This is a genomic window from Aequorivita sp. Q41, assembly GCF_039831855.1.
GTDB lineage: Bacteria > Bacteroidota > Bacteroidia > Flavobacteriales > Flavobacteriaceae > Aequorivita.
Window position 1 is genome coordinate 1,724,264 of record NZ_JBDPMS010000001.1, and the last position, 57,671, is coordinate 1,781,934.

Annotated in this window: 36 protein-coding genes and 1 CRISPR repeat array (1 of these 37 cut by a window edge); of the genes, 17 read left to right on the plus strand and 19 right to left on the minus strand. The window is 34.9% G+C overall.

Annotation, left to right across the window (positions count from 1 at the left end; translation table 11 throughout):
• Positions 1-116 precede the first annotated feature (116 nt).
• Positions 117-1,154, minus strand: a complete 1,038-nt coding sequence (locus ABJ955_RS08000; protein WP_347374061.1) for an endonuclease/exonuclease/phosphatase family protein — start codon at positions 1,152-1,154, stop codon at positions 117-119.
• Between the two features lie 98 nt (positions 1,155-1,252).
• On the opposite strand from ABJ955_RS08000, the gene ABJ955_RS08005 reads away from it, so the two are divergent.
• The 4 genes from ABJ955_RS08005 to ABJ955_RS08020 all read left to right on the plus strand — a co-directional run bounded on the left by ABJ955_RS08005 (position 1,253) and on the right by ABJ955_RS08020 (position 6,146).
• Positions 1,253-2,722 carry a T9SS type A sorting domain-containing protein gene (locus tag ABJ955_RS08005; RefSeq protein WP_347374062.1) on the plus strand — a complete coding sequence of 490 codons (1,470 nt, stop codon included), beginning with the start codon at positions 1,253-1,255 and terminating at the stop codon, positions 2,720-2,722.
• Between the two features lie 197 nt (positions 2,723-2,919).
• A complete protein-coding gene (locus ABJ955_RS08010) occupies positions 2,920-4,314 on the plus strand; it encodes an aminotransferase class V-fold PLP-dependent enzyme (protein WP_347374380.1) in 1,395 nt (464 codons plus the stop codon).
• Positions 4,311-5,528 carry an NAD(P)/FAD-dependent oxidoreductase gene (locus tag ABJ955_RS08015; RefSeq protein ID WP_347374063.1) on the plus strand — a complete coding sequence of 406 codons (1,218 nt, stop codon included), beginning with the start codon at positions 4,311-4,313 and terminating at the stop codon, positions 5,526-5,528. The genes ABJ955_RS08010 and ABJ955_RS08015 overlap by 4 nt, the downstream gene beginning before the upstream one ends.
• A 93-nt stretch (positions 5,529-5,621) precedes the next feature.
• Positions 5,622-6,146: a DUF1697 domain-containing protein gene (locus tag ABJ955_RS08020; RefSeq protein ID WP_347374064.1), complete on the plus strand. Its 525-nt coding sequence runs from the start codon at positions 5,622-5,624 to the stop codon at positions 6,144-6,146.
• Between the two features lie 77 nt (positions 6,147-6,223).
• Here ABJ955_RS08020 and ABJ955_RS08025 read toward each other — a convergent pair whose 3' ends face one another.
• The 5 genes from ABJ955_RS08025 to ABJ955_RS08045 form a co-directional block, all read right to left on the minus strand.
• Entirely contained in the window at positions 6,224-6,763 is a 540-nt protein-coding gene (locus ABJ955_RS08025; RefSeq protein ID WP_347374065.1) for a hypothetical protein, read from the minus strand.
• 74 nt (positions 6,764-6,837) lie between these two features.
• Complete coding sequence (locus ABJ955_RS08030) at positions 6,838-7,848, minus strand: hypothetical protein (RefSeq protein ID WP_347374066.1); 1,011 nt, start codon at positions 7,846-7,848, stop codon at positions 6,838-6,840.
• Between the two features lie 135 nt (positions 7,849-7,983).
• Positions 7,984-8,736, minus strand: a complete 753-nt coding sequence (locus tag ABJ955_RS08035; protein ID WP_347374067.1) for a DJ-1/PfpI family protein — start codon at positions 8,734-8,736, stop codon at positions 7,984-7,986.
• A 75-nt stretch (positions 8,737-8,811) separates the two neighbouring features.
• Positions 8,812-9,240 (minus strand): DUF3592 domain-containing protein, encoded by a 429-nt coding sequence (locus ABJ955_RS08040; protein WP_347374068.1) that lies wholly within the window; start codon positions 9,238-9,240, stop codon positions 8,812-8,814.
• 124 nt (positions 9,241-9,364) lie between these two features.
• A complete protein-coding gene (locus ABJ955_RS08045; protein WP_347374069.1) occupies positions 9,365-10,828 on the minus strand; it encodes an alpha/beta hydrolase-fold protein in 1,464 nt (487 codons plus the stop codon).
• Between the two features lie 207 nt (positions 10,829-11,035).
• Here ABJ955_RS08045 and ABJ955_RS08050 point away from each other — a divergent pair, with 207 nt between their 5' ends.
• From ABJ955_RS08050 to ABJ955_RS08065, 4 genes are all read left to right on the plus strand, one after another.
• Positions 11,036-11,365 carry a hypothetical protein gene (locus ABJ955_RS08050; protein ID WP_347374070.1) on the plus strand — a complete coding sequence of 110 codons (330 nt, stop codon included), beginning with the start codon at positions 11,036-11,038 and terminating at the stop codon, positions 11,363-11,365.
• A gap of 40 nt (positions 11,366-11,405) precedes the next feature.
• Positions 11,406-12,473: an NADH:flavin oxidoreductase/NADH oxidase gene (locus ABJ955_RS08055; RefSeq protein WP_347374071.1), complete on the plus strand. Its 1,068-nt coding sequence runs from the start codon at positions 11,406-11,408 to the stop codon at positions 12,471-12,473.
• 337 nt (positions 12,474-12,810) lie between these two features.
• The gene (locus ABJ955_RS08060) at positions 12,811-14,388 is read left to right on the plus strand and encodes a T9SS type A sorting domain-containing protein (protein ID WP_347374072.1); all 1,578 of its coding nucleotides are present in this window, start codon (positions 12,811-12,813) and stop codon (positions 14,386-14,388) included.
• 206 nt (positions 14,389-14,594) lie between these two features.
• Positions 14,595-15,248, plus strand: a complete 654-nt coding sequence (locus ABJ955_RS08065; RefSeq protein WP_347374073.1) for an HAD family phosphatase — start codon at positions 14,595-14,597, stop codon at positions 15,246-15,248.
• Here ABJ955_RS08065 and ABJ955_RS08070 read toward each other — a convergent pair.
• From ABJ955_RS08070 to ABJ955_RS08085, 4 genes are all read right to left on the minus strand, one after another.
• Complete coding sequence (locus tag ABJ955_RS08070) at positions 15,202-16,707, minus strand: exonuclease domain-containing protein (RefSeq protein WP_347374074.1); 1,506 nt, start codon at positions 16,705-16,707, stop codon at positions 15,202-15,204. The two genes, ABJ955_RS08065 and ABJ955_RS08070, sit on opposite strands and share 47 nt — an antisense overlap.
• A gap of 110 nt (positions 16,708-16,817) precedes the next feature.
• A complete protein-coding gene (locus ABJ955_RS08075) occupies positions 16,818-17,003 on the minus strand; it encodes a hypothetical protein (RefSeq protein WP_347374075.1) in 186 nt (61 codons plus the stop codon).
• A gap of 139 nt (positions 17,004-17,142) precedes the next feature.
• Positions 17,143-18,897 (minus strand): hypothetical protein, encoded by a 1,755-nt coding sequence (locus tag ABJ955_RS08080; protein WP_347374076.1) that lies wholly within the window; start codon positions 18,895-18,897, stop codon positions 17,143-17,145.
• Between the two features lie 151 nt (positions 18,898-19,048).
• A complete protein-coding gene (locus ABJ955_RS08085; RefSeq protein WP_347374077.1) occupies positions 19,049-21,958 on the minus strand; it encodes a T9SS type A sorting domain-containing protein in 2,910 nt (969 codons plus the stop codon).
• Positions 21,959-22,452: 494 nt separating this feature from the next.
• Between ABJ955_RS08085 and ABJ955_RS08090 the strand changes: the two genes are divergently transcribed.
• The 3 genes from ABJ955_RS08090 to ABJ955_RS08100 all read left to right on the plus strand — a co-directional run bounded on the left by ABJ955_RS08090 (position 22,453) and on the right by ABJ955_RS08100 (position 28,003).
• Positions 22,453-24,084, plus strand: a complete 1,632-nt coding sequence (locus tag ABJ955_RS08090) for a tetratricopeptide repeat protein (RefSeq protein ID WP_347374078.1) — start codon at positions 22,453-22,455, stop codon at positions 24,082-24,084.
• A 107-nt stretch (positions 24,085-24,191) separates the two neighbouring features.
• Entirely contained in the window at positions 24,192-26,501 is a 2,310-nt protein-coding gene (locus ABJ955_RS08095; protein WP_347374079.1) for a T9SS type A sorting domain-containing protein, read from the plus strand.
• 20 nt (positions 26,502-26,521) lie between these two features.
• Positions 26,522-28,003 (plus strand): T9SS type A sorting domain-containing protein, encoded by a 1,482-nt coding sequence (locus tag ABJ955_RS08100; RefSeq protein ID WP_347374080.1) that lies wholly within the window; start codon positions 26,522-26,524, stop codon positions 28,001-28,003.
• A 537-nt stretch (positions 28,004-28,540) separates the two neighbouring features.
• Here the strand turns inward: ABJ955_RS08100 and ABJ955_RS08105 are convergent.
• From ABJ955_RS08105 to ABJ955_RS08115, 3 genes are all read right to left on the minus strand, one after another.
• The gene (locus ABJ955_RS08105) at positions 28,541-32,485 is read right to left on the minus strand and encodes a GEVED domain-containing protein (RefSeq protein WP_347374081.1); all 3,945 of its coding nucleotides are present in this window, start codon (positions 32,483-32,485) and stop codon (positions 28,541-28,543) included.
• Between the two features lie 29 nt (positions 32,486-32,514).
• Positions 32,515-35,145 (minus strand): GEVED domain-containing protein, encoded by a 2,631-nt coding sequence (locus tag ABJ955_RS08110; RefSeq protein WP_347374082.1) that lies wholly within the window; start codon positions 35,143-35,145, stop codon positions 32,515-32,517.
• Positions 35,146-35,536: 391 nt separating this feature from the next.
• A complete protein-coding gene (locus tag ABJ955_RS08115; protein WP_347374083.1) occupies positions 35,537-37,021 on the minus strand; it encodes a LuxR C-terminal-related transcriptional regulator in 1,485 nt (494 codons plus the stop codon).
• A gap of 461 nt (positions 37,022-37,482) precedes the next feature.
• On the opposite strand from ABJ955_RS08115, the gene ABJ955_RS08120 reads away from it, so the two are divergent.
• The 3 genes from ABJ955_RS08120 to ABJ955_RS08130 all read left to right on the plus strand — a co-directional run bounded on the left by ABJ955_RS08120 (position 37,483) and on the right by ABJ955_RS08130 (position 43,428).
• Positions 37,483-39,135, plus strand: coding sequence for a tetratricopeptide repeat protein (locus ABJ955_RS08120; protein WP_347374084.1), 1,653 nt, complete (start codon positions 37,483-37,485; stop codon positions 39,133-39,135).
• A 184-nt stretch (positions 39,136-39,319) separates the two neighbouring features.
• Positions 39,320-40,813 (plus strand): T9SS type A sorting domain-containing protein, encoded by a 1,494-nt coding sequence (locus ABJ955_RS08125; protein WP_347374085.1) that lies wholly within the window; start codon positions 39,320-39,322, stop codon positions 40,811-40,813.
• A gap of 32 nt (positions 40,814-40,845) precedes the next feature.
• Entirely contained in the window at positions 40,846-43,428 is a 2,583-nt protein-coding gene (locus tag ABJ955_RS08130) for a fibronectin type III domain-containing protein (protein ID WP_347374086.1), read from the plus strand.
• A gap of 82 nt (positions 43,429-43,510) precedes the next feature.
• Here ABJ955_RS08130 and ABJ955_RS08135 read toward each other — a convergent pair whose 3' ends face one another.
• The 3 genes from ABJ955_RS08135 to ABJ955_RS08145 form a co-directional block, all read right to left on the minus strand.
• Entirely contained in the window at positions 43,511-43,747 is a 237-nt protein-coding gene (locus tag ABJ955_RS08135; RefSeq protein ID WP_347374087.1) for a Kazal-type serine protease inhibitor domain-containing protein, read from the minus strand.
• An 87-nt stretch (positions 43,748-43,834) separates the two neighbouring features.
• A complete protein-coding gene (locus ABJ955_RS08140; protein ID WP_347374088.1) occupies positions 43,835-44,065 on the minus strand; it encodes a hypothetical protein in 231 nt (76 codons plus the stop codon).
• Positions 44,055-44,537 (minus strand): DinB family protein, encoded by a 483-nt coding sequence (locus ABJ955_RS08145; RefSeq protein ID WP_347374089.1) that lies wholly within the window; start codon positions 44,535-44,537, stop codon positions 44,055-44,057. The genes ABJ955_RS08140 and ABJ955_RS08145 overlap by 11 nt, the downstream gene beginning before the upstream one ends.
• A gap of 151 nt (positions 44,538-44,688) precedes the next feature.
• Between ABJ955_RS08145 and ABJ955_RS08150 the strand changes: the two genes are divergently transcribed.
• Positions 44,689-45,651, plus strand: a complete 963-nt coding sequence (locus ABJ955_RS08150) for a YafY family protein (protein WP_347374090.1) — start codon at positions 44,689-44,691, stop codon at positions 45,649-45,651.
• A 761-nt stretch (positions 45,652-46,412) separates the two neighbouring features.
• Positions 46,413-48,735: a CRISPR direct-repeat array (repeat unit 46 nt; unit sequence GTTGTGAATTGCTTTCAGAATTGTATTTTAGGTGATTATTCACAGT).
• Positions 48,736-48,843: 108 nt separating this feature from the next.
• Here the strand turns inward: ABJ955_RS08150 and cas2 are convergent.
• From cas2 to cas9, 3 genes are read right to left on the minus strand one after another with little or no spacing between them, the layout of a single operon-like run.
• Complete coding sequence (cas2, locus tag ABJ955_RS08155) at positions 48,844-49,194, minus strand: CRISPR-associated endonuclease Cas2 (RefSeq protein WP_347374091.1); 351 nt, start codon at positions 49,192-49,194, stop codon at positions 48,844-48,846.
• On the minus strand, positions 49,195-50,124 hold the full coding sequence (gene cas1, locus ABJ955_RS08160) for a type II CRISPR-associated endonuclease Cas1 (protein WP_347374092.1): 930 nt from the start codon (positions 50,122-50,124) through the stop codon (positions 49,195-49,197).
• Positions 50,125-50,128: 4 nt separating this feature from the next.
• The gene (gene cas9 / locus ABJ955_RS08165) at positions 50,129-54,631 is read right to left on the minus strand and encodes a type II CRISPR RNA-guided endonuclease Cas9 (protein ID WP_347374093.1); all 4,503 of its coding nucleotides are present in this window, start codon (positions 54,629-54,631) and stop codon (positions 50,129-50,131) included.
• Between the two features lie 323 nt (positions 54,632-54,954).
• On the opposite strand from cas9, the gene ABJ955_RS08170 reads away from it, so the two are divergent.
• A complete protein-coding gene (locus tag ABJ955_RS08170) occupies positions 54,955-55,467 on the plus strand; it encodes an inorganic diphosphatase (RefSeq protein ID WP_347374094.1) in 513 nt (170 codons plus the stop codon).
• 173 nt (positions 55,468-55,640) lie between these two features.
• Positions 55,641-57,671 carry the 5' portion of a sodium-translocating pyrophosphatase gene (locus ABJ955_RS08175; protein ID WP_347374095.1) on the plus strand. 474 nt of this gene lie beyond the right edge of the window, so 2,031 of the gene's 2,505 nt are visible here — the first part of the coding sequence; its start codon is at positions 55,641-55,643; the stop codon falls past the right edge of the window.

Genomic DNA, 57,671 nt, shown 5'->3' on the forward strand with positions numbered 1-57,671 from the left:
GATCTAGTGCCGTGAGGTGTGAGAGTTCGAGTCTCTCCGCCTGTACTTATTAAAAAGCCGACTTCTAGAAGTCGGCTTTTTTATTTCGATAAAAACTTCTAAAAAAATATAATTTATTAGTTTTCTTTCCCTTTTTCAATCAATGTTTCTACTTCATTTTTGTCGTCTCCGTTCATTTTTGGGTTTGGTGGGGTTTCAACTTTTTTTTTATGATGTATTTCATAATACATCGCGTAATGATCACTGCCAAAATACGTAGACCGCACCATTTTTTTTACATACAAGTCTCGAGTATGAAAAAGATGATCTAAGGGAAAACGCAAAAAGAAATAATTGGCATTATAGGTGGAAAAAAAACCACGTCCCACTCTTGGATCTATCATACCAGTCATTTTTTTAAATAGTCTTGTGGTGCGGCTCCAAACCACATCGTTCATATCGCCACATACTACGGTTGGCTTGTCTAGGTTTCGAATGTGTTTGCCGGTAAGCATAAGTTCTGCATCCCGCTCTTTAGAGGTTTCATTTTCTGTAGGGCTAGGCGGTGCTGGATGCAAACAGCAAAAAAAGATGGAGTTGTTTTCTTCAATTGGGAAATCGAAAAAAATGGAAGGTTTGTCAGCTTCAATTTGATATTTTACAGCTACATTTTTTAATTCCTTCTTAGCGTATATATGCATTCCATAAAAATTTTCTAAAGGTACTTTTACTGTATATGGATAGTTTTTCTCAAGAACTGAAAGGTTGTTTTCCCAATCTTTATTAGACTCCATTGTAAGGACCAAATCTGGATTGAAGCGCTTAACTTCATTTAAAAAACTAGAATAACAGTTGTTTGTTTGGAGTACATTCCCAGCTAAAATAGACACAAAACCATCAGTTGCAGTATGCGATCTTCTTTTCGGATAAAGAGCGCTATAGGGTGATACTTTGTATAATTGATAGCCCATTGTGGCAATAAGAAGCACTGCTAGCGTCCAGCTAATAGGCGTAAAAATTTCTTCAAAATAAAGTAATAATAAAAATAGAATAAGTTGAATAAATAAGGATTGAAGCCTTACAAAATCGGCAGTTCGGAAAAACCAATGGGAGTTTCCAATAGCTGGAAAAAAGGGGCTGATACTAAAAAAAAATATCAAAATGTATAAAACCATATTTCAAATTTAAGACTTTTATAAAAGTTAAAAGGAAACTTTTAGCTTTTTTGCTTTGTTTCATATCCCTACATTTACAGCCTTAAAAAAAAATAAACATGAAAAAAATTATCCTCAGTACCTTAGTAACATTTTTAACTTTCACCATTGCAATTGCACAGGATTTTACAACTCCAGATACAGGCGTAACGTGGACGCTAGATGATATTGCGACGGCAAGTCCAACAACAATCACTATTTCGGGAAATGAATACACCCTTTTAGGAAATTTAACTATTGCTGAAAGCGATACAGTACTTATAGATTCTGATTTAACACTTCTAATTGCTTCAGAAAAATTAGTTACAGTTTTTGGAACATTTACGGTAGATTCTGATATGGTAACAATAACAGCTGTAGATGAAGCTGATCCATACGAAGGCTTTCGTTTTGAAGAGTTTTCTGAAATAACTATTAAAAATGCAACCATTCAGTATGGTGGTGGGCTTCGTGTGTTGACTGAAACTTTTTCGATAGACAACAGTACAATAACACATAACGTTTCTGGTGCAACTACGAGTGCAGTAATTCAGTTTTCTCGCGGAATGCCGCAGATCACTAATAATACGATTTCATTTAACGAAAATCCAGCTATTGGTTCGGCTGCAAATTCAGCAGTGTCGGCTTATATTTTTAATAATATAATTGAAGGTAACAATCAAGCTAATAGAAATCGCCCACAAATAAATATGGGAACTACAATGGCTGCTGAGCCTTTACAGATTATTCAAAATACGATTATTGGCGACCCTGCTATCGATGAAGCTGGAGGAATTGCAGTTGCAAATTTTGTAGGCGGAAATATAAACGCGATTATTGATGCCAATACGATAAGTGGCAACCGATTTGGAATCACTATTCTTGGTGAAATAGATTCAGTAGAAATAACAAATAACATCATTACTGATAATAATATTCAAGGAGATCCAAATATTGGTGGAAGTGGAATTAACCTTAATAGTTCTGCAATTGGGCCAGATGTAATAGCGACAGGAAACGAAATTCGTGGAAACCATTGGGGAATAACCCTTCAAGGCTCAGCTTCCATAAACCTTGGGGATGACGCTGCTAATCCAGGTGGAAATATTTTTTCTAACAACGGCAATGGGGGTGCAATTTATGCACTTTATAACAACACAGAAAACGCAATTGAAGCAAAACATAACTGCTGGATTGAAGGGCAACAAAGTACGCCAGAACAAGTAGAAGAAGTTATTTTTCACTTTGAAGATGATGCTTCTTTTGGCGAAGTAACGTTCGATCCATTTTTATGTGGTGTTTTAGGAGTTGAAGAAAATACTATTGAAAACGTAAGTTTTTATCCAAATCCAGTAAAAAACGAAATCAACTTTAATGCCCTTGTTTCAATTGAAAAAGTTGAAATCTACGGAGTTCAAGGGAATTTAATTTCTTCTGAAACTATTTCTTTAGGCCAAAACAAAATTTCTATAAACCTACCTTCTGGATTGTATTTTGTGAATTTTAGCAGCAATACGCAGTCTGTTACCAAGAAAATGATGGTTGAATAAATATCCTTATATCTCTGAGCCTTTAGGATAACTCAGAAAATAATAAAAATGCCCTGACGTTATAGTCGGGGCATTTTTTATGGAAGTAATACCTGTTTTTCCTTTGTTAAACCTTAATTTTGCACCCTCAAAAAAAATTAAAAAACAGAGAAGTGAATATTCAGAATAAGGCAAGATTGGAGTTGCGTAAAGATGAAATGAAAACTTACGGGTATCAGGTAGTTGACGCGATTGTGGCGCATTATGCAACACAAAATGAAAAATTACCGGTGGTTTCGGGCTCACGCGCAGAAATGGAAGAATTGTTTCTAGAGGATGCCCCCGAAAAACCGAGTGACCCACAGCAGGTTTTAAACTTTGTTTTGGATGAAGTGATGACGAAAAGCAATATTGTTTCACACCCAAAATCATATTCCTTTGTTCCTGGTCCGAGTAATTATATAAGCGCAATGGCAGATAGTTTGGCGTCGGGTTTCAATATTTTTTCTGGAGGTTGGCAGGCTTCCCCTGCGGCAGCTGAGATGGAAATTGTAACGATGAACTGGCTTTTAAAAATGTTTGGTTTTCCGCAGAAAAAAGGCGGTGGAATCTTTACGAGTGGTGGTTCCATGGCTAATTTAACCGCATTGGTTACTGCACGAAAAGTAAAATGTGGCGATGATTTTAGCAATGCAGTTATCTATCTTTCAGACCAAGCACATTCTTCAAATATAAAAGCAATTCGGGTTCTTGGCTTTCGAAAAGAGCAGATTCGCATTATCCCAACAGACAGCGAATTTAAATTTTCACTTAATAAATTAAAAAATGCAATTGCAAAAGATAGATTGGAAGGTTTGCAACCTTTCTGTTTGATTGCAACAGCAGGAACCACTAATACGGGCACTGTAGATCCGCTTTCAGACATTGCTAAAATTTGTAAAAAAGAAGCTATTTGGTTCCATATTGACGGGGCGTATGGCGGTTTTGCTATACTTGCAGACAACGGCAAACAAATGTTGAAAGGCATTGAAAAAGCAGACTCCCTTACCATCGATCCTCATAAATGGTTTTTTCAACCCTATGAAATTGGTTGTTTGCTTATTAAAAATCACAAATGGCTTAAAGGAACTTTTACCGAAAAGCCAGAGTACCTTCGTGATATAGAAGGAAATACTTCCGAAATTAATTTTTACGACCATGGGATTGAACTTACACGCCGCTTTAGAGCTTTAAAGTTTTATATGTCTGTAAAAACGTTTGGGATGGAAGCGTTTAGAAAAGCAATTACCTATAACGTAAAATTGGCAGAAGCCACAGAAAGCTTTCTTCGGAAAAGCCCTGACTGGGAAATTATTTCCCCAGCAACTTTGGCGGTTATCAATTTTAGATATAATCCTATTGGCAACAAACTTTCCGAGAAAAAATTGGATGCATTAAATCAGCGAATATCACAAAATGTAGTTGATTCTAAACAAGCGCTGCTTGTAACCACAGTGCTAAACGGACAAGTCGTATTGCGAATGTGTTTAATAAATCCACGCACTACGTTAGAAGATGTAAAAGAGACCATTGCGCTCTGTGAAACTTTTGCGGAACAAAAAGTATTCGTTTGAAGCAAGCCGATATTATAATAATTGGCGGCGGGGCAGCGGGTTTTTTTACAGCAATTAATGCTGCGGAAAAAAACCCCAAGCTTAAAATAATTATTCTTGAACGTGGAAAAGAAGTGCTTACCAAAGTAAAGGTTAGCGGTGGCGGAAGGTGTAATGTTACCCACGCAGAATTTCTGCCAAAGGAACTTTCACAAAATTATCCGCGTGGCGAAAAAGAACTCTTAGGCCCATTTCATACCTTCATGACAGGCGATACCATTGCATGGTTTGCGGAAAAAGGTGTTGCATTAAAGATAGAGGAAGACGGTAGAATGTTTCCGCTTTCAGATTCCTCACAGACAATTATTGATTGTTTTCTTTCGGAAGCAAACCGATTGAAGGTTGAAGTTTTACTAAATCAACCCGTAAAAACGATTCAGAAAGAGGGAAAAAACTTTATTTTAAACACAACTACCGATAGTTTTTCTGCTGAAAAAATTGTGATTGCCACGGGTAGCAATCCAAAGATTTGGCAATTACTAGAAAGTTTTGGTCACACTATTATTCCAGCGGTGCCTTCCTTATTTACTTTTAATATTAAGGACTCGAGGATTGTAGACCTTCCTGGATTAAGCACGAATGCTTCAGTAAAAGTGCTTGATAAGAAGGGAAAATCTGTTCTGGAAAGTAACGGCCCACTATTAATTACCCATTGGGGTATGAGTGGTCCCGCTATTTTAAAACTTTCTGCTTGGGGTGCCCGATTGCTTGAGCCTTTAAAATATCATTTTACAATTCAAGTAAATTGGTTGGATAATCTTTCTGAAGATGCGGTTTTAGATTCTTTAAAAGACCTTAAAGCGATACAAGGAAAACAGACTATTTATAAATATGGGCAGTTTGAATTACCAAAACGCCTTTGGCAGAGTCTGGTAAAAACTTCGGGAATTGATGAACGCCTTACGTGGGCAGATGCTACTCGTGAAAACCTTCAAAATATAGCAAACCAACTCACTGCCGGAATTTTTGAAGTTGCAGGAAAAAGCACTTTTAAAGAAGAGTTTGTTACTGCAGGCGGAATTGACTTAAAGGAAATAAACTTTAAAACCTTTGAAAGTAGAACGTGTAAAGAGTTGTATTTTGCAGGAGAAGTGCTAAATATTGACGCTATTACAGGTGGTTTTAATTTCCAGAATGCGTGGACAGGAGGGTATATCGTGTCTCAAAACTTATGATTATTTTAGTAGCGATTTGATTATTCTATTCAATATATAAAAACATTATAGAATCTTGATTAATAACATTAAGTCAACATCAATCTTATTAATATGCATGCATACATAGCGCTTCTTCGCGGGATAAATGTTGGAGGGCATAAAAAGCTTAAAATGGCCGATCTTAAACTTCTATTTGAGGAATTAGGGTTTAAAAAAGTGCATACCTATATTCAAAGTGGGAACGTGGTTTTTTTTTCGGAAGAAAAAGATGGTTTGGTAGAAATAATTTCTAAAGAAATAGAAAATCGCTATGGGTGGGAAGTTCCAGTTTTTGTTAAAACAGTCGCTGAAGTAAAGCAAATTTTAACAGATTGCCCATTTGATGAATCAAAGAAAACGGAAGCCTATTTTATGCTACTTGCCTCATCACCAAAACAGGAGCTTGTGGCTGCTATAAACGAAATTAGCTACCCCAATGAAGAGTTTATAATCACTGACAAAATAATTTATTGTTATTACCACAACGGATTAGGCAAGGCGAAGCTAAACAACAATTTTTTCGAGAATAAACTAAAAGTTGCAAGTACTACACGCAATTACCGCACATTAGCTAAGCTTTTAGAATTCGCAAAATAGCTATAATACTTCATCATAATTAGGTTTCAAGTATTAATATAGGCATATTCAAAAGCTCATTTTAAAAGTGTTTTCGTCTATTGATATTCGTATTCCAAGATTTCTTTTAATTTTAACAAGTCCATTTTTTTTGGATATAATGCTAAAAGCTCATTCAATAAGTTTTTAGCTTTGTTACAATCTAGAAATTCTCTTTCACAGCGATAGCTGTAGGTCGCTACAAGACGGTAATTTATATCATATTCTTTTGGGAAAATTTCTTTTGCTTTTTTATATTGAAAAATGGCGTTATACCAATCTCCTTTAGTTAGCCACATATCTCCATCAGCAATTAAAGCTAGGTATGCTTCTGTTTTCTGTTTTAAATCGTTTTGTTTGGTTGCTGAAACAGAATTGTCAACCTGTTTAATTTGAAAATAGATGAATATACTAACAGTAATAAACAATATGGTTAATATGCTATTTGTTATATAGCTTTCTTTTCTACGTGCTTTTAATACGCTTGTGCGGATGGATAATAGTTGTTCTTTTGTGGCATGTTTTAAATCTATTTTTCCTTCGGCAGCTTTTAAGTATTCTTTTTTAAGACCCAAAAAAGATTTGTCTTTCCGGAACATTCTTTTTCCTCTGAGCTGATTTTTATTATTTCTCAGACTTGTAATCATTCCTTGTATGCTACCGCCTCCACCCATCATGATAATTCATTTTTTTGTAACAATAGTTTGGTTAATCTGTTTTTTAACCAAAGTACAGCGGGAAATAGCCAAAATACAAGCCAAATCATGGTATGTCTTGGCATAACTTGATATTTATAATTTAAATAATAAACTCCAGCAGTGATAATTAAAGCTACTAAAGAATCAAATACCTTTATTTGAACTGGCGAATACCTCTCTATATGTGTTTTATTCATTTTCTTAATGTCGCTCATATGCACTTTGTTATAAAATCTTTTTTTTGACGGCGCGTATTCTAGTAGCATAAGTGCATTTTTAAATATATATATTAAAGAAACACCAAGTAGGAAGTATTGTAATATATTTAGCCCTTCATTAAGTATTTTATAATCAACAAAATAACTGAAATTAAAAACTCTGTAAATATGATCGATAGCGAAGATTATCATTATAATAGAGCTCCAAATACTTAAGGTTAAGCGTGTATTTTCACTTAACTTTAAATACGTAAATGCGTGTAAAAATGAAAGAATACAGAATACTAAGCCGATAGCTATAGCTATATATGCAAACAGGTTTTTAAAGTTTAAAAAGCCAATGTCAATAATCCAATAAATCAGAGATATTGATTGTAATAATGTAATTCCTTCAGTTAATTTTGGGATTGTTTTCTTTTCATGATAGATTACAGAAGCGATAACAAAAAAGAAAATAAAAAAATAGGGCCACATTTCTATGTGGTTTTCTAAACTGTAGTTTCGTTCGTTTTTTCCTGGAAAAAAAGCAATCAAGCTTAAGCCAAGCGCTATAATTATTTTGTAGAAAATGCTTTTCCAATCTGCCGATAATCTTCTATTTTCATAAATAATTCCTAGTATTAATGGAATCATCATTAGTGATAAAAGGCTGTCCTCACTTTGGTGATTTCGAAAGAAAACATATCCTGTAAAGGCAATTATAAAAATACCTAAGAGTATCAGAAATATAGTAAAGTTTGAATATTTAGTTTTTTTCTTAGAGGTCATTCTTATGATACTAGCACGGGCATTTGTAAAAAAAACACTGAGTAAAAATCTGATTTTTAAGTGTAGGGTTAAGTGTAAATATAAAAAAGTGACTTTAATTATATACCAAAGCCAGACTAATTTTAGATGCTGTACTTACCTTTTCCAGTTCTGCAGTCGATCGAGGTATAGGTAGCTTTCCACAAATTCTCGATGTTCAAAACTGGTCATTTTTTCCAATAAATTCAAGGCTGAAATGTAACTTGCTAAATTTCCGTTTGAGGAACTAAACTTTCCATCTTCCACAAAAGCAATCAAACTATCGTTTTGAACTTTTAGGTTTGGATAGTCTTTTTGCAGCTGTTCCCCGCCACCTATCCACGTTACAATTTTATGTCCATCTGCAATTCCTGATTTTCCAATAAGCTGTGCGCCTGCACAATTGCTTACGGTATAATCGGTTTCCATATTTTTTCTTTTAATAAAAGAAACAAGTTCATCATTATGCACTTGGGCGAACATATCATACGCACTTGGTACAAAGAGAGCGCTTAGTTTTGGACAAGTAGTAAAGGTGTAATCTGGTAGCATTCTAATCCCTTCTTCGGTCGTAATTGGGGTTTCGGTTTCGGCGATTGTAACTACATTAAAAAGTTGTTGATGTGTTTCAGAAGGTTTTGAAAAAACATCTGAAGTGGCAATTACTTCACTTTGAAGCACTCCATTAAACATTAAAAGACCGATAGTAGGCAATTCCGGATTATATGGTTTAAGGTGTTTTGTAAGCGTGTCTGTTTTAGTTTCGTTGTGATTTAGATTTTTAGTTTCAACATTGGTTTTTGAGGTATTCGAATTACAGCTACTTAGTATAATAGCAATAATTAGCAAAGGGAGAATGCGCGTGTTCATAGGGTTTGTTTTAAAATCTTAGCACTATAAAGTTAGCTAATTTTTAGTTTTTAGACTTAGGTAAATTGACGTTATTTATCCTTTTGAATATAATAAATACCCTCCTCCAATAATAAGTAATGGCATTGCAATGGATAAAAGTATGATGCTCCATCTATAGAGTCCCCAAAAAGAAACAACTCTTCTTTCATCAGTATCTTTATTGTAAATGATATTTACAATGTCATCAATTTTATAAGGTGCAGGCCTTGAACTGATTTTACTTTCAAAAGTAATTTCGGTATTTGTATTATCTGTAAATTGAAATACGGGTTTGTAGGTGTTGGTATCTTCTCCGCTAATTTCAATTAAAGCTACAACCCTTGCTGTAGTTCTTATTCCCGTGTTCAGTAATGTTTTAGTGTTGCTGAATTGTTTTAGTGCAAAATATATTAACACCAGCGAAATTAGGAACATTACCACATATACGTAATCAATCATTTTCTTTTTTATTACTATGGCCATAGGTTATACAATCCAAGATTTAATGCTATAGGAAGGGTTAGTTGTTTAAAAAAGGGTGGATGTGTTAAAATTTAATACCTTCCTTAAAAAAATGGAGATTCTAGTTTTCCACATATCTTGATTATTATTTCTTGTTTACTGCTTCCCAAGCTTTATACCTATTGGCTAGAAAAGCATTTCCTTTAGTTTGATATTCGGGAGTGAATATTGTAAAATGATCTCCAGGAAAATACTCGAATTCCATATTTGCATTAAGTGCTTTCATTGCTTCCTCTAGTTTGTATACCGCCCCGGTTAAAAGAAAATTATCTTGACTGCCTATAGATACACGTATTTTACTGTCTAGGTTTCGTTTTAATGAGTCCCAGTTATTTCGTAAATAAAGCGATATATCATAATTTTTCCAATGCTCAAAAGTTTGAGGGTTCATAGCGCCAGTTACAGGGTCGCAAAGACGTTCTGGGGTGCCGTCGCTTCCTTTTGCACTAAACACAGCATTAAAGGAATGCATCTGTTCGCCACGATAAATAATGTTTTCCATAGCATACATTTGCTTGCTTGACGCCCATGGAAAACGTCCAGCCACCGTCGCAACATTCCTTAATGTTCCTTCTGGAGTGTAAAACAAGTTTTCGCCTTTGTAAAGATTAACACCTTGATAGTCTCTAAAATCTACGGGGTCTGGCGCACTGCTCCAGCAGCCATCAAATACTTCAGGATAACGAGTTTGTAAAGAAAGTACCGTCCAGCCACCGCTACTATGCCCAGTTAAAAGCTTGGCGCCGTTGGTGCGGAATTTCTTTTCTAAAGCGGGAATAAATTCTTTAACAAGCGCATCGCCCCAAGGGCCGTTGTTTGCACTATTGGTATATACCGAATGTCCCAAAGCACAGTTGCCATCTAGATAAACTGTAATACATGCAATAGTGTCTATTGGTTGACTTTGTATGCTTGTGTTGTTGCTAAGACGAAGATAATCGCCGCCATAACCCGCTACTTTAAATAATACAGGGAAATGTCTGTCTGCTTGGGTGTAATATTCCTTTGGAAGAATAACGGCAGCATTTACGGTTATTTCTTTGGTGTGAAATTTTGAAAGCAACGTAGAAGGAGCTTTTAATTCTTTTATAAATTCAGTTTCAATAAAAAGACGTTCCGCAATAGTTTCAGAACACTTTAAAGTAAAAATTTCTTCCCTATTTTGAGTAATCGTTACCTCAATCGCTGGATTGTAAATGTTTCCAGGGCTTTCATTAATGGCACGTCCCCCCAAATTTCTATCCCAAACTACTTGTGCATAATAGTTTCCGCGTTCAATATCAGATAGTTTTACGGGATAACTTTTAGCAGTATCATCAAAAACCACAGTAGCGCCAGGCATTATATTTTCAACGTCTATGGAATAGCACGGGAACGAAGTAATACCCACAAAGCCGTCCTTCGGGCGTTTATTCTCTTTGCTTAAATACAAAAATACTTTACCGGAAAAAGGCCCTTCAAAGTCTGCTGAGGAGTAGCTTGTTTTAAATTGCTGCGCATAGGAAAAAGCACATATAAATAAGAGTAGTAGGGGTATTTGTTTTTTCATAATAGCTCTGTTAGCGCGTTTTTAAAACTACAAAATTTAACACTACTCATCAAAAATATATACGCGGCTTTTTCTTTGTGCAGTAAAAACCTGTTAACTCGCTGTTAAACCAAGGTGTGTATATGCAGGCACAATAATTAATGTGTAATTTTAATTGCGTAAAATTATGCAGCTATTCTAAAATTATTTTACGATAAACAATCCACAATGATACTTTTAGTCCGTCCACAATTACTTCGAAAAAACTTTAACGGCATGACTGTTTGGCCGTTTGTAATTATAAAACACCAAGGATTAAAAAAAGATGTTGTTTTTATAAACCATGAATGTATTCACCTTAAACAACAGGCTGAATTGTTAGTTGTCTTTTTCTATTTGTGGTATGGTATTGAGTTTTTGTTTCGCTGGGTTCAATTTAAAAACCGTTTTGAAGCGTATCGAAATATTTCTTTTGAAAGGGAAGCTTATTTTTTTGAAAAGGACACTGCCTATTTAAAAACCCGAAACGCTTTTGGCTTTATGCAATTTTTAAAATGAAATTAATATTCTAAGTTTAAATAGATATAATAAATTATATATGAGTTTACTTTTTTCTCCTTTAAAAATAAAAAATACAACTTTTAAAAACCGCGTGGTTGTTTCCCCAATGTGTATGTATAGCGGTCAGGATGGGTTTGCAAACGATTTCCATTTGGTGCATTTGGGAAGTCGTGCCGTGGGTGGGGCTGGCTTAATTATTCAAGAAGCTACAGCCGTTTCACCTGAAGGCAGAATTACGCCTGGCGATTTGGGGATTTGGAAAGATGCGCATTTAGATACCTTAACCCAGTTAGTCGCTTTTGTGCATTCGCAAAACGCACATATTGGAATTCAGTTGGCGCATGCAGGGAGAAAAGCGAGTCATCATTTGCCAGAAAACGGCTCAAAAAAAATTGCGCCAGATGGTGAAGATGGATGGCAAACGGTTGCTGCATCAGCTTTGCCTTTCCGGGATGAAGAACCTGCGCCAATAGCTTTGGATGAAAAAGGTATTAAAAAGGTAAAGGAAGATTATATTGCTGCAACGCGCCGTGCTGCAAGGGCTGGCTATGATGTTGTTGAAATCCACGCGGCACACGGCTATTTATTTCACCAGTTTTATTCGCCTTTAGCAAACGAACGCACCGATCTGTATGGGGGAAGTTTTGAAAATAGAATTCGGTTGCTGCTTGAAGTTACGGAAGCCGTACGTAACGAATGGGATGATGCGAAGCCTTTATTTGTGAGGATTTCTGCGACAGATTGGACAGCGAATGGATGGTGTATAGAAGATTCTATACAGCTTGCTAAGGCATTAAAAAAGCTTGGTGTAGATTTAATAGATACCTCCACAGGAGGAAATATTCCGAAGGCTACCATTCCGAGTAAACCTGGATATCAGGTTAAATTTGCAGCACAAATTAAACAGGAAGCAGGTATTTTAACAGGTGCTGTTGGGCAAATTACCACCGCAAAGCAATCAGAAAAAATACTACAAGCGGGAAAAGCAGATTTAATTCTATATGCGCGTGAGAGTTTAAGGCAACCCTATTTTGCCTTACAAGCCGCTGCCGAATTAAACGAAAATGTGGCCTGGCCGTTACAATATATTCGCGCAAAAATATAAGCAAAAAATGGACTCCATTTATGAATCTTATAAAAGTTGTATTTATAAAAATACCTAGTCGTTTGTGCCTTATTGTGAAGAGAAATTAGAAATAATACAATTTTTTTTAAAAAATAATTGAACTCTATTTTTGCTAAAAATATGTACGAAATGTATAAAAACATCGTCTAACGGTCAATTAGTTAGTTTAAATGCGTATTTTTTCTTAATATTTTCTTAACATTTATTTTAACAATACTTTGAAGAAGTGTAATTGTTAAAGCGGTGGAAATAGTTTTCTTTTAAAATTCTAGTATATATATTTGGAAATATTATTAATTAAATAACTCCCCAAATTATGAAAAAAAGTTTATTTTTTGCTTCAACATTTTTAACAGTTAGTCTCTGTTTTTCCCAAAATTTTGCTTCTTATGAAACCGATGAAAACGGGAAAATTTTTCAGAAGACAGAAAGCCAGTTACCAAGTGTTTTGAATCAAAATAACAAGGGCCCATTAGCTCTTAATTTAGACTGGAGTAATCCAGACGAAAACATTTCGGAACAACCAACAGTAGATTCTTGGGATCCTCGCCTAGAAGTTGGGAATGATGGAACTGCGTATGTTGTGTATAGCGACAACCATTCTAGTGGTCTTCAAAAAATTATGTTCCGAAAAAAAGAATTAAATCAAGAATGGTCTGATGCTATTTTTGTGGATACAGGCGGTGAAATAGGAGGTAGAAACAACCACTTTGGTGCTATTGCAGCTTCTCCTAATGGAGATCTTCACGTTACTTACAACGTATGGGCTTTTGAAAATATTAGAAACTACGTAGCCTATTCTTATTATGAAGCAGCTACAGATACCTGGAATGATGGTGTAAAGATTTCTGACGCTGGCGGAACTGTAAACCATACTTCTGGCCGTCATGACTTATACAGTACGGAAGATAACCTGCCAGTTGTGGTATGGGGTTATGATTTTAGAGAAAATCAAGTAAATGAAGAAATATATATGAAGTATTTTGATGGAACTGACTGGTCTAGCGACATTGCAGTTTCTGATGTTACCGACAGTCAAAATGCGGGTTACCCATACATACGAAGTATTGGTGATAGTAAAGCAATGATTCTGTATTCTGAGAAAGTGAATGGAGGGTCAACTGAGCTTAAGTATAGAATTTACGATGAGGTTACGCATGATTTAAGCACTGCAAAAATTGTTACACTAGATAATGTTGGTACTTTCAACTATAACTTGGCTTACTCTTCTTCCACTGATGAAGTTATGGTTTTAACTTGGCATGGAGACCCTTCGCCAAAGCGTGACATTATTAGAATTTATGATTACGATGCTGGAGCAGATTCTTTTACACTTTCAGCAAATACCTATGAGGATGTTTCCCCAGATGCGGGTTCAAAAAGAATGTCTATGGATTGTAATTCTGAAGGAGACTGTGCAGTAGTTTTCACTAACTTTTTTGCAGACACTAATTCAGTAATTGAATACAATAGTACAGATGGCTTTGGAACTCCTTTAGTTATAAATGAAGAAAATCCAGCTTTAGAAGAGCCAAACTGTAAGTTTGATCCAAACGGAAGTTTGCATGTAGTATGGAACGACAAGCGTTTTGATGACGGTCAAGGTTTTGATGAGCGTGAAGTTTTCTATGAAAAAGGAGTTAACCTAAACCTTGGAACAAACGATGTTGCTGAAGCAACTATAGCAGTGTATCCAAACCCTTCAAACGGGAAATTTACAATTAGCACCACAGCTAGTTATACAATGGAAATTTATGATGTGCTTGGAAGAATGTATAGTGCAGAAGCTGTTTCTGGAACTACAACCGTAACTAAAACACTTTCTCCGGGAACGTACTTTCTTCACTTTAAAAATGAAGAAGCATCTTTCGTAAAAAAGATTTTAGTGCAATAAAGAGCTCTAATTTTAGCTTTTTAAGCGAATCATAAATGGCGAAAGCCATGAATTTAATTGCCGTCCAATGAAACTTATAGAGAGTAATTCTTTAAAAGTACATTGGACGGTTTTTTTTAGTAAATCAGTATTTCAAGCACGAAAACAATCCGATAAGTTTTTGAAGTTTAAAAGAAGCGAGTATTTTCGCAAATAAAAATAATAAGATGCTTAAAGCGGTACTTTTTGATATGGATGGTGTAATTGTGGATACAGAACCACTTCACCGAAAGGCTTATTTTAAAATGTTTGACGAAGTAAACATTGAAGTAGATGAAGCGCTTTATGATTCATTTACAGGACAAGCCACCGTCCCAATCTGTAGAATTTTATGTGAAAAATTCCAACTTTCTGAAAGTCCAGAAACGCTTGTGGCTATAAAAAGAAAGCATTTTAAATATCTTTTTGAAAATGATTCGAGTCTAACACTTTTAGACGGTGTGCACGAATTAATACAAGATTATTATAACAACGGACTAACTTTAATTTTAGCTTCGTCGGCATCTATGGCGAATATTGATCGTATTTTTAACCGTTTTGATCTTAATAAATATTTTAAAGCAAAAATAAGTGGTGCAGCTTTAAAAGCTTCTAAACCGCATCCAGAGATTTTTATAAAAGCTGCTGCACTTGCGGAACAACCCGCTGAAAACTGCATGGTTATAGAAGATTCAACAAATGGAATTGCCGCAGCAAAGGCTGCTGCTATTTATTGTGTAGGCTTTAAAAGTCCACATTCCGTAAACCAAGACTATACAAAAGCCGATAAGGTGATTACAAATTTTGGGGAGATTGCGTTTTCGAAACTAGAAGGTCTTTAAACCCAAATAATGCATCCTTTTTAATTGGCGAATGTTTCTTAAGTGTGCTAATTCGGTTAGTGGTAAGCTGAAGTGGTTTTTCAAAAAAGATAAGATTTCGGTCTCCATTTTTCTTAAGAAAGCTACGTATAATTGCGTGAGTATGATAACTAGCTTGTTGCATTTTTAAAAAAGGTTCGTAATCTTCAATAGCGCAAATGGCATCGTTTCTATCAAAATAGCCAAACCCTTTATAGTGTCCTTCAATTACTAAAACAAAAGCAATTTCGTCTTCTGTTCTTCCTTTTCCTTGTATGGCAAATGTAAGCTTGTTATTATTTAATGACTTTAGAGCAGCTTCCACTTTTATGTTGTAATCAGCTACTTTTTCAATGCCTTCACATATTCCTTCACAGTTTTTTAATCGGTAATGTGCGCACTTTTCTAAGCTGCTTTGTAAGGTGCAAAAACGTGGGCATAGTTTAAAGGTTTCACAGATTTCGGCTAATTTTTCGGTGGCTTCTGTTTTATTGTAGAAAGTACTAACGGAATCATGAAGGACCTTTGTTTTAGCCAATGCTAACTGAATGAGCCCACGCTGATTTTCGTAACTTATTATTTGATAAGCGCTAACAGGCCATTTTTGCGCCCTATTAAATTTAGGGAAATGCTTTCGGATATGTTCAGATTCAACTAAAAGTGCCACTAATTCATTGCCAGTAAGTTTATAATCTATAAAATGCGTTTCTTGCCCAAGTTGGTATTCTCTTGTTTTTTTATCGTAAAAATGGGAGAGGACCCGTTTTTTTATGTTTTTTGCTTTTCCGGCATAAATAACTTGCTGCTTTTGGTTTTTAAAAAGATAAATACCTGTTGCCTCGGGTAATTCATTTATTTGCTCAATAGCAATATGAGGTGGGAGTGTCGCTTGTTTTGAGCGGGGGTTTAAAAATGAATTGATAAGGGTAAAACTTTCGTCAAGAGTAAAGAGTTTTTTAAAAAGAATAACGGTGGCATCAGTATCTCCTTCTGCTCTATGCCTATTGTTAAGCGGAATGTTTATGGAAGCACACAACTTCCCTAAGCTATACGATACCAAACCGGGGATTAATTTGCGTGAAAGCCGCACTGTACAAAGCTTTTTGCGATTGTAATGTTGCCCTAGTAGTTGAAATTCTCCGCGAACTACATTATAATCAAAGCTAACGTTATGCGCTACAAAGATGGCGTCTTGCGTTAGTTCTTTAATTTTTTGAGCTACTTCAAAAAAACGTGGAGCGGTAGCAACCATTTTATTATCAATACCCGTAAGTGCCGTGATATGTGGCGGTATATCACGTTCAGGGTTTATTAAGGTGGTGTATTTATCTACAATCTTAGAATTGCGAACTAGGACGATACATATTTCAGTAATTCTATTACCGGAAATACCCCCTCCGGTAGTTTCTACATCTATAATTGCGAAAAGCTGTGATTGCATTCAAAAAAAAGTATTTGCACGAAAGGCAAATGTAGTCAATTCTATTTAGTTTATTGGATTATTTCCTATAAAATGGAAATAATCCATTTCAACTAGCTTTTGTTATAGTTTTATTTGATGTTTTTTTTAATCTTGAGGTATTTTTCTGTGGCATTTTGATCTGATTGATCTTTTTCATCAGGTTTTTTATAGGTGCCAGCTTTCTCTTTTCGGTATTCTCGCTCCTGTTTTTCGTTTTGCTTTTCGGCGTCTTCTGTGCGCTGCTGCGGTCTTTTTTTTGCTTTATTGGAATCCATAGCGTATTTTTTAAAGTACTACTACAAAGTAAATTTTTACTTCGTTTTATACCAATTTAAGAAGAAAGTAAGCAACTTATTTTATTGTTATTAAACATTTAACACTACTTTATTCGGTTCTTTAAAAGCAAAAATGGACTTAGCCATTGCTTATCTTGCTTGTAATTTGCTCATAAAAATCTCTAAAAGAATTTTCATTCGTTAGATTTAGTTTTTTTCTTAGTCGGTGCCTTTTTTTATATACGCTATCGGTTGTTATGTTTAGGATGCGGCCAATTTCTTTTGAGTCCATATTTAGAATAATATATGCTAAAAGTTGCTCGTCGTCTTTGGTGATGTTTTCATATTGTTTGTTGATGTAGAAGAAAAAGTCTTGGTTAAGTTGCGATGTGTATGAGTTTAGTTGTTTTAAATGGTTTTGCCCATGGGTTACTTCAGCAAAAGATATTTTTAAATCGTTAATAATGTCTTGGTTTTCTTCCTCGTATTTTAAATGCTTGATTTTTGACTTTAATAGCTTCATAAAGTTTTCAATCTTTACAACTTGATTTGCGAACAACATTAAATGTTCTTGTCCAAAACGCACTTTTTCTTTTAGGAGTTCTTCTTCTAGTTTTTTGTTTTTCAACTCGATTTCAACAGCTGTTTTTTCTAATTTTGTTATGGTATTATTGTTATTAATAAGGACCATTTTTCTTTTTCTATTCTTCAGAGCTAAATGTGCAGATACCGCTATAAATATTGAAATGAAAATACTAAATACAATAAGCCATTTATTAAACTTTTGTTGCGCTTCTACTTTCTCTAATTGGAAAGCATTTTCCGAAAGTTCGTTCTGCAATCCTAAAATTCTTAGTTTGTCTTGATTTCCTGAATTTACAAGGTCTAAATTTACGTGTGTTAGTAATTTTTGATATTCAAAAGCTTTTAAATAATCATCATTTTCAGCGTAAATGGTGATATAATTTTCGTAAATTTCTTTTAAATAATCTTTGTAATTATTCTTTTTAGCCATTTTTTCGGCAAGTGCATAGAGGCTCCACATTGCTTCTTTATTGCCCAATTCTTTTTCTATGGATGCGATCTCTTTTATACAGAACACCTCTCCTTTATAAAACCCAGCAAGCTTGCTATAGTTTTTCCCTTTTTCAAATAACGCTTTAGCTAATTCTAGTTTTCCTTCATATTTGTGCCATTCGGCATAATATATATTTATAGTGGCAATAACATCGTTGCTTTTAATGCTCTTTCCTAATGATTGCGCTATACGGTAGTGCTGAAACATATTGGTTTTATAATACCGCACCTCTTTTGATAATTCTGGATTTGTTAGGGTGTCTTTTAGTTTAATTGAGTTAAAAAAAAGACCATATCCAACGCCCGTATTTAGATGTGCTTTTGCTAAATTATGCGTGTCTTTGGCTTTTTCAAATGCTTTGATGGACTCTTTAACCATTTCAATTCTATCCTCATTATTGTCTAATAATGAGGAGCGGTTCATCTTAGAAATTCCCAGCAGTCTATGATTGTTGTTTTTTTTGGCAATAGATTCACAGTTTAAGTAATAATCAAAAGCTTTTACTTTATTGCTTTGCTCGTGCCAAAAATTCCCAAAAGTTAAGTAGGTGCTTGCTAATACATCTGGATTGTTATTTTGAGAAGCTAACGCTAAATTTTTATTTAAAACCCCGAGCCTATATTCAATATCTAAAAAGGAGCTTTTTTTAATTAGGTCGTTTGTTTCAATTATTCTATGAGAATCTAAAAGTCTTTTAATTTCCAATTTAGTATCTTCAATACTGTCTGAATTTTGACCCGAAACAACGAAGGTTGAAAATAGAAGTCCGAAGATTAATATTCTAATTCTTGTGTATTTTGAAAAATTCGTATTCATTAAAAGATGAATTTAAAGTAAATCTATAAAAAATAAAGAGGGTCGCTATACTTTACGACCCTCTTTTATGCCTCATGTGTATTAAATATTAACTATTAACTACCCAATTACATTATGAACTACTCTGAGGCATTTGCATTCAAACTCTTTTTTATTTAACTAACTTTTGAATAAGATCGCCTTCCTTGGTTTTAATATTCATAAAATACAATCCTTGGGCTAAGTTAGCGACGTTTATTTTTTCTGTATTGTTAGTCTGCTCCATTATTAATTTGCCACTTACATCATATATAGCGATTTTAGTAACTTCTATACCAGTGCTAGTTTCAATAAATAACCATTCTTTCATGGGATTTGGGTGAACAGTTACAAGGTCATTAAGATGAAATGATGCTGTGCCTAAAGCGCATAAATCTAGGATTTGTTGTTTAGATTGGCAGCCTGTTGCATTGCCAGAAATAGTTGCATTTCCTCCATTAGAAAGATAGGTGCAGACACTAGTTATATTACAAGTAGCTAAGTTTGTAGAAGAATCTAATATTAAAAGACTTAAGATGTTTGGGTTTATGTTGTCCAACCCGCTTAAGCTTTCTAATGTATTATTAGCTACCACCCAAATTCTATTGACAGTTGCTAAATTTGCTAAAGCTTCTAAACTGTTTAAGCTTGCGTTGTTTTGTAATAGGAAATCACCATTTATAGCGCCTAAACTATTTAGGCCTTCTAAGCTTACTAAGCTAGCATTGCCATCAATATCTAAAAAGTCGAATTCTCTAAGATTATTTAAAGACTCTATATTTAAGAGTAAATCATTGTTTTTAATAGCTAAACGACCAATTACCGGATTGTCTATTCCATTTAAGTTTACTAAGCCGTCATTGTCATTTATTTCAAGGTCATTTACACTCACTAATCCACTTAAACCTTCTAGATTTGTTAATGAAAGATTGTTTAAAATATCAAAATTAGCAACTGTAGCTAGGTTTTCTAAACTTTCTAGGCTTTGAAGTTGAAGGTTGCTACTTAATGAAAAATGAAAACCAACGCTTGTTAAACTTGATAAATCCATTGTTTCAAGTATAGGGTTGTTGTTTATAGTTAAAGTAAAACCTACATTTTGTAAACCGCTTAAAGAATTAATGTTTTGAAGGTTGTCGTTGTTTTGAATTTTTAAAAACCCATCTACGAATGAAAGGTTCTCTAAACCATCTACGTTTGGAAGACTTTCATTTCCAGAAATTTCTAACCAACCGTCGGTTCCATTTTCTACGGTGTGTAAATTACTCAAGCCTGAAATGTCAACTAACGATGGGTTTTGTATTAATTTTAAGGTTTTAATGTTTGTAAACGAACCAATGCCGTCTATATCTTCAAGAAGTGAGTTTGAAAGAATCTCTAACGATTGTAATGCACTTAGATTTGTCAATCCTTGTATAGAAGTTAAACTGTTATTGTAGGTTAATTCAATTCCGTTTAGGCTTGTTATGTTTTCTAAACCAGATAAGGTGGTAAGTGATGTTTTAGTAACTTTTAAATTACCACCAACACTATTTATATGATTTAGTGGGGTTAAATCGTTAATATCACTCTGGCTTGTACCGCCTATTACTAAATCTCCCTGTACTTGGGTACAGTTGGGGTACCTCACTTTGTAGTGGTCAATTTCTGCTTGAGTTAGAAAGGTAAAACTAGATGGACACTCAGTTAAAATGCCTTGACACGAATCTATTATTTCGGTTGCTGAGCTACAATTAACTGCATTTCCAGAAATAGTGTATGTGTTTCCCATACCAGCAACATAATTGCAAATACTTTCTACATTACAGGTAGTTAGGTTTTGAGAAGATCTTAATATTAGGTTACTGATAGTTGCAGGGTCAATATTATTAAGCCCAGCTAAACTTGTTAATATACCATTGTTTTCAATTCTAATTTCTGAATTATTAAGGTTCGTTAAATTGCTTAAAGCTTCTAGGCTCTCTAAAATTCCGTTATTTATAATCATTAGTGTTCCGCCAATTTGCTCCAAATTCTCCAAGCCTTCAAGAGTTGTAAGGCCGTAGTTTGCAGAGATGGTTAAGCTTCCGGTAATGGTAGTAATATTTTGAAGGCCGTCTAGATTTGTAATATTAGCGCCGTCATCATCAATAATGGTCAAATTTCCCTGAATAGTTGTGCAAGTAGGGTATTGTGAAAGAAAAAGATCTATGTCTTGTTGGTATTGGAATGTAATATTTCCAGTTGGACACTCAGGAAAGCCTTCACAAAATTGGTTTACCTGATTAACACTATAACAACCTAGTGAAGAGTTGTTTGAAATATTAATACTTCCTCCTGAGCCTAGGTAATTGCAAATAGGATCTATGTGACAATAGGAAAGTGCTGCGTTGTGGTGAATACTTAAAGTGGACTGAATTACTGCAAGTTCATTTAATCCTTCTAAGGTTTCTAAAGCTGGGCAATACTGTATTGTTAAGTTGTCTACGCTGGTAAAATTATCAAGTCCTGCTAGGCTTTGTAAATTACTCACATGACTAATCTGTAGCCTAAGACTTAAGGTTTCTAAACCTTGTAATCCATTTAAATTTATAAGACTTGAGTTTTCAGAAATGGTAATATATCGTGCTGTAGCTATGTTTTGTAAACCAACAAGATTTACTAATTGAGGATTATTTTGAATTATTACTCCTCCATTACCAGCATTGACGGTGGTTAATTGGCTGAGTGCGGTTATTTCAGTTAATGATGGATTTGGTCCAATTTTTAAATCGCCATTAATCACTGATAAATTGTTAAGTCCTTCTAGCGTGGTTAATGAGGAGTTTTGTACTATAAGACCATTTAATTGCGTTAGGTTTTCTAGAGCGGTAATATTAGTTATGTCGCCTTGAAGTATTAATTTACCTGCTATAGTAGTACAGTTTGGGTACTGATTAACAAAGGTGTCTAATTCTGCTTGCGAGTTTAAATATATGTCGCCTGCTGGCGGACATTGTGCGTTTGCAGTTAATGCTAGAAAAAAGATTACTGCAAAATGCAAGAATATTAATTTTGTTTTCATGATTAAAGATTTGTAGGTTATTTGATTATTGTGGATACAATGTTACAGTAATTCACAACACTTTTGTCAATTTATGCATGGACATGACATGGACAAGCAAGTATTGTTTACAATTTCTTATCATTAATTTAAAGCTACAATCAAAACCTATGATGATTACTCATTAGTTTCTTAGATGCTAATTTTGTTGTGATTAGCTATTGTCACTCCTTGATTACACTTGTTTTTTGTTAATTAAAAAATAACAGTGCAATCGTTTTAATACCTTCCAATAGCAAGGATATTTAATCGCGGGATTAAAAACTATTTTTTTAAAAGCACATGGTTTTAATTTTAGAAAATCATACTGAGTTTTAGCAAAAACCAGTCAAATTGTTTGCTTTATTTTCAAAGGAAAGTTTTGTTTTTGTTCTAAATGCCAATTTTAACAATATATCTTCAAAATAATGCCCTACAAAAATTGATTTAGTTTAATTTCGTTCTAAAGACCTTTCATGAACTTTTTGACTAGATTTTTTGTAACCCTTCTTTTTATTGTTTCGCCAATTATTTACGGGCAAACAATTAATAAAGAAGCATGTGCAAATATGATTGAAGAGGGTATTAAGTTGATGTTTGAGAAAAAACACATTCAATCGCTAGAGCTTCTTGTAAAAGCAACTTCTATTGCAAACGAAAACCAATGGCCAAGAAATAAATTTCGTGCATTACTAAATACAGGCTCCAATTATTACCTTATGTCTGATTTTGGTGAAGCGCTCAACTATTACCTCCAAGCCTATGAAATTGCTATTGCCGAGCTTGAAACCAGAGATGAGCTTACGGTGCTTAACAATATTGGTATTTTATACTTTCAGGAGGATAATTTGGCAAAGGCGAAAGAGTATTTTAGAAAAGCGTATGATTTAAGTTTCAATCAAGAAAACAACACAAAACATGGGTATTACGCTATAAATCTGGCTTTAGTATCAAACAAAATGGCTCAAGCTGAAGAAGCTAGTAACTATATTCAAGAAGCATTACCATTAGTTAAGGATCAGCCCGAAATAGCAATAATGGCTAAGATGGCTGAAGCGGAAAACCTTTTTATAAGATCTAATTATGCAAAAGCGAAAGCCTTGTCTTTGTCCTTATTGCCGCAAATGAATAGTGAAGCAGATGCAGATAATAAGGTTTTTATGCTACTGCTGCTTTCAAAAATGTATTTAAAAGAAAAGGATGGCAATGCAGCGCTTCAGTATGCTGAAGAAGCCAGAAATTCGTCAAAAGTTTTAGAAAATAAGGAAGATGTATATGCTGCGCTTTCTAAAGCCTATGTTGTTTTAAAAGATTACGACAAGGCGCTGCTTTATAAAGACAGCATTTTGGCTGCTCGCGATACGCTTCAGCAGATTAGAAATAATACACTCTATGAGAATAATAAAATTAAGTTTGAGTTGCAAAATTATGCCCATGAGTTGAGTGAAAGCCAATTGCTATTACAGAAAGAACGCCGTTTTTTTTACAGTATCGTTGCTTTTGCTGTTTTGCTTTTTATTTTACTGATTTGGTTGTTTAGAAACTACCTAACAAGACATAAACAACGAAAAAAAATTGCAGAACTAGAACTTGAACAAGAAAAAACAAAAAGACTGGTTGCGGAAAAACAAATGCGTGAGCAAGAGGCTATTGTAAAGCTAGAGCAGGAACGTCTTAAAAACGAACTGGATATTAAAAATAGAAAGCTAACCTCCAAAGCACTTTATTTATCAAGTAGAAATGAATTGATTGAAGAAATAGTGGATGCTCTTACTGCAAATCCACAAGTTAAGCAACAACCAGAACTTCTCGTTCAGATTAAGGCATTAAGCAAACATTTAAAGAAAAACTCACAACTTGATAGTTTTTTTAGTCATTTTGATGAAGTAAACCCAGGGTTTTCTACAAGGCTTTTAAAGTTAAACCCAAATTTAACCCAACAAGATTTACGTTTTGTAATATACCTATATATGAATTTAGGTAATAACGAGATTGCTTCTCTCTTAAATATCACTCCACAATCCTGTAGGAAGCGAAAAGAACGAATCAGTAAAAAAATAAATCTTCCAAACGGAGTTACTCTTGCCGCTTATATAGCCAGTATATAGGGCTATGTCACAACTTTTTATCGTTTATGTCACAAAATGTCACGCACTTTATAAGGTCATGACTTTGGTAACAATCTATTTTTACCGAATAACTAAAACGAACAACTATGAAAAGGATATTTATTTTTCTTACATTTTTATTAATAGTAACTACACAAGATACCTATTCCCAATTAACCTTTTCGGCAAATCCTGAATACGGACAAATTTATGATGTGATTTTTGATACTAGTACAGAAGGAACTTTATATGCACGAACGGTTGGAAACCACATTGTAAAATCTGAAGATGATGGTGCCAACTGGGGGATTTTATATAGCGACCCAATGGTGCAGTATAGCACATTAAGTAGTTTGAAGCTTCTTAATAATGACCAAAATTTAAGCTTTATTGTAAAGGCTGAAGGCACAGATTATAGTAAAGTTGTAATTATAACGATTGCAGATGGTGCAGTAGTGAAGGAATACAATGTTCCAAACCCACAACAAGAAGATGTGCTTATAGCAAGTTATTCTATTTATGAAGCGGATAATGATACTGCTCTTTTGCATACTACCTATACAGAGAATTTTGGTTTTACTAACGAAGTTTTTAAAACTACAGATGGTGGTACAAGCTGGAGAAGCATTTATTATGGCCCTGACTATAGAGGAGTAGCAATAAATAATGTTGCAATTTTCCCAGACGACCCAAACACATTCTTTTTGATGCGTGGTGTTTCCCCTGGAAGCGATATGGGAGGAGTGTTTTTAAGCCACGATGGCGGAAGCACTTGGGAAGAAAAAATACCTGGAAATACCTATAGTGCTATCGAATTTAACCCAAGAAACTCAAACGATATTTTGGTCGGTACTTTTTATGGTTTTGGGTCGCATAGAGAAAACGTTTACCGTTCATTAGATGGCGGTGATACCTGGAATATGCTTCCTATTACCTACACCACCATGGCTAACGACAACATAAATCATATTAAATTCAATCCCCAAAATACTGACAATATTATTATCCTAGAGGAAAATGAAATTATTAGTACAACAGATAATGGGGCAACATGGAATAACCATGTATACACAGAAATTAATCCAGATGAGTATTATTTTGGACTAACAACTTCATTCAATCCATTTGTAGCTGATGATGTTATTATATCATCAAATTTTTATCCTTTCCGAAGCCCAGATGGGGGGCGAACTCTTGAAAAAGTTCCTAACAGATTTGTAAATAGCACAGGTCGTATTGACGGTTTTTTTAGTGAAACCGAAAACCATTTATACTATGGAGTAAGAAATGGATTTATTCATAATGATTTCAACAATAATACAGAAACCCCGTATAGAACGAGACCTCTAAATAACACTTTTGGGGCTACAACTTTTCCGTATGCTGATAAAGAAGTGGTAGGGAGAATATTCAATAGCGCTAGGTTTGGAATCAATTCTGTTTTAGAAATGAGTACAGACCACGGTGCGACGTACAATTCTATTTTATCGAGTATGATGTTTTTAAACATCTATGCCATGGCAACAGCACCAAGTAATACAGATTTGGTGTGGTTTTCTTTTGGGGAAGGAGCATATAAAATAAATGTAGCAGATCCTTTAATGCCTATCGTTGAACAAATTACTTTGCCTACTACAGATTTAATGTACGGAATCATTATAGACCCAGCAGATCCTTTACGGGTTACCATAACACAAGGAACAAAGGTTTATATATCAACTGATGGCGGTCTTAGCTGGGAAGATTCTTCAACAGGATTAGAAATTCTATCAGGTCGCGATATGATATTGGATGCTAAAATAAATCCATTGAATGCCAATGAATACATTTTAGCTTCTACACAAGGTGTCTTTTTATCGGAAGATAAGGGTGAAACATGGTCACAAATTTTTGATGAGCATATAGACAGCGTAAATTTTTCAGATTTAAAGCCTGGACAAATAGTGGCAATTAATCATTTTTCTGATGGATTTTTATATCCAGCAGCAGATGCGCGCATTGTTTACTCAAAAGATAATGGTGCAAACTGGGAAATTATTGATGGCGCAACTTTAGAATACATAAATACAGGAAGCTCTACAGTTCACTTTTTTGAAGATAAAGCCGATGTTTACTTTGGAACTTTTGATGTAGGTCTGGTAAAGTATACGTTAGATCTTTTTACACTAGGAACTTCAAATTTTGAAAGTGAAAATGAAGTAGTGCTGTTCCCAAATCCTTCATCAACATATATATCCCTTGAAAGTAAAAATGCTACAATTCAGAGTGTGGCTATATATACATTAACGGGGCAATTGGTATTAGAAACTACTAAAAGTGTTGGCCCCATAGCTCTTTCTCACTTAAATAGTGGCGTTCATTTAGTGAAAATTGTTACCGATAATGGAACATACAACAAGCGTCTTTTAAAATTATAATTAACTAAAACTAAATTAAAATGAAATCAAATTTAAAGAGTAGGGTATTTACTATTTCAGTTTTTCTTTTGTTAGGAGCAAGCGCAATGGCTCAGTTTTCTCAACAAGCAAAAATAGTAAGTGAAAATAGAGAAGGTCGTGCAGAGTACGGAACTTCAGTAGCAATTACTGAAAACTTTGCAGTGGTGGGAACATCAAGAGAAGCATTTGCTTCTGGGGCTGCATATATTTATGCTAAAGATAATCAAGGTGCATGGAGCTTCTCACAACGAATTGCAGCCGATGATCCCAATGATGGTGCAGAATATGGGGGTGGGGTAAAATTTTCAGATGATTTTCTAGTAGTTGCAGCAGGAAGAGCAGATGTAAATGGTGTAATAAGAGCTGGAGCTTTATATGTATACGATTATGAAAATAATAATTGGGAATTTGACACAAAACTAGTAACCTCTGATTACAGTGGTGATGCAAAATTAGGGATGAACCCAACTACAATCGATGTAGAAGGCAACACTATTGTAGCAGGTGCACCAGGGGAAGATGCCTGGACTGGTTCTGTATATGTGTTTACTAAAGTTGCTGGTGTATGGGAAGAAACTCAAAAAATAATGAGTCCTAATCCACAACCTAACGATATTTTTGGGATAGGAGTTTCTATTTCAGGAGACTATTTGTTGGTCGGAGCGCAAGGTGTAGACGGTAGTAAAGGTGCGGGTTATGTGTATGTAAAAAATAGAGATGGAGAATATGTTTACGATCAAACTATTACTGCTTCCGATGGTGCTGAAGTAGATTATTTTGGAAGCACAGTAAGCTTGTCTGACGATAGATTAATGGTTGGGTCTTATGGTGCTGATGGGGAACAAGGTTCTGCTTATATATTCGAAATGGATACGCAAGGTGCTTTTTTAGAAGTTCAAAAATTAAATGGGAATCCTTCAACTGAAGCAGCTCATTTTGGATGGTATAATATTATTGAAGGTGATTATGCGCTAGTTACTGCACCACATATTTATGGGTATGAACCTGGTGAAGTGTATGTATATAAAAGAGATAATACAGGAATGTGGGTTGAAGAAGAAATTACCCAAGGCGAGGACACCCAAGGAGAAGATTTTTATGGCTGGAGTATGGATTTATACAAAAATGAATTAATTGTAGGTTCCCCAAGAGAAGATCATGATGAAACGGGAAATAACGAAGTAGGAGATGCTGGTTCGGCGTATATTTTTCAAAACCCAACTTTATTGGGCCTTTCAGATTTTAACGCTAATGCCAATGCTATTGCGGTTTATCCTAACCCAGTTACAGATGTGCTACATGTACAAATGAAAAATAGCACAGTTACAAATATTACTGTTTATGGAATTAACGGAATTAAATTGATGGAAGTAAACGGAGTTTCTACGATTGAAACTTCAAAGCTTTCTGCTGGCGTATATCTATTAAGTATTAAAGATGAGAACAACCAAATCTTCTATAATAGGTTTGTGAAAAAATAGTTTTTTTTTGATTGGTTGTATTTAATTAGGCTTCTGAATTTTTTCAGAAGCCTTCTTTTTTAAGGGTGTTGGGTCTAATCTTCATCACTAACTTTTATTGTAGCTGTTTATACGGCTTCGAATAGCAAATTAAGAAATGTCAATCTTAGCTTGTTATTTGAAAAGCTAACTTGTTTTTGATAATATTTTATTGAATTAATTACAGCTTTGTCTTGTTCAATTACATTTAAGCTATTTAAACTCCTGCTTACTTTTATTTTATAGGAGTTTAGTTTTTTCTTATAAAATTTAGAAGCTTTAACAAGAACAGAGTTTTTAATTTCTGTTGCATTAATCCTTTTTTAGCTTTATAGGTATTTACTTTCTTAGAGTTACAAACCTTACTGTTTCAAAAATTGTTTCAATAGTATTGTAGGTAAAATAATAACGTGTTTTATAAAGCTAATTAATAGTTAGAAAGAAGTTTAGTAATAAAAAAACCCCGAAGTAAAAACTTCGGGGCTATCAACTACAAACTAAATAAATGAGAAAAACGTACTACATTTTTATCACTTTAACTAAACTTACAGAGTCGTCTGAAATTAATTTCATTAAATAAACACCAGGTTCTAAGCCTGATACATTAATTTGACTTGTTCTGCTACGCGGACTTTCACTAAATACTTTCTTGCCTGCTAAATCGAATACCTGAATGGTATTGATTGCTTTAGCAGCTGAAATATTTAATAAGGCATTTACTGGGTTTGGATATACTTTAAAGGTGTTTTCTTCAAAACCTTCTGTGCTTAATACTGCTTGCACAGTAACTGTAAATTCACAAGTATTAATCACTTCACCTTCATGCTCAAGGTTAAATGTTACAGTAGTTTCACCCACAGGAAACTCGGAACCCGATGGCAAGCCATTTAGTAACTTTAAAGCTACATCTGTTGTGTTGTCGCAATCAAAATCAATGTTATAATCTACAACAGTTCCAGTTTGGCCTACTGCAATTTCAACAACGATGTCTTGTGGGCATTCTATTTCACAAACTGGAATAGGCGTATTTCTTACTACAACAGTATAATCTTCTGCTTGTCCATAATAATAACTGCCACAGGGGTCTAACGAGTATCCACTGTCTGCATTTGCCATAACTCGCATTCTTGTTTTTCCGGTAACGGCATCTTGAGGTACATCAATAGTTCCTAAGGCAAGTTCCCCTTCTCCTCCGCCAGGCACCCAACCTACACAGTCAATTTCGTAAACTTCGCCTGCATCGTCTAAGATTCCGTTTTGGTTCCAGTCAATGAAAACCGAATAACAGATATCCCAAATTGGATTTCCTTGAAGCGTTACATCATAGGTTTCTCCAGTAAGTACATTTGCTTCTATATCTAAGAAAGGCTCATAGCTTGGAGCTGTAAAAGGATCTGAAGGTGAACTGTTGTCTATACCTGCAAAAATTACTCTTGTTATAGGCGCTTTTAGGGGAATATCTGGGAGGCAATAATCGAAAACGGTTATAGAATAATCTTCTGATTGTCCCGATGTATACGTTCCACAAGGGTCTAATGGCGAAGCATCTAAGCTTTTAATAAGTTTCATCCGCGTTTCTCCTAATAAAGCATCTTCAGGAACTTGAATTTTTTTCAATAATTCAATACCATCTGTTCCTGTTGAATTGGTTATATTTCCTAGTTCATACACTTCCCCAGCATCGTCTAAGATTCCATTTTGATTCCAGTCGAAAAAAGCTGTAAAATAATGAGTGTTGTCACCAGCTGTAACACCTTCTAGTCTCATTAAGTATTCATTGCCTTGTGCCACTGCGCCATTAATATCAATAAATATTTCTTGTGCAGGTGAAGTGGTTGCTTCAGAGGTGGTGTTTTGAATTCCTGCAAACGAAACATTTGTAATTGGGGTTACGGTATCTGTAATCACAACTTCACAATAAGGATTGGTATATTCAGTTACATTTAATATATAATCTTCAGCTTGCCCAAATGCAATTGTCATACAAGGGTCATAAGAAAATTGAAATTGCCATTGAATTATTCTAATTCTAGTGCTACCAGATAGAACACCCAAGGGAACATCGATAGTTGTTGTAGCTTGTTGTCCATCGGTACCTGTTGAATTTGTTAGAGTCCCAATCTCATAAATCTCGCCTGCATCATTTAAGATTCCATTTTGATTCCAGTCAATAAATGCGGTGAAATATTGGGTTAAGGAACCATCTGTATTTCCTTCAACAGTAATATCGTATGCATGTCCTTTTTCAATATTCCCTTCAATATTTAAAAAATATTCATGTTTTGGAGAAGTTATATCTGGAGAGCTGGCATTATCAATATCTGAAAAAAGCACCCTTGTTATAGGGTTAACATTTACAGCAACATCAACCTCACAATATGTATCTTGAAACTTAGCGATAGTTATAGTGTAGTCTTCTGTTTGTCCAATATCAATTGAGCTACAAGGATCTAAGGCATATGAATCTTGAGTTTTAATAATACGTATGCGTGTATCATTAATATCTGAATTTATTGGGATATAAATGTTGCTTGTGGCTTGCTGTCCATCAGTTCCTGTTGAATTTGTAATTGTGCCAATTTCGTATATTTCACCTGCATCGTCTAAAATTTCATTCTGATTCCAATCTATAAATGCAGTGAAATAGCTAGTGAAATTTCCATTTGTGTTTCCTTCTACGGTAATTTGATATTCACTTCCTTGCTCAACATTTCCTTTATTATTTAAAAAATATTCATGTGAAGGGCTTGTTGGGTCTGCATTCGTTGTGTTGTCGATACCTGCAAATGTTAGTTTTGTAATTGGTGCCACTGCAATATTAGTTTCTACTGCGCAGTATATATCTTCAATTACAATATCGCCAGTACACTCACCAATTATTTGGAAAACTCCGTCAAATCCAGAAGGGCTAGGTGTCCAAGTTACTCCTCCATCTAGGGAGGAATGTGTGTAGGCAGTTGAGCCATTAGATTTTACCTCCCAGAAATTACTTGTTGCATCGGTTCCGAAATACACATAAAGCCCTAGCCAATATTTTGATCCCCCTGGAAGCCCTTCAAGGGTTACAGGGCTTGGAAAATCTAATTCAACTTCATACCAAGGAAGGTTAAAATTAGTGCTTACCTGTGTTTGAGAAGTTGGGACAACACCAGCAAAAGAAGTGATGATGTTTCCTGGTTGTCCATTATTGTCTTCATAAATAAATATATCAGCAGCGCCAATATTATTAACTATGGTTGGAATTATTTTTTCTATTTGTATTGAGCTCCCTTCAGCAATATCAAAATCATTTGCGATATGCTTAACATGTAAGCCGAATTCTGCATTTTCAAAATTGTTTCCAGTTTCTACAATTTCGCAAGGTAAGGTTGTAATGGCTTCATTGCATTCACCAAGAATTTGGAAAACTCCGTCAAATCCTGATGCGCTTGGAGTCCAAGTTACCCCTCCATCAAGTGAGGAGTGCATAAAGGCAGTTGTTCCATTGGATTTTACTTCCCAGAAATTACTTGTGGCATCGGTACCAATAGCTACAATAATACCAACCCAATATTTTGATCCCCCTGGAAGGCCTTCAAGTGTTACCGTACTTGGCAAATCTAATTCAACTTCATACCAAGGAAGCCCAAAATTAGTGCTTACTTGTGTTTGAGAGGTTGGAATAACACCAGCAAAAGAGGTGATGATATTTCCAGGTTGCCCATTATTGTCCTCATAAATAAATATATCAGCAGCGCCAATATTATTAACGATGGTAGGAATAACTTTAGAAATATGCATCGTATCTCCTTCGTCAATATCAAAATCATTGGCAATATGCTTAACATGTAAACCAAATTCTGCATTTTCAAAATTGTTTCCAATTTCTACAATTTCGCAGGGCATGGTCGAAGCTGCTGCTTCGCACATTCCAATTAAGTTGAAAACACCATCAAAACCTGATGCGCTGGGAGTCCATGTTGCTCCTCCATCTAATGATGAATGCATAGCTACTGTAGTTCCGTTGGACTTTACTTCCCAGAAATTGCTTCCAGCATCGGTGCCAATAGCTACAATAATACCAACCCAGTATTTAGATCCACCGGCAAGACCTTCGAGTGCTACTGCAGTTGGTAAATCCAGTTCAACTTCATACCAAGGAAGCCCAAAATTACTACTTACCTGAGTTTGAGAAGTAGGAACAATCGCAGTAAAAGAAGTAATTATGGCTCCAGGTTGACCATTGTCATCTTCGTAAAATGTTATATCTGCTGTACTAATGTTATTAATAATATTGGGTATTATTTTTTCAATCGACATTGTGGTTCCTTCGGGAACATCAAAATCATTGGCGATATGCTTAAGGTGTAAACCGAATTCTCCATTTTCAAAATTGTTCCCGGGTTCCTCTATTGTACATTGTGTAGCTTGCCCAATACTTAGAATGGGTATTAATAAAGCCAGGAATAAATAAAAGCGTTTCATATTTTTTTATGGTTAAAGGTTAGTAGGTATTATTCTTTAATAATTTTAATGGTTTGAACCTCTGTGTCTGTCATCACTTTTGCTAAGTAGATTCCGTTAGCAAGAAAGGATAGGTCTAATTGAACTTTAGGAAGTTGAGGGCTAGCTTGGTAAATTACTTTACCTGAAATAGCATAGATACTAATACTAGTAAGTATTTCGTCACTTTCTATTTGCATCCTATCTGTTACAGGATTTGGATAAAAATTAATTTTATTCGTGCTAAAGTTTTCGTTCCCTAAGGGAGAGTCTACGATAACTGTATAGTCTTCCACTTGTCCGTAGCCGTAACTAGCACAAGGGTCTATTGGCGATACTTCATAGTTTTTAAGTACCCGCATAACAGTAGAACCTAATAAGGCGTCTTGTGGAACAGTTATGGTTCCTTTTAGTTGCTTACCATCGGTGCCGGTGGAATTAAAGATTGAACCAATTTCATGCATTTCACCTGGATCATTGAATATATTATTTTGATTCCAATCGATAAAAACGGTGAAAAAATCTTCCCATTCTCCATCGGAACCTGTAAAGCCTTCTAGCGTAATTTCATAGGTGCTATTTTGTCTTAAATTTCCTGTGATGTTCGTAAATACTTCGTGGGGTGGGCTCGTTGGCGCGGCACTACTTCTATGAGAAATATCTGCAATTTCAACATTAGTAATGGGTTCAATATTAACAAAACTTAATGGGCTACAATATGGGGTGTAATCCCAACAGCTTAGGTATAATCCAAAGTTGCCTTCTTCACTATCAGAACCTTCAATCATGATGTAGTAGGTTTTTGTTCCATCTGAATAGAAGGTTAATTGTGAGAATAAACCACAGCTATCGTCTACATAAGCAACTGTATTTGTAAGATTTATATCATCAAAAACTCGAATTTCAGTATCGTAACTTGTAAAGACGCTACAAAGCGAAACGGTTATGTCTTCTTCAATGCCATTACCTGTATACGAATAAAAGACATCACCAGATGCATTGCCTATTGTATTGGTAGCATTTACATTGTTGCCTTGAACTCTGTCTCCACATTCTAAAGAAATAGCTTCAGCGGGAATGTCATTTTGAGGGGGTATTTCTTCGCAACTAGCATAAAGTGTAAAATCTCCTATTTCTGCAATGAAAGCTCCTTCTATCATAATATAATATGTTGATACTCCGTCAGAAACAAAGTTGACAACAGAACGTGCATAGCAGAAATTATCATTGTAGGTAATTTCATTAGACAAAGAGCAATCAGTAAAAACTCTCATAAGTGTATCGAATTCTGTTCCTATGCACAATGAAAGTGCAATGTTTTCTGGTTGCCCATTACCGGTATATGTATAAAAAACTTCAGGGGAAGCATTTCCGCCAAAATCATCTGCTCCTACAGTGGTTCCCGTTACTTGGTTGCCACACACAATAGGTATGGCATTTTCACATGCGTTATTTGGAATATCTTGTATTTGATCTCCATTGCAAACTCCAATCAATTCATAGACAAATTCTCTATCTGTTGTATAACCCCATCCATTTGAATTATCATGAATATAAGCCCCAAAATTTCCTAATGTTGAATTCTCTGTGTTATTCCATCCGGAAGCATCTGTAAGCACTTCCATCCATATTTTTCTTCCTTGTTGATTGCCTTCAAAGAGGATATTGTCTGAAGAAACATCTAAAGTATAAACGTAATAATCAAAATCCTGACCAGACCCTAAATATGTTTCATCAATTATGCTAACATTGTTTATATTTAAAAAAGCAGTTCCAGGTAGGTTATCTGTATTATTATCATAAAAAACAAGGTCAAAAGAAGAAGCTTGATCTAAGGTTTGAATTTTTATAGTATTTATTTCAAAACTGCTTTCAGGAAGAACATCAATATCAATAGCTAAATGCTGGTTATAATCACCTATAAAAAAACCACCTGTAAAATTATATTGTGAAGGAGACCATTGCGAGCAATCTTCAGGAAGATTGGGTATTTCATCAACCACATTTAATGTATAGTCCTCAGCTTCTCCAGTATTATAAGTTATACAAGGATTAGGATTTGTATTATTCCATTGTAGTATAACACGCATTCTGGTTTCCCCAAGAACAGCATCTTGTGGAATTTCAATCTCCTTAGTGTGTGGGCCATTGTGGTGAACATTTGTGGCAACTGTATAAACCTCACCCACGTCATTTAGGATCTCGTTTTGATTCCAGTCGATAAAAACAAAAACATTTTGTGAAGATATAGCATGATTCCTAACTGAGATGGTATACGTTTCTCCAGTCTTTACCATTCCTACTTGGTCTGTATAATCATTTAATGATGGATTACACGCACTGTCGTTATTGATGCCCGCAAAAATAACTTTGTTAATATAGTCTGAGGAACAATTGTTAAAACTAGGCTCGCAGTAGTTGGCTTTATTTTGATTAGAATTTTCTTCAGCGAAAGGCCTAATTATTTTTTTGCTTTTAACGACTCTGTTGTCTTTAATAATTGTCGATGGTGTATTAACCATATCAAATTGTGCATTCCCTTTACGGGATTCGTCAGTTTGCGATTTTTTTTGCTGGCTTAATACGGTCGTTGAAATTAATAGACCAAGTAATAGCAGCGTAAATTTGTACTTTTTGTTCATAGGTGTATTTTAATTATAGTAAAATTGGGGAGTTAATTTTATTGAGGACAATTATAATCGTAATATGCTCTTAAGCCAAAAAAACACATACTCAAAAGGTACTTTCCGCGATTTTTTTAACATTTAAATTTCTTAAAAACGATGTAAGCAGCTGGTTTTTAACGAAAAAAGGGAAAATTTAAAAACAAAGCTTAATTGGGCTGGAAAAGCATTTTTTTTGAATAAAATGTGATGGAAGGAATTAATTGTAGTGCGAAAAAGAAAGATAAAATGAGTAAAATCATGCTGCAATTGGAAGCTATTTTAAAACAAATAGAAGCCTTTTGTAAGCACTATAATTTTAGTTTCCGCATTTTAAAAAGTATAAAAAGCAAGGCTTATTTTGAAAGCATCAAACTCCGTGAATCCAATTATAGATGTCGACATCATTGGGAATGTTTAATTTTTTCCGAATCTGATATTTTTTATTCTGAACAGTTCGGGGTTGAATTACCTTGTATTGTGCAATTTGTTTTGTGGTAAGGTTTAGCTTTAGAAGGGCACAGAACTCAACCTCTCCTTTTGCTAGTTTAGGATTTATTTTTAATAAGTTATCGGTGAAAGTTGGAAATGCATCGTTAAAACTAACCATAAAAGCAGGGTCGTCTTTTTTAACTAACGCTATAACTTCATTGTAGATTGCAGCTTTGTCTTCCTCTAAAATTTCATTATCTTCTAAATATTCCTTACTGAGCTGTTCGTATTTAGAATGGATTTTATTTTTATAAATAACCATTGAAATTACAGCAATTACTATGGAAACACCAATAATAATAAATATCCATAGAAAAAAAGTGCGTTGGTTTTGACTGTCAATTTCGCTTTGTTTTAATTTTCTTTTTTCAATGATTTGATGAAGCGACTTATTTTTAGTTTCAAACTGCTCTAGTTTTAATGATTGAAGTCTACTGTTGTATTCTTTAAAGGCATCGGTATCATTATTTTGCTTCGCAATATCGATGAGTGTCGTATATGTCTCTTTAAGATTTACATTTTCACCAATTTCGATTGCTAATAATTCCGACTTGTTTAAATATTCAATTGCGGTGTCAAATTCCTTTTTTTGAGCATATACTTTTCCAAGAGAAAGGTAATTGCGTAGCATGATGGCGTCATCCTTATCAATATCTTTCGGTTTTAATTTTATAGACTGGCGGGCATGATATTCCGTTGAGTCTTTATTGTATTCCATGTAATAAATACCGAGATTGGAATGATATAAGTAATTTAAATAATTACGGTAGTCACCTTCGGGCACTCTATTAAATTCTTTTCCTCCTAATTTCATCATCTTTACGGCAGTTCTAGGTTTGTTTAACTGCGAGTAAGTATTGGCGAAACTTATGTAAATGTTCGATTTCGTATTTATTATGCTTAGGTTAAGGCTGTCTTCTTTTTCAAGAAGTAGCAAGGCATTTTGCAATTCTATCAAGGCATCCTCAAAAAGCGTATTGAATTTTAATGATTCAGCTAAGTACATTTTTGATAAGGATTGCATCCGGTTATCATGGTATTCTACGGCCTTCTTAGAGAGCGCATCTGATGCTTTTACTAAACCAAAAGCATCTTCTTTCTGAAAATGATACCTGCATTTATTAGCAAGTAAAAGTAATTCTGCTTTTTTATCACCTACGATAAGAGCTTCTTTTAGAAGGCCTTCCATGTTAAGTTTGGCTTGCTCTAAGTCAGTAAGCATCAACTTTTGGTTGTCTTGTATTCGTATGTCTAAAGAAACCTCTTTGGTATGCGTATCATTCTGAGAGTTTATTTGCGTATAACTTGAGGCGTAAATAAAGGGGATGATTAAATATAAAAAGATTTTAAAATTAGATTGCATCAGAAAAAGTTGTTGAACATTTATTAAAATAATAAAATGCGCTAAGTTTTGGGGTTACTGTTTGTTATGTGCCAAAATAGATGGTTTTTATAAATTTCAGCGAACTATTATTAGTTTGTGAAAATACAAATTCTAGACGCCAGAACTAAAAAAAATAGACTTGTATTTTTAACAATTTTTACAATACATATTCATTCTAAAAATTGAAGTGTTTTTTGAAAGCTTTTAACCCGATTTTAGTGCATTTTTAATCGTTTGGAATACTATTTTTTGCTGTTTTAGTATTGTTTCATTTCTCCCCTCTCTCTTTTTTCTATATTTACACGTATTTTTGTAAGAAAATACATTCCAAAAGTCTTTTTATTAACGCGTATAAACATATTCTTTGGTTCGTAATGTGTTTGTAGTTAATATTTTATTGGGCTCTACTTTAAAAATAAATATTTAATTTTTAAAAAATAATGAAGGTATTTGATCGCCTTATTTTTTTATTGGTTTTGTTCTTATTTCCTTTTCAGTTTTTTGCTCAAAATGAAACGCAGGAAGCTGTTGTGGCGCGTATTGATTTGGGGGTTAAATATTTATCAGAAAAACAACATATAAAATCGATTGAAGAGTTAATTTCAGCCAAAGAAATTGCCATTCGCAATAAATGGTATTCTCAAGCTTTTAATGCCACTTTAAATATTGGGACCAACTACTATTTAATGATGGATTATGGCGAAGCATTTCAATATTACTTGCAGGCGTATGAGATTGCTATAAAACACCTGGAAGTTCGAAATGAAATGGCTGTTTTCAATAATATTGGTGTTTTATATGTTGAAGAGGATGATAAAATAAAGGCTGAAGAATCTTTTTTTAAGGCCTATGAAATTGCAAAAAAGGTTGATGATAAGAAAAGGATTGGTGCCTATGGGATTAATATAGCCTTGCTTTTAAATAAAATTGGAAAAATAGAACTTGCTGAAAAATATATAGAGGAAGCACTGCCCCTATTAGAGGAAAAATCCAATGTACTCCTGCTGGCAAAAATAGCAAAAGCTGAAAATCTATTTTTGAAAAACCAATTTTCAAAAGCTTCTGAATTAGCACTACAAATTTTGCCACAAATAAATAATCTTACCATTTCAGAAGGGAATGCTACGGTGAATGATAAAATTACACTTTTGCTTATTCTAAGCCAGATTTATGAAAAACAATACCAATATAAAGTTGCGTTAGAGTATGCTTTGCGTGCGCGTAATGCCCAAGAAAACTTAGAAGGCCGTAAAGAGATTTATAGTCGTATAGCTTCACTTTATGGAAAAACGGACGATTATAAAAAAGCCTTTTTCTATAAAGACTCGGTAGTAATAGCTACAGATTCATTGTTTGCAATAAAAAATGCGGCTTTGTTTAAAAGTGAAAAAGTAAAATTCCAAATTCAGAATTATCAGCATGAACTTTCAGAAAGCAAAAAAGCGCGGAATCAAGAGAAACAGTTTTATTATACCGTGCTTATATGTGTGATAGGTGGGATGGGGTTTTTAATTTGGGTTTATAAAAACAATTCATTAAAACACAAACAACGAAAAAAAATTATTGAGTTAGAATTGGCTAAAGAGAAAAGTGACCACCTTTTAGTGGAAAGAAAACATCGCGAAACCGAAGCTTTAGTCTTACTTGAAAAAGAACGACTTAAAAACGAGTTAGATACTAAAAATAGAGAGCTCACGGCCAAGGCAATGTATTTAGCGAGTAAAAATGAACTTATTGAAGATGTTGTGCAGTCGCTTTCTAAACAAACAGAAATCGCTTCTAACACCCAATTGAAGAGTAAGCTAAATGATTTAAAAAAGCATTTAAAAAAAGAAACCCAATGGGATAGTTTTTTTGTGCATTTTGAAGAGTTAAATAGAGGTTTTTTAGATAAGCTTACTGCCAAGCATCCTAAGTTAACCCAAAATGATATTAGATTTATAACGTTCCTTTATATGAATTTAAGTTATAAAGAAATTGCTTCCCTTTTAAATATTACACCGCAATCTTGCAGAAAGCGAAAGGAACGTATTTCTAAGAAAATGAATGTTCCCGATGAGCTTTCTCTCTACGCCTATCTATCTGCTTTATAGGAGGACGTCACGTTATGAGGCGCTATATGTCACAAAATGTCTAATGCCGTTAAGCCCTATCCCTACGGCTTCTAACTACTTTTATAAGATTATTAATCTGAATTGATTTTTAAGAAAAACAGGACTATAACTATATAGTGATTTTTGTTTTTGCTGCTTAAAAATCTAATCTAAAACTAATCTTATGACAAAAATTAACGTTAAAAAAAGTATTGTTCTACTTGCTTGCTGTCTTGGGTTTTCTGCAATACATGCCCAATACTCTCAGGAAGCAAAAATAGTAAGTGATACCAGAGAGGGGCGTGCCGAATTCGGAACTTCAGTAGCAATTACTGAAAACTTTGCTGTAGTAGGTGCTTCAAGAGAAAATGGAGCCTCTGGAGCCGCCTATGTTTATGTAAAAGATAACCAGGGAAAATGGGGCTTTGCACAACAATTGGTCGCTACAGATCCTAATAACGGCGCAGAATATGGTGGTGGTGTAAAATTCTCAGAGGATTATTTAGTGGTTGCTGCTGGGAGAGCTGATTATGATGGTCTTCAAAGAACAGGAGCGCTATATATTTATGACTATCTAAATAACAACTGGGAGTTTGATGCAAAATTAATAGCCTCAGATTATAGTAGCGATGCAAAACTAGGTATGAATCCTACTTCATTAGATGTTCAAGCTAATACCATTGTTGCCGGTGCCCCAGGAGATGACTCATGGACTGGTGCTGTCTATGTGTTCACTAAAGTTGCTGGCGTATGGGAGGAGACCCAAAAATTAATGAGCCCCCTACCAGTAGCATTTGATGCTTTTGGGATTGGGGTTTCAATTTCAGGAAACTATCTAGCGATAGGTGCAAATGCTGTAGATGGCCGTAAAGGCGCAGTGTATATCTATATTAAAACTAGCAATGGTGTTTGGGAGTATGACCAAACAATTATGGCTTCCGACGGGGTAGACGATGACTTTTTTGGAAGTTCCGTTAGTTTGGCTGGAGAGCAAATGGTAGTTGGTGCTTATGGAGTAGAACAAGAAAAAGGAACTGCTTATGTTTTTGAAAAAAATAGTGATGATGTATGGGTTGAAGTACAGAAATTAAAAGGTAATCCTTTCAATGATCGCGTACAATATGGATGGACTACCGCTATTCAGAAAGATTATATCGCGGTAACTGCACCACACATATACGGTTCAGAAGCAGGAGAAGTTTACTTGTACAAAAGAGAAAACTCTGGCGTATGGGTTGAAGATCAAATTATTCAAGGAGCTGATACCCAAAGTGAAGATGCTTTTGGATGGAGTGTAGGAATGTATAAAGATAAAATAATTATAGGTTCGCCAACAGAAGACCATGACGAAACGGGTGCCAACGAAATAGGCGATGCTGGTTCTTCATACATTTTTAAAAACCCAAGCTTATTAGCGCTTACAGATTTTGATGCGCATAACAACGTAATATCCATGTTCCCAAATCCTACTGAAACTATTTTGAATATTGAAAGTCAGGCTATAGCGCTAGATTACATACGGGTTTACGCCATAACTGGCGCACTCTTAAATGAGAGTAGAACGATAAATAACTCCAAATTACTATTGGATACTTCAAATTATAATAAAGGGATTTATTTTATAGAAGTGACTTTAGAAAATGGGTTGAAAGTGACGCAGAAAATAATTAAAAACTAACAAAAAAACACAGTAAGCATAAAAAAGAAAACATGAAAAAAATTAAAATTTTAACTGTTATAATGTTTTTAGGCATGGCATATTGGCCTGCTTCAGCCCAATTTCTCGAAAGTTTCGATACTGAAATTCCACGGGAATGGAGAATACATGATAATGATGGGCAAGGAGGTACTTGGCATTATAATGCTGGGGATGGATATCGAGGTCCTGGGGGAGCTCGTATTACTTTTGAAGAAAATGCACATGACGATTATTTGATTTCACCTCAATTCACTGTAAACTCCGGAATATCAGATTATATTTCGTTTTATGCAGGTGGGTCTGGTGTGGCACACCCAGAAACATTCGATGTTAAGTTGTCTACTACAGGTGCGGATCCTGCAGATTTTACGGTTGTTTTGGGTTCAGAAATTACTATAACCGATGTGGATGATTTAGGCGAATATGTAAATTACGCCTACAATTTAGCTGCTTATGATGGGCAGGATGTATTTATTGCCATAGTAGCTACTTCAACAGCAGCATTTCGTTTTTATGTAGATGAGTTTTCAGTGGAAGCATTGCCGCGTTGTCCAAAACCTTCAAGTTTTGAGATTGAAAACTTAACTGCAACTACTTTAGATTTAAATTGGAGAGCTGGAGGTTCAGAAAATGAGTGGGTTGTAAAATATGGCCTTTCAGGTTTCGATCCCGAAACTGAAGGAGAAACAAAATCTGTTGTAGGAAGCCCAAATACAAGCCTTAGCGGTTTAGAATCTGGCGCGCTACTCGATATTTATATAAAAGCGGTATGTGATAATGGAAATGGGGAAAGTGAATTTGGTGGCCCTCTTCGGTTTTTTACCCCTTGTTTAGCAGCAACGGTTCCTTTCTTTGAAGGGTTTGAAAATGGATACGCACATAATGATAACCTAGGCGGATGTTGGAGTCAAGAATTGATTCAAAACACCTATTGGAAAACCAATAACTCAATTACAGCAAACAATAGAGCACCACGTACTGGAGACTGGAATATTTATTTAGCATACGGAAGCGAAAACTGGATGTTTTATCCAATAGAAGTTCAAGGTGGAATAAGTTATACACTTACTTTTTATGCTAGACAAAGTAATACATTAGGAGCAACTGTGACTGCTAGTTATGGCGTTTCTAATGATTCTGGCGCGATGATTAACAGAATTATTCCAACCACTGAAATTACACAAGGCGATTATCAAGAAGTTACTGGCGCATTTATACCCGATACCACTGGAGTAATTTATATTGGCGTAAATGCACAAGTTGGTCCAGGGTTTTATCCATTCTATTTGTCTATGGACGACCTTTCAGTTACAGAGTCTCAGACGTGTTTAAAACCAGTTAATATGCAAATAGATGAAGCTATGCCTACCTCAGCGATTGTTAGTTGGACCCCTGGAGCTTCAGAAACAGATTGGTTGGTAAAATATGGAGAACCAGGATTTGATCCACTTACAGATGGTCTTTCTGCTGTGGTGAGCGGTAGTGCCAATGTTTCTTTAACAGACCTTATTCCAGCGCATATTTACAATGTATTTGTTAAGTCTGTGTGTGGCGGTTCTGATGGGAATAGTTATTATACAGGTCCAATAACTTTAAAAACGACGCCTGTAAATGATATGCTGTGTAATGCTACACCATTAGTAGTGGATGCGGCTTGCACCGGCAGTAGTTATACAAATGTAGGGGCTACATTAGAAGTAAACGAACGTATGGGAACTTGTTATGATGCAGCAGGTGAACAAACTGTTTGGTTTAGTTTTGAAGCGCCTGCAAGTGGAAATGTTACAGTTACTACAGATTTTGAGAGGGGAACTTTAGAAGATACAGAATTAGCTGTGTTTGCTGCTCCGTCAGATTGTGCCAACCTTGCGACCCTTGGTGCCGAAGTAGGCTGTGATGAAGACGGTGGAAATACCGGAACTGGATTTTTAGCTACAGTAACCTTAACAGATTTAATAGCAGGCGATACTTATTTTGTTCAAATAAATGGGTTTATGAGTTTTGATGATGGCACCATGGAAGGTACTTTCTGTATTGAAGTAAATGATGATGGAGTATCATGCCCTCAACCTACAGATATTAGTGTTACAAACGTTTCTACAAATTCTGCTGAAGTAAGCTGGAGAGTATCTGGCAACGAAACAGCGTGGGAAGTTAAATACGGAGCATTAGGTTTTGATCCAAATACTGCAGGGATGAGTGTAATAGATGCCGATGGAGACCCTGGGCAAGTTTTAACTGATTTAGACCCCGATACGGCTTACGAAGTGTATGTTCGTGCGCTTTGTGCCACGGATGATGAAAGTGAATATACCGGTCCGGAATCTTTTAATACAATGCAATTAGCAGTTGCGAATGAAAATTTTAGTTCTTTTATGTTTTATCCAAATCCAATAAAAGATAAATTAAACCTAAGCGCGAAAGATCCTATAGAGAAAATAGAAGTCTATAGCCTCTTAGGACAGAAAATAATTGAAGTAAGGAGCAATACTTCGCAGGTTCAATTAAATACAAATGCGATGCAACAAGGGGTATACTTTATAAAAGTAACCATTAATAAAGCTGAAAAAGTATTTAGGGTCGTGAAAGAATAAAATCTTTAAATACATAATCTAAAAAGAGACTGCGTTTATTTGCAGTCTCTTTTTTATTGAATCAGCTTAAGTTTTATCGATTTTATTTTTCAACACACCCTCCTTCTGCCCAAGAAGTTACTCCCGCACGATTTGCAGCACAAGGATTTGAATATGTTTTGCCATCACAGCCACAAACAGGCTTGTATTCCATAGTGCACGGACCATCACTAATTTTTGAAGGATCAATACAGGCAAGCATTTTTGAACTACTGCAAGCATATAATGCAATCGAAACCAACAAAATTAAGGCTGCGGCTAAATATTTTTTTGTTTTCATAACAAACATAGGTTTTAAATGAATTCCTACATTAAATATACTAAAAGAATAAAAAAAATAGCCTTACACAACGCTATATTCCGTTTTTTAAAATAACTCTGTACAATAAAAACCTTGGTTTTGTAAAGTAGTTGTAATAGCAATTGGTTCCAAAAACTGGGTTTCAACCCGGAGAATATTATCGCAATCCTCCAAGTCAAAATTCCAGCTATCATTTTTGTAGGTTAATTTGTTTAACAGGGGTTGTAGCTGTTTTATTTCATAATTTTTAGTAACAGATGTTTTAAAAACCAATACTTTGTGTATACTATCTTTCATAAAATGCTGGTGGTTCTATTCCAAGCGAACGTAAATAGACATATCCTTGCCCGCGATGGTGGATTTCATTATCAATAAAATAAAATAATGAAGACCAAACGGTGCCTTCATACATTCCAAAAAGTGTAATATTTTCCTGAAAACGTGCTTCAGAAATTTGAGGCCAAAGCACATTAATTTGCGCTGTGGCTTCGTCCCAAAGCTGAAGCATTTTTGCTTTGCTATTTTCATGATCCACATGCTCTACCAAAGGCGCGGACTTTCCTGAAACAATTTCTTGAACTCCTGGAGCTGCAATGCCTAAAAGTTCCATAATCATTTCTGCGAAAGTTCGCATTCCACCTAGCGAATGATTAAAAAATTCTTTTTCAGGAAAAGCCTCAATTGTTCTTCGGGTCAAATTTCTATGCCCTTGTAAATGACTTAATAAATCGTCTGTTGTAATTGCTGTTTTAGTTATTGTTGCATTCATGATTAATTTCTTTTAAGTGATTATTGTTTCTGAAAACAAAATTAAATAGGACGTGTGACAGCAGTTTGTCAGTAGAAAAAATTAAACATTGGTTTTTTTATGTACTACGTTTTAATACTGAGCGAATCTTCTGAAATAGTATCTTTGAAACATGAGCGATGAAACTTTAAACCGTTTTGATAGAATTATTGCAATTCTTATTCAATTACAATCTAAAAAGGTTGTAAAAGCTCAAGAATTAGCAGATCGGTTTGGTGTTAGTTTGCGTACCATTTATAGAGATGTTCGCTCGCTTGAAGCTTCGGGAGTTCCTATTGTTAGTGAGGCTGGCGTGGGGTATTCTATAATGGATGGGTACCGTTTGCCGCCAGTTATGTTTACACGCGAGGAAGCCAGTAGTTTTGTGGCTGCAGAAAAACTGATGAAGAAATTTACCGATAAATCCTTTGGGGGGTATTACGAATCTGCAATGTTTAAATTGAAATCGGTATTACGTGGAACGGAAAAAGAATGGATTGATAGGTTGCAATCGCAAGTAATAATTAATCCGGATGTAACCCTTTTTAATACAAATATTCCAAATGCTTTAGAGCTGCTTTTTGAAAGTATTGCCGAAAAAAAACAGGTTTTTGTGCGCTACCAATCTGTTGCATCCGAGACACCTTCTGAACGCAATTTGGAGCCCGTTGGTGTTTTCCATGAAAATAACTACTGGTATATTTTGGCGTATTGTCATTTCAGAAAAGAGTACCGGCAATTCCGAACCGATAGGTTGGTGAAAATTCAGCGCACAACTATTCCTTTTCAATTAAAACATGGAACGCTTGATGAATACAAGCAAGAGAAAAATGATTCCCCTAAAATTAAAGTGCGAATTCTTGTAGATAAAAGTATCGTGAAATATATAAAAGCAGATCGAAAACACTATGGTTTTGTGTCGGAAGAAGTAAAAGGTGAAAGTGTTGAAATGGTTTTTTTTACACCCAATGTTAACCACGGTTTTGCACGTTGGTATTTAATGTTTGGGGATTATGCACAAGTTTTGGAACCGCAGAGCTTAAAGCTACGCTTGTTAGAAATTGTAGAAAGCACAAAAGAGCGCCTATCAAAATAGCGTTATTTCGGCGTGTTTTTGATATTTACTGTGAATTGCTTTCAGAAATGCGTAGCATTCATGATTTCAAAAATTTAAAATATAAATGGAGGAATAATTGTATTTTAGGTGATTATTCACAGTTACCTAAAGGTTCGGATATAGATGATGATGGTTGTGAATTGCTTTCAGAATTGTATTTTAGGTGATTATTCACAGTTGAAGTGTAACGAATAGTAATATGAAATCGGTTGTGAATTGCTTTCAGAATTGTATTTTAGGTGATTATTCACAGTGTTAACTCACTTGTAAAGGTTTGTTTAAGTGTTGTGAATTGCTTTCAGAATTGTATTTTAGGTGATTATTCACAGTTCATAACGAATAAAACACTATTAAACTAACGTTGTGAATTGCTTTCAGAATTGTATTTTAGGTGATTATTCACAGTTTGATAGGCTTATTTCTGAACAGGATGCTAGTTGTGAATTGCTTTCAGAATTGTATTTTAGGTGATTATTCACAGTCCATTGCAGTTGTTCCACCATAAAGACCTGGTTGTGAATTGCTTTCAGAATTGTATTTTAGGTGATTATTCACAGTCTCATTTAAATAGTTGCTCGTATGTTACATGTTGTGAATTGCTTTCAGAATTGTATTTTAGGTGATTATTCACAGTTTATTTGAAATATTAATCTACTTTCAGCTTGTTGTGAATTGCTTTCAGAATTGTATTTTAGGTGATTATTCACAGTATTCTGCCGGAAACAAATCTACGTTATCAGGTTGTGAATTGCTTTCAGAATTGTATTTTAGGTGATTATTCACAGTGTCAAGATATTGCTTGTATTCCACTTTATAGTTGTGAATTGCTTTCAGAATTGTATTTTAGGTGATTATTCACAGTTATAGGCTTTGCTAACCGACGCTGAATTTTGTTGTGAATTGCTTTCAGAATTGTATTTTAGGTGATTATTCACAGTCAGCTTTTCCAGCAGCACTTTCTTTCCCTAGTTGTGAATTGCTTTCAGAATTGTATTTTAGGTGATTATTCACAGTTAGTTGAGCAGCAATTAGAAAGTTTTGATGGTTGTGAATTGCTTTCAGAATTGTATTTTAGGTGATTATTCACAGTTTTTGAAACCAATAAATTCATAAACGAAACGTTGTGAATTGCTTTCAGAATTGTATTTTAGGTGATTATTCACAGTGAATGCAAAAAAGACCACCTCTTTGAACCTGTTGTGAATTGCTTTCAGAATTGTATTTTAGGTGATTATTCACAGTTGTTATTACTATGATGTGCAAGTAACTTTCGTTGTGAATTGCTTTCAGAATTGTATTTTAGGTGATTATTCACAGTGTAAGTGTAATAATACCTATCCAAAAAATGGTTGTGAATTGCTTTCAGAATTGTATTTTAGGTGATTATTCACAGTAAGTGGATTTTCAACAGTTCCCAGAGCCTTGTTGTGAATTGCTTTCAGAATTGTATTTTAGGTGATTATTCACAGTTTGTGGCCGGTGATAGCATGTATCCTCTTTGTTGTGAATTGCTTTCAGAATTGTATTTTAGGTGATTATTCACAGTACGATAATAAAATAGCTGCTTTGGAATACGTTGTGAATTGCTTTCAGAATTGTATTTTAGGTGATTATTCACAGTTTCAGACCCTCAAAAAACTACTCTTATGTTGTTGTGAATTGCTTTCAGAATTGTATTTTAGGTGATTATTCACAGTGCTCTGGAAAAGTATCATGAGGTCGCGCTTGTTGTGAATTGCTTTCAGAATTGTATTTTAGGTGATTATTCACAGTCAAGCCTATGCTACGCATTGGGGTAGCTTAGTTGTGAATTGCTTTCAGAATTGTATTTTAGGTGATTATTCACAGTCCCCAATAATATAAACATAGGCGCTTGCTGTTGTGAATTGCTTTCAGAATTGTATTTTAGGTGATTATTCACAGTAAATCGCCGCAAAAATGTTGATCCACGCAAGTTGTGAATTGCTTTCAGAATTGTATTTTAGGTGATTATTCACAGTTCTTCAAGCGTGAATAAGTGACGCGTCTGTGTTGTGAATTGCTTTCAGAATTGTATTTTAGGTGATTATTCACAGTTTTAGATTTCTAAGTTTCTCGCTTTCCTGCGTTGTGAATTGCTTTCAGAATTGTATTTTAGGTGATTATTCACAGTAGAAACAATTCAACAAAAAAGAGACCGCCTGTTGTGAATTGCTTTCAGAATTGTATTTTAGGTGATTATTCACAGTTATTGTTTCAATTAAAAAAGACATTGAGGAGTTGTGAATTGCTTTCAGAATTGTATTTTAGGTGATTATTCACAGTATTTTCCTTTTAACAAAGTATTTGCTTTCAGTTGTGAATTGCTTTCAGAATTGTATTTTAGGTGATTATTCACAGTCCTCTAAATATTTGAAGTACGAGGCAGTCTGTTGTGAATTGCTTTCAGAATTGTATTTTAGGTGATTATTCACAGTAGTTTCAATATCCACCACACAACTTGCGGAGTTGTGAATTGCTTTCAGAATTGTATTTTAGGTGATTATTCACAGTCGGAATCCCGTTTACTGGACTCTGAAGACGTTGTGAATTGCTTTCAGAATTGTATTTTAGGTGATTATTCACAGTGAAAACTTTCTAATTAAAAAAGAAAACTTTGTTGTGAATTGCTTTCAGAATTGTATTTTAGGTGATTATTCACAGTTTTTGTAGAAGCATTTATCAATATCGTCGTGTTGTGAATTGCTTTCAGAATTGTATTTTAGGTGATTATTCACAGTTGTATGTTCTTGGGGAGTTGTTTCGCTGGTGTTGTGAATTGCTTTCAGAATTGTATTTTAGGTGATTATTCACAGTTTGTCGTAAACTTTTCGTAAACTATTTACTGTTGTGAATTGCTTTCAGAATTGTATTTTAGGTGATTATTCACAGTAGAATATATGTGCTTTTGGATTGGCTGGCTGTTGTGAATTGCTTTCAGAATTGTATTTTAGGTGATTATTCACAGTGAATTATGAAAACAGAATTAGAAACCAAGTGTTGTGAATTGCTTTCAGAATTGTATTTTAGGTGATTATTCACAGTATACCGGCTCTAAAAATCTGGTATACTGTGCTTTAATCGCTTTGTTGGGGATGAAAAATGAAACGCTTAAGTTAGCAAGCGAGAACGTTAGACTATACTTTTTGAATCCTAAAACAATTCCAATTGTTGTGAAGGGGTTTCTTGTTCTACTTCTTTTTGGCCGTGAAAGAGCTCCATCATCCCAAATTGTTTATCGGTTATCTGCATAATACAGATTTTGCCTTTTTTAGGCAGATTGTTCTTTGTTCGTTTAATATGTACACTACTGTTTTCTCTACTGGCGCAAAAACGCATATAAATACTGAACTGGAACATCGCAAAGCCATCATCTAATAAGTTTTTTCGAAAACGAGCCGCCACTTTGCGTTCTGTTCTGGTTTCGGTAGGTAAGTCAAAAAATACAAGTACCCACATACTGCGGTATTGGTTTAATCGTGTAAAATTACTTTGGTCAATCATTTAGGGGCTGTTTGCCATATATTGCGGATATAGAATTTTCCGGTTACTGCCTTCAAAGCAATCGTATAAACTGCTAGTGGTTCTACTTACAGCATTCATCAAAGGGCTCCATTTACCATCTATAAAAACATCGAGCGCCGGTATTTGTAAAAGTTGTGATTTTAGCGTGGTGGTAAGCTCCTCTACATTTGCGCCCGTCTCTAAAATTTCATAAACAAGGGCATCTACATAAATGCGGTAGGGCTCCATAATATCATCTGCCAGACAAAAGGCGTTGTATTTATTACGGTGAAAAATCCCCACCGAAGGTAACATACCACTGCTTATTAATGCCCTTGCCACCACGGCCCTTAATATAGCGTATCCATAATTCAACAAATTGTTAGGAGCTATGCCTTCCGTTAAAGAACGGGATTGGTTTCGGCTAAAATGAGGGACTAATACACTGTAAATGTTTTGAAAATAATGGGCAGCTGCATAAGCTTCGTGATTGGCTGCATCCCCACTTTTTACTTGAGTTGCCCATCGCTTTAATTTTAAATCGTCTTTATTCCTGTCTTTTAAATGTGCAGCTTGGTTTTCAATTTTGGCTTGTACAGTTTGTTGCCATAAATTTTTCTTTAAGGGTACACTAGCGTTTAATTGGTGGCGTATACGCTCTGTTTGTTCTGTATGCCCTACTAGCGGTTGCAAAAGAGCGCAGGGGAGGTGCTGTTTGTTACAAGTGATTACCGCAGTTTTATTTTGCACTAGCTTCATCAATAAGCCATTGGTAATGGTAATCTGCGGGTCTTCTAAAACCACATAGCCTAAGTCTTCTATAGGTATAGTAGCTTCCTCTTTTTGTCCCGATGGAAACGTAACCACCAACTGCTCATTGCGTGTGCTGAGGTAAGCGGGATTGCCAAAAAAGAGAGTGCGCTTTATCATTTCCCTAAGCTTTGGTAATGTTACCGAGTCTGTCGACTTTTAGTTTGACACATCTTTCTTTTATCATGATACCTTCAATATCTTTCTCCATTTTATTTAATGCTGAATACTCATTTTTATCCCAAATACAAACAGCAACTTCACCTTTTATAAAAAAACATTGATAGCCACTTGAACTTACCATTTTATAAACCCTATTAACCTGTTCTTGATTTAAATTATTGAAGTCAATGGCATCTATATTAATTAATTCCTCATCCGTTGGAACGTAAACCAAATCATTAGGAGAAAGTGTAAATAAAAATGTGCCTTTTTTACTGTTGGGCTGTATGGGTAACCGTTCACTTTTAGGTAAATGTGCTACTTGCTTTTGGTGCGCAATAACCTCATTTAGCGGTACAGTTTCATAATTTCTTTTTTGTTTTTTATCATCCCAATACACAGCAAAAAAGAGGTTGGTGCCCTTTGCGGCTTCAACGTATTTCTTGTTTTTTGCTGAATTTTCATTTTCGGATATAGAAAATTTGCTTCCTACTTCAAAAAATTTAAGCTTACGGATAGGTTGATGATTTTTACCATTGTTTAAAGTAATAATATTTTTGTTCAGATCTTCAATTCCTTCATCACTAAAGGCCACATCAAAATTAATTTCACCTTTCTCGTCTTCATAGTTTTTTAGATGATTTGGCAAAATTAATTCTCTTATTTGTGGGTCTGTTATTTTGGCTAAGTGCTTTTCGTTTTTAATATCTGCTAAAGAACCTCTTACGGCAGTTGCTATTTTACCTTTAGGTGTTTCAATATTGTATTTGCCTGAAACAGTTTCTTTGTGCATTGCCTTTCGTATTGCCCAATTATCTCCCTTGGTTTGCTTGCGAAGTTTTTTAATGGGTTTGCCGTTTTTGTCTAAATTCAGCTTGCCATTTTCATCATTATAAGACCAAAATTTGTTGTTGGCTTTATTGATAACGCGCAAGTTTTGTTTAAAACTAATGACTGTTTTTTCGAGTTGATTTTTAGCATCGGTTGTAAATCCTTGCCACGGCATTTGAAAGGCTTTAGTATAATGGTCATTTTCGTTTTTAATTAATAATTTATCCCTTAAGCCATAATTTTTCTTTTCGGCATTTAAAGCACTCAAATAATGGTTGTGATTGCGTGTGCAACAAGCTACCGCCAATGCGTCTAAAGCGTGATGGCGATGGTCTATACGTTTTTTGCTAAAGCCTTTTAGCAAGTCGTCTGGCACAGTAGGTATGGTATTGCCATTGGTGTTTGTTGCTGTAAAATCATTGGTTTGTGTTAATTGATTTAAACGCTCAAATCGTGGTAAAATAAGTTCGTTCCACTTATCGTTTAAGCCCCAATCTTTTTTAAGTTTTGAGGTTACAGAACCCGTTACAGGAATCAGGTTTTTTGAAGTGGCTTCTTGTTCGCCTTCTTCGCGCACAATATTACTCAACAAACCTTTAATCAATTTACTAATGTAACGGCTATCGTTCAATTGCCTATTGATAAACCCTTCTGGGATATCTTCACTTAATAAATTTTTAAGCTTTTGGCGATTGTTTTTGAAATATTGGTTAACGTGGGCTTCGTATTCTTCAAGACTTAATAAATTATGTCCATTGATAACGTTCCCCCCTTTTACTTTTAAGTATTCAAATGCTGTTTTATTGTCTTTATCTTCATTTACGGCACTTTCACAAATAATTTTATTACTCAAGGAGTTGTCAAAATAACGAGACTGTGGTATAATATGTTCTATTTGATATTCGTGCGTAAACAGTTTTGATAAAGGAATAGGTTTACCTGTATAAGGCGAAATATAGCCTTGCTCTAGCCACAAACGATAACGCTGAATTTCTTTTTGAGTTGGACTGTTGCTTCGTCTAATCTTTGTGATTTCATCTTCGCTTACTTTTGAATAATCTACTTTTGGATTTTGATAAATACCTTCTTCATAGATTTTTAATAAGTCTTGTTGACTAGGCGAATAATCCCTCACATCGCCCTCAATAGAAGTATCGTTCATTAGGTTTTTTAAAACCTCTCTAATTCGATGATTTGTGTTTTCGTTTTCGATATTTCTATCAGAAATTCTTTTTCGCTTATCGGCTGGATTTTTCATTTCACGACCTAACTCTAGGTGAATTTCATTGAAAAAATCAGGTTGGCTTTTGCCGTGATGTTTCCATATATCTCGCACCACTCGCAATGTTTCGGTAACCACTTGCTCTACAATAGGATTGCGAAGCGAATGTTGTTTAAAGTTTTTAAGATAAATGTCAATATCATCAGGTGTTTTCCAATTTTGGATATCACTACCCTCTGAATGTCTTCCGTAAACCAGATACGTAGCTTGGTATGTATTTAAGCCTAGTAAAGGATTTCTATCTTTAAAAGTGAGAAAACTTTTTGTAAGCTGTTTTTTTACATCATCATCGCTAACATTTGCCAAAGCTTCGGCTAATTCTTTAGCGTCGAAACCATCTTTTAAGTTAAGTGCATTAACTCGTTCCATTATCTCCGAAACACGCTGTTTTATTATATCTGAAATATCATTTTCGGTCCAATATTTACCTCTACGCATTAAAGGCAACAATTTGCTCAATGCTTTTTTAGAGTAGCTGCCATAATCGCTTTTAAAAGGTGGGAATTTGATGAAATTAGCTACAAAAGATTCTTGGTTTAAATGGTGTTTTATTGCGAACTTTTCTAAAGCAGATTTGTATTCATTAATATCTGAAACTGAATAAATAATGTGCCATAATTGTTCAATTCTAGACACAAACGGGCTGTTTTCTTTAGTGCCGAGTTGTGTTTTTTCATCTAAAAATGTGTTGATGTCATCAATATCTTCAACTTTAGTTAAGCGAGAAATAAATTGAGCTCTGGTTTCAGCAAAAGGGTATTTTTTATCTTCAACATAATTCCAGCGGTAATGGTCTTTTTCGGTTTTTTTGATGAGTTTTTTGTCAATGAAATATTTTATAAACTGATTTTGTTCCAGTTCTTTTTTACTCTGTAGAAAGTCGAATAAATCTACCCAGCTATCTTCGTTTGGTAATAACTGTTCGGTAACATCGGTAAGTTCGCCCTTATCCGTATCAACTTTATTATAGATTTTTAGGTTTTGTAACCACTGCCAATTTCTAAACTCCTGGAATAAAGGGTGTGATTTTGGAATGGCTTTTACAGCTTGTTTAACTTTTTCTTTCTCACCTGTTTCATTATTGGTTTTAAAGTAAACGCGTTGCTCTAATTGACAGCCGGAAATATTTGATTTTTGACTTTTAAGCGGACGTTGATAAAAAATAATATCGTCCATAAACAAATAGAGAAAATCGCGATTTTTTATGGTGTTTTGATGTGCTTCATTTCTTGGGTATAATTCTTCAATACAAGCTTCGTACAATTCGGTTGAAAAAAGTTGAGGTTGAAGTTCAATTTGCTTGGTTAATATTTTTATTAATTCCTCTTTGTAGTATTTTCTTTCGATGGTTTTTACAAGTTTCCCTCTTATTTTTTGGGTTGGACTTTTAAGTAATGTTTCATAAATGAATGAACCTACGGTTCCTTCAATTCCATTACTTGATTTAAAAGCTTTAATATGACCCTCTACATCTTGTTCGGTTTTCGCTTTTATTGCAGCCCAATCTTTTTCGGAATCAACGGCTTTATAGGATCTTTTTATATCTCCGTTTTTGAGTGTTTTTGTTGTTACAATAAACTCTTTGGTTCTATTTATCCAATCTTCGGTTTTAACAACTTGTTTATCGTATTTCCAGCCGTTTTCAAAAATCACATCAAAAAGAGGTTTTCCTTTCACAGCTTCACCAGAGTCAATAACTTCTTTTACTTTAAGTTGAACAAATTGTTTGTCTTTGTCGTCATCTAATTCTTCACCACGCAATTGATAATACCCGCGTTTTTGGTTAAAATTTAGAATAATCCAGGCCAACTCTTGCTTGGTCAATGGCTGAGAAAGTGCTTTTTTACGTAAATAATAAAGTGTCCAATCATAGGGTATCTTCGTTTCATCACCGTTGGACTTTACGTAGAATAATTCGGGTTGATACTTTTTAAACTCTGCAAGCATTTCATTAAAGGAAGGTTTAAAGATAAACTCGTATTTTCCATCCGCTTTTGGCTCATAGTTGAGTTTTATTTCTTTCCCCTCTTTAAATTGTCCTAGACGTGTTTCAAAATCGATGTGTTCGGCGTAATGCTGTGGTAAAAACTCAAGTATATTCAATACACGATGTAAACGTTCTCTTCGCAAATTGTCCCGTTGATATAAACGTCTTGTACCTCGATATCCTGTTCTTTCAGCAGTTTGCGAATGTGATTGTCCTGCATCAAATTTCCCTAAAACACCTGCATCCATAGGAATAATTCTGACTCCAATATCATTTATTTTTCCTTCTTTATTTTTAAAATCACTTTCAATTAGTGCCCATCCAATACTGTTAGTTCCTAGATCTAGTCCAAGTATACGTCTCATAAAAGTAAATATTGATTAGTGTTCTTTGTAAATTTATTTAAAAATAAAATTATCTCATTACGGAAAACCGTAATGTCATTAGTATTTTTTCTATTATATTTGGTTTACAATTCTGAAGCAATTCACAATAAGGATTATTCCGTTGTGAAAACATTTAAAGTGGTGCGGGTTAATTCTTGCATCACTTTCTCTTTTTTTAGATGTTTTATTGCTTTCATAAGTTAATTTAAGATTTGCACTTTAAATCACCGTGAAGTTACTTTTCTAATAAGGCCAAAAGCACTACTTTTGCACCCTCAAAATATTTTACCAAATAGACTAGCATGAAAAAGACATTCGACGTACTGATAGAAATACCAAAAGGAAGCCGAAATAAGTATGAATATGATTTTGAACTGAAAAAAATTCGCTTCGATAGAATGCTTTTCAGCAGTATGATGTATCCTGCAGATTATGGTTTTATTCCAGAAACCCTTGCCTTAGATGGCGATCCGTTAGATGTTTTAGTGATGGGTGGTGAGCCTACTTTCCCTATGTGTGTGGTTGAGGTTAAGCCTATTGGCGTTTTTCATATGGCTGATGAAAAAGGCCCTGATGAAAAAATAATTTGTGTGCCTGTATCAGACCCAATATGGAGTAGACTAAACGATTTAAGTGATATGAATCAACACACATTAAAAGAGATTGAGCATTTTTTCCAAGTCTATAAAGACCTTGAGAAAAAACGTGTAGATGTAGGTGGATGGGGTGATGCGGCTGAAGCTATTGAAATCTACAAGCTATGTGTAAAACGTTATAAAGAAACACCTGAGGTTCAGGGTCAGTTTAGTATTTAAAATTTCACCCCCTTTTTTCGCTTAAAACCCAACAAATCTTTAGGTGTCCTTCAATGCTTTCGTACTGAAGGAAAAGAGCTGTTGGGTTTGGTGAATTTTAGTGTTTCGTATCCCAAACCATTTCCTTATTTTAGCAATCGCTAATTAAAAAACCAATCTTAAAATTAAATTTTATGGAATCAATGATGATTTATGCGCCAATTGTAATGGCGATTGTAGGCCTAATCTTTATGGCTGTTAAACGCTCATGGGTATTAAAGCAAAATCCCGGTGATGGTAAAATGAAAGAAATAAGCGATCACATCTATGAAGGTGCACTAGCCTTTTTAAATGCTGAATACAGGTTGCTTGCCGTTTTTGTTGTTATCGTAAGTGTTGCACTCGCAGTAGTCTCATTTGTTGTTCCTACAACACATATATTAATAGTAATAGCATTTATATTCGGCGCTATATTCTCTGCCTTAGCAGGAAATATGGGGATGAAAATCGCTACAAAAACAAACGTTCGCACTACACAAGCTGCGCGTACAAGCTTACCAAACGCACTAAAAATATCATTTGGTGGGGGTACTGTAATGGGGCTTGGTGTTGCAGGTCTTGCTGTACTCGGATTAACAGCATTCTTTATCTTTTTCTTTCACTTTTTTATGGGAGGGGTTTGGACCAATACAATGGATATGACCATTGTTCTTGAAACATTGGCAGGATTCTCTCTTGGAGCGGAGTCTATTGCTTTGTTTGCACGTGTTGGGGGTGGTATTTATACAAAAGCAGCCGATGTAGGAGCCGATTTAGTTGGTAAAGTTGAAGCTGGAATTCCTGAAGATGATCCACGTAACCCAGCAACGATTGCAGATAACGTAGGGGATAACGTAGGTGACGTAGCAGGTATGGGTGCCGATTTATTCGGTAGTTATGTAGCAACAGTTCTTGCAGCCATGGTTTTAGGAAACTATGTTATAAAAGATATGGGCGGTGCCATTACAGATGCTTTTGGCGGTATTGGTCCAATTTTATTGCCAATGGCAATTGCAGGGGCGGGTATCATCATTTCTATTATTGGTACGATGCTCGTGAAAATAAAAAATAACGAAGCAAAAGAAGCGCAAGTTATGGGCGCGTTGAATATTGGAAACTGGGTGTCAATAGTTTTGGTAGCTGTATCATGTTTCGTTCTTGTAAAATGGATGCTTCCGGAAACAATGAATATGAGTTTCTTCGGTGAAGGCTTACAAGAAATTTCTTCAATGAGAGTGTTTTATGCAACTTTAGTAGGTTTAATAGTAGGTGCTGTAATTTCATCGGTAACGGAATACTACACGGGCTTAGGAAAAAAACCAATTCTTAAAATAGTACAACAATCGTCAACTGGTGCTGGAACCAACATTATTGCTGGTTTGGCAACAGGGATGATTTCTACCTTCCCTTCAGTATTACTTTTTGCAGGTGCTATCTGGGCATCGTATGCATTTGCTGGCTTTTATGGGGTTGCACTTGCAGCTTCAGCAATGATGGCAACTACCGCAATGCAACTTGCAATTGATGCATTTGGACCAATTAGTGATAACGCAGGTGGTATTGCCGAAATGAGCGAGCAAGATCCAATAGTTCGTGAACGTACCGATATTTTAGATTCTGTAGGTAATACAACTGCGGCGACTGGTAAAGGTTTTGCTATTGCTTCAGCGGCATTAACGTCTTTAGCACTTTTTGCTGCTTATGTAACTTTTACAGGAATTGATGGTATTAACATCTTTAAAGCTCCTGTTTTAGCAATGCTTTTTGTAGGTGGGATGATTCCCGTTGTGTTCTCTGCACTAGCAATGAATGCGGTTGGTAAAGCTGCAATGCAAATGGTACATGAAGTAAGAAGACAATTCCGTGAAATTCCAGGAATTATGGAAGGTAGCGGAAAACCTGAATACGATAAATGTGTAGCAATTTCTACAAAAGCATCTTTAAAAGAAATGATGCTTCCAGGGGTATTAACAATCGGATTTCCATTAGTAATTGCTTTCGTTCCAATGATTTTCGGAATGAACGCGATGGCAATTGCTGAAATGCTTGGAGGTTATATGGCTGGGGTTACTGTTAGTGGTGTGCTTTGGGCAATTTTCCAAAACAACGCTGGTGGAGCATGGGATAATGCTAAAAAATCTTTCGAAGCCGGTGTATTGATTAATGGCGAAATGACGTATAAAGGA

Excerpts from the sequence above, each read along its gene's own strand:
- ABJ955_RS08060 (WP_347374072.1), top strand. The coding sequence starts at position 12,811 with ATGAAAAAAAGTTTATTTTTTGCTTCAACATTTTTAACAGTTAGTCTC.
- cas1 (WP_347374092.1), bottom strand. The coding sequence starts at position 50,124 with ATGATAAAGCGCACTCTCTTTTTTGGCAATCCCGCTTACCTCAGCACA.
- ABJ955_RS08005 (WP_347374062.1), top strand. The coding sequence starts at position 1,253 with ATGAAAAAAATTATCCTCAGTACCTTAGTAACATTTTTAACTTTCACC.
- ABJ955_RS08080 (WP_347374076.1), bottom strand. The coding sequence starts at position 18,897 with ATGAATACGAATTTTTCAAAATACACAAGAATTAGAATATTAATCTTC.
- ABJ955_RS08090 (WP_347374078.1), top strand. The coding sequence starts at position 22,453 with ATGAACTTTTTGACTAGATTTTTTGTAACCCTTCTTTTTATTGTTTCG.
- ABJ955_RS08040 (WP_347374068.1), bottom strand. The coding sequence starts at position 9,240 with ATGGCCATAGTAATAAAAAAGAAAATGATTGATTACGTATATGTGGTA.
- ABJ955_RS08050 (WP_347374070.1), top strand. The coding sequence starts at position 11,036 with ATGATACTTTTAGTCCGTCCACAATTACTTCGAAAAAACTTTAACGGC.
- ABJ955_RS08025 (WP_347374065.1), bottom strand. The coding sequence starts at position 6,763 with ATGTTCCGGAAAGACAAATCTTTTTTGGGTCTTAAAAAAGAATACTTA.
- ABJ955_RS08000 (WP_347374061.1), bottom strand. The coding sequence starts at position 1,154 with ATGGTTTTATACATTTTGATATTTTTTTTTAGTATCAGCCCCTTTTTT.
- ABJ955_RS08035 (WP_347374067.1), bottom strand. The coding sequence starts at position 8,736 with ATGAACACGCGCATTCTCCCTTTGCTAATTATTGCTATTATACTAAGT.
- ABJ955_RS08115 (WP_347374083.1), bottom strand. The coding sequence starts at position 37,021 with ATGCAATCTAATTTTAAAATCTTTTTATATTTAATCATCCCCTTTATT.
- ABJ955_RS08045 (WP_347374069.1), bottom strand. The coding sequence starts at position 10,828 with ATGAAAAAACAAATACCCCTACTACTCTTATTTATATGTGCTTTTTCC.
- cas9 (WP_347374093.1), bottom strand. The coding sequence starts at position 54,631 with ATGAGACGTATACTTGGACTAGATCTAGGAACTAACAGTATTGGATGG.
- ABJ955_RS08105 (WP_347374081.1), bottom strand. The coding sequence starts at position 32,485 with ATGAAACGCTTTTATTTATTCCTGGCTTTATTAATACCCATTCTAAGT.
- ABJ955_RS08120 (WP_347374084.1), top strand. The coding sequence starts at position 37,483 with ATGAAGGTATTTGATCGCCTTATTTTTTTATTGGTTTTGTTCTTATTT.
- ABJ955_RS08065 (WP_347374073.1), top strand. The coding sequence starts at position 14,595 with ATGCTTAAAGCGGTACTTTTTGATATGGATGGTGTAATTGTGGATACA.
- ABJ955_RS08030 (WP_347374066.1), bottom strand. The coding sequence starts at position 7,848 with ATGACCTCTAAGAAAAAAACTAAATATTCAAACTTTACTATATTTCTG.
- ABJ955_RS08085 (WP_347374077.1), bottom strand. The coding sequence starts at position 21,958 with ATGAAAACAAAATTAATATTCTTGCATTTTGCAGTAATCTTTTTTCTA.
- ABJ955_RS08100 (WP_347374080.1), top strand. The coding sequence starts at position 26,522 with ATGAAATCAAATTTAAAGAGTAGGGTATTTACTATTTCAGTTTTTCTT.
- ABJ955_RS08020 (WP_347374064.1), top strand. The coding sequence starts at position 5,622 with ATGCATGCATACATAGCGCTTCTTCGCGGGATAAATGTTGGAGGGCAT.
- cas2 (WP_347374091.1), bottom strand. The coding sequence starts at position 49,194 with ATGATTGACCAAAGTAATTTTACACGATTAAACCAATACCGCAGTATG.
- ABJ955_RS08070 (WP_347374074.1), bottom strand. The coding sequence starts at position 16,707 with ATGCAATCACAGCTTTTCGCAATTATAGATGTAGAAACTACCGGAGGG.
- ABJ955_RS08140 (WP_347374088.1), bottom strand. The coding sequence starts at position 44,065 with ATGAAAGATAGTATACACAAAGTATTGGTTTTTAAAACATCTGTTACT.
- ABJ955_RS08010 (WP_347374380.1), top strand. The coding sequence starts at position 2,920 with ATGAAAACTTACGGGTATCAGGTAGTTGACGCGATTGTGGCGCATTAT.
- ABJ955_RS08150 (WP_347374090.1), top strand. The coding sequence starts at position 44,689 with ATGAGCGATGAAACTTTAAACCGTTTTGATAGAATTATTGCAATTCTT.
- ABJ955_RS08075 (WP_347374075.1), bottom strand. The coding sequence starts at position 17,003 with ATGGATTCCAATAAAGCAAAAAAAAGACCGCAGCAGCGCACAGAAGAC.
- ABJ955_RS08130 (WP_347374086.1), top strand. The coding sequence starts at position 40,846 with ATGAAAAAAATTAAAATTTTAACTGTTATAATGTTTTTAGGCATGGCA.
- ABJ955_RS08135 (WP_347374087.1), bottom strand. The coding sequence starts at position 43,747 with ATGAAAACAAAAAAATATTTAGCCGCAGCCTTAATTTTGTTGGTTTCG.
- ABJ955_RS08055 (WP_347374071.1), top strand. The coding sequence starts at position 11,406 with ATGAGTTTACTTTTTTCTCCTTTAAAAATAAAAAATACAACTTTTAAA.
- ABJ955_RS08125 (WP_347374085.1), top strand. The coding sequence starts at position 39,320 with ATGACAAAAATTAACGTTAAAAAAAGTATTGTTCTACTTGCTTGCTGT.
- ABJ955_RS08110 (WP_347374082.1), bottom strand. The coding sequence starts at position 35,145 with ATGAACAAAAAGTACAAATTTACGCTGCTATTACTTGGTCTATTAATT.
- ABJ955_RS08095 (WP_347374079.1), top strand. The coding sequence starts at position 24,192 with ATGAAAAGGATATTTATTTTTCTTACATTTTTATTAATAGTAACTACA.
- ABJ955_RS08170 (WP_347374094.1), top strand. The coding sequence starts at position 54,955 with ATGAAAAAGACATTCGACGTACTGATAGAAATACCAAAAGGAAGCCGA.
- ABJ955_RS08145 (WP_347374089.1), bottom strand. The coding sequence starts at position 44,537 with ATGAATGCAACAATAACTAAAACAGCAATTACAACAGACGATTTATTA.